Here is a 57,671-nt window from a genome sequence, read left to right on the forward strand (position 1 = left end):
CCCGCTTTTTCAAACTCGGGGTGCTGGTTGTAGACATCTTCAATCGATACCAACACCTCTCGCACTGCCTGAAGGTATTCCGACTCACCCGGGTGTTTTGCCTCGAGTTGTGTCATTATGTCATTCACTCTCATATTATAGAAGGTTATTTTGGATAATTGTTTGACAAAGGTATAGATTAATTTGGAATTATGATACCCAAGAAGCGCTTTTTAGCAAGATTTTTGAAGGATTTTATACAGAATTCCCCAAAAACACAACAGCCTATATTCCAAGTATTTATCAAAGTATTACCAAACCATTCATTCCACTTCGGTTCTGTTGTTTTATGGTCGGAAAAATTACGTTTCATCATTTTCTTTCGCTAAAATCTGAATGAAATGAAAACCGGCCTTACCGGATTCATCAGAAACGGCAAGGGAATTGAGGAGAACAATCCTGCCTATCGGAAGAAAGTTTCGCTATTCGCACATAAATAGTTATTTTTGTAGGAGGAATCTCATTTAAGACGCATTGATGCATGGCAAAGAATAAACTGGCCAAATTTGCCGACATGGCCACCTATGACAACGTATTTCAATACACTTTCGAAACCCTTCAGGGAAACGGATTTCCGCTGAAAGGAAAATGGAATGAACATTTTGGCAACAACAACCCTGTTGTGTTGGAGTTGGGATGCGGTAAAGGGGAGTATACAGTGGGACTGGCACACAAATATCCGGACAAAAACTTTGTCGGAATCGACATCAAGGGTGCCAGGATGTGGAAAGGTGCTACAGAAGCAATTGAGGAGAAGCTTACCAATGTGGCATTTTTACGCACCCACATTGAACTGATCAGTTACTTCTTCGCGGAAAATGAGGTGTCGGAGATCTGGATCACTTTTCCCGACCCGCAGATGAAAAAGGTGAACAAACGGCTCACCTCAACCCGCTTCATGAGGGAGTACAGCCGGATCATGAAGGAGAACGGCCTCATCCACCTGAAAAGTGACAGCCCCTTTCTCTACACATACACCCGGGAGATGATTCGGGAGAATGAATTGGAACTGTTGCATGACACCGATGATCTGTATCATTCCGGGATGGAGGATGAGATTCTTGAAATCCGCACCTTTTATGAACAACAGTGGCTCAGTAGGGGTTTATCCATCAAGTATCTCCGCTTCATCTGTCCCAAGAAAGAGGAATGGAGGGAGCCTGACATTGAGATTGAAAAAGACCCCTATCGCAGCTTCGGGAGAGATGCAAGAGTTTAAAATGTTTGGACGTGTTTTCGTTAGTTTGTTAATACTATAAAAAATAAAGCTAATCGCTAAAAGCTAAAATTATGGCAATATACCCACAGCTAATCATTGACGCACTGAAACATGTGCGTTACCCGGGAACGGGGCAGGATCTAGTGTCTGCCGGCATGGTGGAAGATGACATCCGCATTGAAGGAATGAAGGTGAGCTTTTCGCTCATCACCGAGAAACCGAACGACCCCTTTATCAAGTCGGTTGTGAAGATGGCCGAACAGGCGATCCTCACGTATGGCGACAAGGACATTGAGATCAAGGGCAACATCACGGTGAAGTCGAAGCAACCACCACGTCCGGCGTTGCCGGAACTGCTGCCCGGGGTGAAGAACATCATCGCCGTGGCTTCCGGAAAGGGGGGTGTGGGCAAAAGCACAGTCTGTACCAACCTGGCAGTGGCCCTGGCACAGAAAGGATACCGTGTGGGACTGCTCGACGCCGATATCTTCGGTCCCTCGGTACCTAAGATGCTGGGGGTGGAGGATGCCGCTCCCATGTTGGAGAAGATTGAAGGACGCGACATGATCATCCCCATCGAGAACCATGGTGTGAAGATGCTTTCCATCGGCTTCTTCGTGAAGAAAGAGGATGCGGTGGTCTGGCGCGGTGCCATGGCCGGCAATGCTTTGAAACAACTGATCGGTGACGCGGAATGGGGTGAAATAGACTATTTCCTCATTGATCTGCCGCCGGGGACAAGTGACATTCACCTCACGCTGGTACAGACTCTCCCCATCACCGGTGCAGTGATCGTGAGCACGCCGCAGGAGGTGGCACTGGCCGATGCCCGCAAGGGAATCAGCATGTTTACCGGCGACAAGGTAAACGTCCCTATCCTGGGACTGGTGGAGAACATGTCATGGTTCACACCGGCAGAGCTGCCCGAGAACCGCTACTACCTCTTCGGCAAGGAGGGCTGCAAAAGGCTTGCCGCCGAAAAGGGATATGCCCTGCTGGGACAGATCCCCATCATGCAGAGCATCCGCGAGGCGGGCGACGACGGGCAGCCCGTCGCCCTGCAGGAAGATAGCATCACCGGCATGGCTTTCGCTGAGCTGGCTGACAACGTGGTGGCAGCAGTGGACAGGCGCAACCGGGAACTACCCCGCACCGGTATCGTTGAAATCACACACAAATGACCATCGACAAACGAGACATAGGACATCCTCTTCACAGCTTTCGCTACTGCCCCCGTTGCGGAGCGGCATCTTTTGCTGTAAAGAATGAGAAAGCGAAGCAGTGTGACGCCTGTGGTTTTGTCTACTATTTCAACTCCTCAGCAGCGGTGGTTGCACTCATCGAAAACGAGAAGGGAGAGATACTGGTAGCCCGTCGCGCCCATGAACCTGCCAAGGGGACATTTGATTTGCCCGGTGGCTTCATCGACATGTATGAGACTGCCGAGGAGGCGGTATGCAGGGAGGTGCTCGAGGAGACAGGACTCACCGTCACATCGACCGGCTATCTTTTCTCCATTCCCAATATTTACCTATATTCAGGCTTCGAAGTGCATACCGTGGATCTCTTCTTTAGATGCAAGATAAATGACATCAGCGCGTTAGGTGCCCACGACGATGTGGAAGAGCTGTTGTTCCTGCCACCCGGAGAGATCGACCCCGCTGATTTCGGACTCACTTCGATTCGTAAAGGAATAGAAAAAATCTTACAGATAGTTATTTAATCCCTACCCGATAGAGAGATGAATTGCGGAAGGGAGCAATCAGGATCATCATGAAAAGAATATTTTTTTTACTGACACTTATGTCCCTGCTGCAGCTATCGCTTGCTCAGCGGACGGTATACCACGCTGAGCCGGAGAAGCTCTTCAACCAGGGAAAAGAGATGTTCCTCGAAGGTAACTATGCAGGAGTCGAAGATCTGCTGACCCGCTTTAGTGCCATGAGCGACAACGTGCGATTGAAGGAGGAGGCTGCCTACATGCAGGCTGTTGCTTCATTCAAACGGGGCAGCGAAGAAAGCAGCGAGCTGCTGGAAACCTTCCTCAACAGGTACCCTGAAAGCGTTCACCGTCATTCGCTGCTGTTCCTGATAGGCTCCGCCCATTACGACCGGAAAGAGTGGGAAGCAGCCCGCAACTGGTTTCAACAGGCAGATCTGGACTACCTCACCCTCACCGACCAGGAAGACTACAGCTTCCGCCTGGGATACACGGAACTGCAACTGGGCAACCTGAAGGAGGCCGCACGTCTCTTTGGCCTGCTTTCCCTCAACAGCAACAAGTATCGTGACGCGGCCAACTTCTACCTGGGTTACATCGACTATTCCAACAAGGATTACAGCACCGCATTGAATCGTTTCCGGCGACTGAAAGATCACCCCGAGTACCGGGAAGAGGTAGCCTTCTACACAGCCCAGGCAACCTTCTTCGACGGAAAACTCGAGGAGGCGGTTCGACTCTCTGAATCATTCCTGTCTCAATATCCCGGGAGCGACCACCTGACCGAAATGAACCGTGTGCTGGGCAACAGCTATTTTCGCCTCGGACAACCTTCCCGGGCGATTCCATCGTACGAGAGATACATTTCTTCAGTTGCCAAGCCACTGCGGGGAGATGCCTATTTCCTCGGGCTTTCCTATGCCGGGAATGGCAAGCAGGAAGAGGCACTCACAATGTTTCAGCAGGCGGTGGGGGAAGCGGATGCATTGACACAGAATGCACAACTGCAACTGGGGCAGACCTATCTGGCGTTGAACCGAAAGCAGGAAGCACAAATGGCATTCGAAGCAGCTGCACGCAACAACTTCGATCCGCAGGTACGTGAGACAGCCATGTTCAACTATGCCCTGCTGGCACATGAGACCAATTTCTCCGTCTTCAGTGAATCGATCACTCTTTTCGAGAACTTCCTTCGGGAATTTCCACAATCGGTTTATACCGATCAGGTGAATGACATCCTGGCAGAAACCTTTCTCACCACAAAAGACTACCAGGCAGCGCTCAACGCCATCAACCGAATACAAAACCCCGGTCGTCGCATCCTGGAGGCTAAGCAGATGGTCCTCTTCCAGCTGGGAGCCCAGGAGTTTATCAACGGTAACATGAATAAAGCCGTAGAGTTCTTCAACAACAGTATCAGCATCGGCAATTACGACCTCAAGGCACGTAACAGTGCCTGGTACTGGCGGGGCGAGTCCTATTACCGGATGGGCAACTACATTCAGGCAGCCACTGATTTCAGGCAATTTACACAACAGGCTTCACCCACTGATGAGAACTTCGCCATGGGGTGGTACAACCTTGGTTACGCATACTTCAAACAACAACAATACAGCCAGGCGGCAAATGCCTTTGAGCGCTATCTCTCCGCAGAGAACAACAGCCGCAAGGCTGAGGCAGCCGATGCCCTGAACCGAATGGGCGACAGCTATTATTTCAACCGGCAGTTTGCGGAGGCGGAGCGATATTACGCACGGGCTGCCGACAGCAACCCGTCAGCAGCCGACTATGCTGCCTATCAACGCGCATTCGTGATGGGTCTCCAGCGCAACTACCAGGGTAAGATCACGGCTCTCGACAACCTGATGCGCAGCTATCCCAACTCACAATACATCGATGATGCCCTCTACGAGAAGAGCAGATCACTCACCATGCTCAACAGGGAGCAGGAAGCCATCGCGGTGTTGCAAAAGCTTGTATCCGATTTCCCAAAAAGTCCGCTGGCCGGTCAGGGAGGGGTACAGCTGGGGCAGCTCTACTACAACAGCGGCAATTACAGGGAGAGCATTGCCGCATACAAGAGTGTGGTCTCCAACTTCCCCGGCACGGATGATGCGCGCACTGCCCTTGTCTCACTCGAGACTGTCTATCGTGACATGAACGATATCCAGTCGTACGTGGATTATGCCAACTCTGTTCCGGGAGGCGTACGGATCACACCCTCTCGTCAGGACTCACTCACATACCTCGCTGCCGAGAGCGTCTACATGCGCGGCAACAGTGCCGATGCCGAAACATCACTGACGAAGTATCTGCAGTCATATCCCAACGGCGCCTACAGCAGTGATGCACACTACTGGCTGGGAGTGATCGCCGATGAGAAGGGGAACAAGGACCAGGCACTCTCTCGTTTTCGAAGGGTGATCGATGCCGGCAACCTCAAGTTCCTCGACAATGCACTGCTCTATGCCTCACAAACAGAATACAACAACGGTAACTATCGCCAGGCGCTGGCCGACTATACGCGGCTGGCAAACGTCGCCCGAAATGCCGCCAACAAGCAAACGGCACTACTGGGTATGGTGCGTTGCCAGTCAGCGATGAATGGATACCACGAGGCTGCCCGTACTGCCACCGAACTGCTGGAGAGCAGTTCTCTCTCTCAGGAGATGGTGACCGAGGCACGTTGGTTGCGGGGGAAAGCCTATCAACAGATCAACGAAGTAGAGAAGGCGATGGATGACTTCCGTTTCCTTGCAAACGACACACGCAGCATCCAGGGTGCGGAAGCACAGTTTATCCTGGCCGACACCTACTACCGCTGGAAGTCATACGATCGTGCGGAAGCACAGGTGAAGGAGTTCATGCAGAAAGGCACCCCCCACCAGTACTGGATGGCCAGGGCTCTGATCGTGCTCTCTGACACCTACCGTGACAAGGGAGACAATTTTCAGGCACGTCAGTACCTGGAGAGCCTCAGAAGCAACTACAAGGGCGAAGAGGAAGATATCCGGCAGATGATCAATGAACGGCTCAACCAATGAGAATAGGATGAATCACAATAACAACAAAACGCTCAATTTATCAAAATGAGAAAAACATATATTACCCTGGCACTCCTTGCTTTTACGGCGGGACTCATGGCTCAGACACAAGACTCACTCCTGAGAAGGCAACTGGAACTGGAGCGCGATTTCAATCCCACCCTGCTCGATGCTGACAAGCTCAACTCGCTGCCTTCACTCCGTGAACCCGAGGTACAGAAGGCAAACACCAACTACTCCACCTGGGCGGGACGGATCACCCCGCCGCTGGAGATTGCCCTGCCTCGTCCCGGTAACATGATGACTGCCATTCCCTACCGGAAAGAAAAGGGTTATCTTACATTTCAGGCCGGGAACTATGCCAACATTGACGGTGCTTTCGGCTACAGACTCATTGAAAAAGAGAGACAGAGGCTGGCCTTCACCTTCACCCATCAATCGGCCAATGGTGAGGTTGATTATACGCAGGAGAGCGATCCCCAAAGCAGCGATCTCTTTTTCATGGACAACCGTGGTGAGCTCTCTTTCCTTCACCGGGGAGATGCCAGCAACATCACCTTGTCTCTCTCCTATCTCCATTCGCTCTTCAACTACTATGGCAACCACCACTTTGGCAATGTGGGCTACTTCAACGATGAGAAGCAGCGATTGGGTATGCTGAAAGCCACCCTCGGTCTGAAGTCGAAACCGTCTGACATGTTGAACTACCACGGGACACTCGACCTGAGAAACTTCACTACAGGCCTTGCCTTTCCTGGCTTGCTCGACCCATTAAAGGGAAATGAGATCCGGATCAGTGGCGGACTTGACAAACCTTTCCGCAACAGGACCACCAAGGCAGGTGTCGAGGGCAGCCTGGTGACCGCCCTCTATGGCGGTGACTGGGACAACTATCTCCTGCTGAACGCTGCTCCCTACCTTCGCTACGAAGGGCTTAACCGCTCAGCCCGTCTCGGTGTTGACATTCTTTTCCAGACAGGAGATGAGACCCGCGTGCGGGTCGCACCAAACGTGGCTCTGCAACTTGGTATCACAGAGCGCACATCGCTCTATGCAAATATTCATGGCGGATTCAACCACAACACATTCCTGGATATGATGGGAGAGTCGCGCTACTTTCTCGCAACAGAGAACGTGAAACCTTCATTTTCGATTGTCGATATCGATGGAGGGTTGCGCATCGGTGAGGCGGATGGATTCCGCTTCGATCTCTTCGGTGGTTTCCGGAAAACGGATGACGAACATTTCCTGGTCCTCCACGGCACCGTGGAGGAGGATGGTCTCTGGGCGGGACCCTTTTACGAGGGACTGAAGCCATTGTACGGTGATCTGTCGCATACTCATCTGGGGGGTATGGTGCAGGTGGGAATGTGGGCCCCACTGGATCTATCGCTCAGACTCACCAAAAATTTCTACACAGTGAAGAACCTCTCATCAGGAGAAACCTTGAATGACAATCCCAAGGCATACAACAAACCGGGCCTGGAAGTAGACCTGAAGGGATCACTCGAGGTGAGTGACAAACTCAGTTTCCACATGAACTACTATTTCGCGGGGGATCGGTGGAGTTATTTTGCGGGGGAGAACAGGGAGATGGAGAACATCAACGACCTCAATCTGGGGGCTTTATACAACATCAACGATACCTTTTCGTTCAGTGTAAAAGCCAACAACATGATGAACCAGCAATATGATCTCTGGTACGGTCACCCCGCACAGGGATTTAACATAATGGGTGGATTCACTTTCCGCTTCTGATTTGCTGGATGAAACGATTTTTAATAGTTCATTTTTCCGCATTACACCGCTTTTGTTTACTTTTGTCATTGAAAGAGAGAGCTTAAAGACCGAATAGGGGAACAGACAACACTATGGGAAAGAAAAAAACAACCGGGGGTAAATCCACCAAAGGGAGCAGTCAAACGCCAAAACAGAAGATTGTCAGGACGATGTGGTCCATATTTGGTCTTGGTGTTGCCGCCCTCTTATTGCTCTTCACGCTCATCTCTGTGGGAGCAGTAGGATATCTGCCGCAAATCAGCGAGCTGGAAAATCCAATCGACAAGTATGCCTCTCAGGTCATCTCGACCGACAACGAACTGCTCTTCACCTACTCACAGAGTGACGACAACCGCATCTTTGTAGACTACTCCGATCTCTCGCCCCATCTGATCGATGCACTGATTGCCACTGAGGATATCCGTTACTACTCACACTCGGGGATTGATTTTATCAGCGTGGGAAGGGCTGTCGTCAAAACAATGTTGCTCAACAGGGAGAGCAGTGGCGGCGGAAGTACCATCACGCAGCAGCTGGCCAAGTTGCTCTACTCACCCCGTGCAAGCAATAAGCTGCAAAGGGTGTTCCAAAAACCGGTGGAATGGGTGATTGCTGCCAAACTGGAACGATTCTACACCAAAGATGAGATCATCAACCTCTACCTCAACAAGTATGACTTCAACTACAATGCCGTGGGCATTGAGTCGGCAGCACGCACCTATTTCAACAAAACACCCAAGGAGCTGAACGCCGAAGAGTCGGCCATGCTCATCGGCATGCTCAAGAACTCATCTCTTTACAACCCGGTACGTCGTTCCGAGGTGACGCGCGACCGACGCAATGTGGTGCTCTCCCAGATGGAGAAATACGACTATCTCTCTCGTCAGGAGGCCGACTCACTGAAGCAATTGCCGGTAACCATCGACTTCAACCGCTCAGGGCATGTCGATATCGCCGCACCCTACTATCGTCAGCATCTGGCCAAGATCTTGATGGCCAAGAAACCGCAACGCAAGAACTATGCCTCCTGGCAGAACCAACAGTTCAGTGAAGACTCACTCGCCTGGGCCGAGGATCCCCTCTACGGATGGTGCAACAAGAACAAAAAAGCGGATGGCTCCTCTTACGACATCTACACCGACGGACTAAAGATCTACTCCACGCTCGATTCGCGGATGCAGCGTCATGCCGAGGCCGCGGTGAAAGAACAATTGGGAGGCTACCTGCAGGAACAGTTCTTCCACGAGAAGAAGGGCAAGCAATATGCACCTTACTCCAGTGACGTGAGTGACCAGGTGGAAGATCTGCTCACCACCGCCTTGAAGCAAAGCGACCGTTACCGCATCCTAAAGAAAGAAGGTCTGAGCGATGCAGCAATACTTAAAAATTTCAAGGAGGAGAAGGTGGAGATGAAGGTCTTCTCATGGGATCAACGGGAGGTGGATACATTGATGACTCCCTGGGATTCGATCCGCTACCACAAGAACTTCCTTCGTACCGGCTTCATGGCCATGGATCCGCTGACAGGACATGTGAAAGCCTACGTGGGTGGTCCCGATTTCAAGTTCTTCAAGTATGACATGGTCTCCACCGGTAAGCGACAAATCGGATCCACCATCAAGCCCTATCTCTACACACTGGCCATGGAGGAGGGAATGACCCCCTGCGACCAGGTGATGCATCAGCCCATCACTCTGATGACCGAGACTGGAGAGGAGTGGACTCCGCGCAATCCCGGTCACACCAGCGGCAGCATGGTCAGTATCAAATGGGGTTTACAACGCTCCAGCAACTGGGTTACAGCCTACCTCATGAAACAGTTCTCACCCTACGCCTTTGCCCGCATGCTCGGCTCATTCGGACTGAAGACACCTGCCCCCCCCGTGGTATCACTTGCCCTGGGACCCAATGAGGCGTCGGTATACGAGATGGTGGGGGCCTACTCCTCATTTATCAACCGCGGTATCCGCGTAGAACCAATGTTGGTAACCCGCATCGAAGACTCCTACGGCAACGAGGTAGCGACCTTCGTACCCCGCATGAAGGAGATTTTCAGTGAGTCCTCCTCCTACAAGATGCTCGACATGCTGAAGGGAGTGGTAGACGGCGGAACCGGCAGCCGCCTCCGCAGGATCTACAACCTGAAGGGAGAGATGGGTGGCAAAACCGGGACGACAAACAACAACTCCGATGGCTGGTTCATGTCGTTCACCCCCAACCTCGTGGCAGGATGCTGGGTAGGCGGTGAAGAGCGTTCCATCCATTTTGACCGTATGGCATATGGGCAGGGGGCCAGCATGGCACTCCCCATACATGGGATCTTCTATCAGAAGGTATATGCCGACAAGGAGCTGAATTACACCGATGACGGGAAGTTTGAAATACCGGCAGGATTCAATCCCTGTGCCGGTTCAGAGCGCTATTCACCCGATTTTTATCAAGACAATGACCCTGTGATTGACAACGAAGGGATCGATGACCTTTTCAATTGAAAAGGTCGTCAATCGCTCTTTTTTCCTTTTCGCAGGAAAAGGAGCTTTCTCAGTTCATCCATTCGCTGAAGGGAGGCCCTGTAAGTCATCTCAAGGATGCTGGTGCGCTCTCCCGGTTCATTTGACGAGCCTGCCCCGGTATCGATTTTATCTTCAGGTATCTTCTTCACAAAACGCTCATAATAGGTGAGAGCCGACTCAACCTCATCCATCCTGTCATAGGTCAGGGCAATATTATAAAGCAACATATAGGATTCAGGGCGTCTGTTTAAGGCGGACTGATAGTAGGATATTGCCCTGGAGGGTTCATTTGAACGGTCATGTGCTTCTGCCAGAGAGATGTCATAGTCGAAGAGCATCTCCTGCAACGACTCAATCTTCGCCACACCCTCTTTGAGCACTGCAATCCCTTTCTTTCTGTCATAGGTTCTCGAAAGTGCTGTCCCGTAATAGTAAAGAAGATTGACATCCGGCTGTGGCGCCTGTTCATAGGCAAGTGCCAGCCACCTGACCGCTTCGTAATATCGCTTCATGGCGAAGTAGCTCATCCCCAGGAAATAGGTGGTGGTGTAGGTGGAATCACCCAATATCACATTATTTTGCAATCGCTCAATTGCCTCAGGGTAGTTACCTGCTGAATAGTGGGCCATTCCGTTCAGTTGCCCGATGGTGGTCCGCTCAGGATCGATCTCTTCCAGATAGCCTTCTGTGCGGACGAGCACACTGTCGTAGAGTTGAATGGAATAGTAGATATCTGAGAGGTTGCGCAAGGCCAAATGATCGGCCGGATCTTTTTCCAGTGCTTTCTCGTAGTAGATCAGTCCGAGGCCGTCATCAAGGCGGATATGAGCGTCACCGGCCATTCGCAGCAACATGGGAATGGAGTCCTTCCTGAGGACCTCCTCAGAGGCACGGATAGTACCCTGCCAGTCACCTGCACGATAAAAGGCAACCGCTATTTTTGTTTGCAGATAGAGATTGCCGGGCGATAGCTCACCGGCTTTCAGCCAGTATCTGAGCGATGTATCATGATCACCGGCCTGTGAAGCACAATCGGCAGCTGCCGTGAGAATCCCGACCGTTTCATGTTTACCGGCAGTCAATGATTCGTAAATATCCAGCGCAGCGGGGTAATCATAAAGCATCTGATAACACTCCGCCTTCAGCAGCTGGTTCTCCACACTCTCCGGTGCACGCTCCAACAGCGCTAACGCCTCCCGGTAACGATAACTCCTCATCGCCTCGCTTACCAGATTGGGCTGGGCATATCCCCCTGAAAAACTGGAAGCGAGAATGATGAGTATGATTATGCTGGTTTTCATGCATCTGTACTTTTAAGCTAAGAAATTGGAAGTCCGAATGCTTCAGCACCTCCCATCTTTCAACAAAGTGCCACGATAAGGTTGAATCTTTAAGGGAGGATTCAATTTCTCCCGTTGATTACTGTGCGGGTTGCAGTCATCATATCAATAATAACCAGTACGCTAACACGCACATTTACATTCTGCCCATGCTCTTTACCGGGTTCCCATCTGGGCATCGATTGCAGCACACGTACAGCTTCAGCATCCAAAAACGGGTCTACACCCCTCACTACTTTCACATCACTGATACGACCATCTTTCAGCACCACAAGACTACAGACTATACCCCCCTTATCGGGTGTTTTAGGTACATCCTCCGGTAATCTGACATTATCAGACACAAATTTCCGGAATGCCTGAAATCCTCCGGGGAACTCGGGCATATTCTCCACTTTCTCGAAAATCTCATCCTTCTTTTCGGGAGGTGGTTCTTGCAAGGCTCCGAAAATAGCCGGTGAAGAGGTGAACCAGGGTTCAGTGGCTGAAACAGTGGAGAGGGTGAATATAGACAGCAGGTATGTGTACAGGATATGTTTCATGGATTCACGAGTTTTGAATAAAGATCAATATGTCGTAAAGTTATCAAAACAAAAGAGAAAAGCAACAGGGATGAATGTTAAACTATTCAACACCTGTTGCTTCAGCCGTTTATTTCACTGCATAACCTACTACTACAACTGCATTGCCAGGGATCTCTTCCTTATTGGGTTGCTCCTCATCAACCCCCTGTAAACGGAACATAACAGGTAGTTTTCTGACTAGAGTGGCATTTTTTGATTTGAGGCCCGACAATGGAACTTCTACCGTTTTATACCCCACAAATGAGATAACCAAATGATTTTCAGAATCAGGAACCTCAAGTTGAAAATTACCATTGACATCTGAAACAACACCTGTGTTCGTTCCCTTTAAAATGACTGCAGCTCCATGCAGAGGCTGAGCTTCAGAACCAATCACCTTTCCTGAGACCTGGTAATTCTGACTCTTCACCCATCGCGGCATCATTCCAATGACTCGCAATACCTCTCTGTCAATTGTTTCACCAACACCTTTCTCAATGGCAACATCAACCACATTACCTTTTTCATCTATCTTGTAACGCGCATTCACGAGACCTTGCAATCCTTTTTCCTGTGCTTCTACCGGATATTTGATCCTCTCCGAGATAAAGCGAAAAAAGGCATCCTCGCCACCTGGATAGACATAATTCGGCAACAATTGTGCTTCCACGGAGAGTACTGATTCCTTTACCGACAGATCATCAACGATCACTTTCGATTCATTGCCCGAAAGCCTGAATACCACAGGTAGTGTAAATCGCACATTCACGGCTTGACCGCGTTGCTTGCCCGGTTTCCAGTCGGGCATCAGTTTCAATACGCGCAGCGCCTCGGCATCCAGTAGCGGATCCACGCCGCGTACAACCTGCAGATCGCTGATGCTGCCATCTTTCATCACCACGAAGTTACAGATCACACGCCCCTGAATACCTTTCTGCTGTGCCTCTACCGGGTAACGGATAGTGTCGGAGATAAATTTCATCAAGGCACCCATTCCGCCCGGGAACTCGGGTTGATTTTCGACTATCACAAAAATCTCCTCTTCCTTCTTCTCTGGAGGCGGCTGCTGCAGACTCTGGTCCTCCAATTCAGACTGTATCAATTCCGGAGTGATCCTGTTTTCTGTTGACAACTGTTCCTGCCTCGGTTGAGCAACAGCAGGATCTAACATCGAAGTTGCAGCATCTGCAGGTTCCCGCTGAGCAGCATAAATGCTGTTGGCCGTAAGAAAAAGCAGCACCAGCGGGAGTGCAAGCAGGTACCTGCCCACCTTGTAAAGGGGCGATTTGGATTGATTCATCATCATAATACGTTGTTTTAATTGTGAAACATTGAAATTATTCACTATCGGAACTGCAGTTTCTTGATAGGTCAGTCGTAAAAGGTGGTACTGGTACTCACGGCTGTTCACCCCACACGTGAGCACGCCCTGATCGGCCAGATATTCCAGGTTCATGGCCATCTCCCTCTTCATCAACCATACAAACGGATTCCACCAGAAGAGGAGAGTGAGTGATTCAATCAAAAGGATATCAATTGAATGAAGCTGTCGTACATGCGTCTGCTCATGCAGCAGAATTTGTGTCAGCTCAGCGTCTGAATGTTTGTCGGTATGGATAAATATCAGGTTGAAAAATGAGAAAGGGGTGATATCATCTTTCAACCGGTATACCGCTGTTCCGGAGATCACAGCAGGTGTACTTTTCAGCCTGACGCGAAGGATGGATATCAGCTGAACGAGAAAGCGCACGATGAAAAGCAGGGTGATGGAAAAATAGATCACCACACCTATACGAATCATGTTGATCTCCCGTGTGGGAACAGACTCCTCTACCGTTATGACTTCCATCACCGGCTCCCCGATATAAACGGCGCTCACAGCCTCTACTGATTCCGGTGTGAAAAAAGCTGAGATACTGTGTGGCAGTGGAACGGTCATCAAAGGATAAAGGAGTGAGAAAAGGATGACCGAGAGGAAATAAAACCGGCGCAACTGCAAGAAAGTATCACTCTTCAGCAACAGTCTGTAGAGAATGAAAAAGAGCGACAATGCGATATTTGCTTCTATCAGATAGATTATAAAAGGATGCATGGCATTTCCGTTTTGGGTGAAACAGATTTTTTACTGCTGATTTTTCTCGATCAGGCGTATGATCTCACCAAGTTCTTCGGTGGTGATCTTTTGCTCTTTGGCAAAGAAAGATACCAGCTCCTTGTAGGAGTTGTCGAAGTAGCTCTCTACCATTCCCGACAAGAAGTGGCGCTTGTAGGATGACTCAGAGATTAGCGGCTTGAACACCTTCACATTTCCGAACCGCCGCTTCGTGAGATATCCTTTCTGCTCCAGCTTGCTGAAGATCGATGCCACCGTGGTGTAGGGCGGCTTGGGCTCTTCCAGCCGCTCAACCACATCCTTGATGGCACACTCTTTCAGGTGCCAGATGTGTTGCATCATGTTCTCTTCCTGGGGTGTCAATCGTTCCATAATCTTTACAATCAAACTATTTTATAATTGCAAATTTACGAACTTTTCGTAATAGCCAAACAATTTCTCCACATTTTTGCGTTAAATAAATGTAAACACAAAAAAAATGCCCCGGCATCAATCTGCCGGGGCACCCTGTAATGGTCATGAAGAGGGGTCACGCTTTTTGTGCGAACTCCTGCATGCACTGGATCAAAGCTTCCACTGCCTCTTTCGGGCAGGCATTGTAGATGGAGGCACGGAACCCGCCCACTGAGCGGTGTCCCTTGATACCCACCATTCCTCTCTCCTTGGCGAATTCAAGGAAGGCGGCCTCTTTCTCCCTGTGCTCTTCGCTCATCACGAAGCAGACATTCATCAGTGAACGGTCCTCTTTGGCGGCGGTACCCACGAAAAGAGGATTGCGGTCTATCTCGTCGTAAAGCATTCCGGCTTTTTCTTTGTTGAGCTTCTGCATCGCTTCCACACCTCCCTGCTCCTTCACCCATTTGAGGGTCTCGTGCATCACAAAGATGGAGAAGACGGGCGGTGTGTTGAACATAGAGCGATTCTTCTCCACATCGCCAATATGGGTGCGATAGTCTACCATGGTCTGCAACGGGCGATCCAGCTTACCCAGAATATCCTCACGCACGATCACAAAGGCCACTCCAGCGGGTCCAACGTTCTTCTGGGCACCCCCGTAGATGATTCCATATTTGGAGACATCCACCGGACGGCTCATGATGTCGGACGACATGTCTGCCACCAGGGTGACAGGACTGTCGATGTCCTCGTGCAACTCGGTACCATAAATGGTATTGTTGGTGGTGATATGAAAATAGTCGGCATCGGCCGGGATGCTGTATCCTTTCGGGATATAGGAGTAATTCTTGTCTTCTGAAGAAGCTACAACCTCCACAGCACCGTAGAACTTCGCCTCCTTAATTGCCTTTTTGGCCCACACACCGGTCTGCAGATAGGCTGCTTTGGTATTCAGCAGGTTGGCAGGCACGTTGAGGAACTGCATGCTGGCACCGCCACCCAGGAAAAGCACCCGGTAGTTGTCGGGGATATGCAACAGTTCTTTCCAGAGGTCGGCGGTCTCTTTCATGATGCGCTCCCAGCCGGGGGTACGGTGTGAGATCTCCAGGATACCGATACCGGTGTTGTCGAAATCACGGATCGCCTCAATGGCTGACTCTACGGCCGGCCTGGGCAGTACGCAGGGTCCGGCGTTAAAATTGTACTTCTTCATACGATTTACCTTTTTATGATTTGTTGTTCACTCTGAATCGTTCATCACCCTTGCGAAAATAGGAGACAATCTGACCGGCGGCGGCGAGCCCCGCATTAATGTTGGCCTCCGTTGTCTGCGCACCCATCTTCTTTGGTGTTGAGAAATATCGTTTCGGAAAACGAGCCTGAAACTCCTCATGCCGGTCGGGTTTCACGTCGGTGATATACTGGAAGCGGGGGCGCTCCTCCATGATGCGCAACAGATCGGCCTCAACCACCAACTCCTTGCGGGCTGAGTTGATCAGCACCCCGTCGGGTGGCATCAATGAAAGCAGCTCATAGCCCACACAGTTGCGTGTTTCTTCCAGTAATGGCATGTGAAGGGAGAGAAAATCACTATTCTCAAACAGCTCTCTGTTGTTGTAAACAGTGATCACTCCATATTCGCCCTCTTTGCGCAGATCATCGTGTGTGAGCGTCGGCGAATAGGCGTTGACGGTCATGTTGAAGCCGCGGGCAATCCGGGCAACCATCTTGGCCACGTTGCCAAAGGCATAGAGACCCAGGCGTTTGTTGAACAGCTCATGGCCTACACTCCCGTCGAACTGATTTCGCTGCATGAAAATCATCATGCCGAAGACCAGCTCTGCCACGGCATTGGCATTCTGACCCGGTGTGTTCATCACACACACTCCACGTTTGGTGGCTGTAACCAGATCCACATTGTCATAACCGGAACCGGCGCGCACCACCACCTTCAGGTTGGGAGCTGCCTCCAGCACTTCACGATCAATGACATCACTCCTGATTATCAGGGCGTCCACATCTTTCACAGCTTCAAGTAACTGAGGTTTGTCGGTGTAGCTCTCCAGCTTTTCGAACCGATATCCGGCAGATTCGATGATCTGCTGAATCTCCTCCACTGCCTTTGTTGCAAATGGCTTACCTGTCGCTAAAAGTATCTTCATAGTTTGATTTTGCTAGTATAAATTTCTCTCCCGAAAATGGATTCACAAAATTACAAACTTATCTCAAACAGAGCACGAAATTGGGATAAAAAAACGGCTCTCTCCTTCCCTTCGCAATCGCTAAAAGTTATTTGTGCGATAAATTGAATCATCGTATCTTTGCGCTGCAACATCCCTAGAACCGAATGAACAGCTCTTATCCCTCAACGCTCCTCGAAAATGCGGTAAACGAGTTGGCACGTTTACCGGGCATCGGAAGAAAGACAGCCCTCCGGCTGGCACTCCACCTCCTCCGTCAGGAGGAGGAAAAGGTGACCCATTTTGCGGAGTCTATCCTCAAAATGCGAAGAGAGATCACCTATTGCTCCGTCTGTCACAACATCTCAGATAGCCCCATATGCAGCATCTGTGCGGATGCCGCCCGCGACAGCTCTTTGATTTGCGTGGTGGAAAATGTGAAGGAGGTGATGGCCATTGAAAAGACAATGCAATTCAGAGGATTGTATCATGTGTTGGGAGGCATCATCTCGCCCATCGACGGCATCGGCCCCTCTGACCTGGAGATCTTGAGCCTTGAGGAAAGGGTGAAAAAGGGTGAGATTCGCGAAGTGATCCTGGCCCTGAGTGCAACCATGGAAGGTGACACCACCAATTTCTATATCTTTCGGCGACTACAGGCCTCTCCCGTGAAGGTCAGCATCATCGCCCGCGGGGTCTCCATTGGGGATGAGATTGAATATGCCGACGAGGTGACCCTGGGTCGTTCCATCCTGAACCGCACCCTATTCGACGAATCCTATAAACTGATGAGCAAATGAGCCGGACAGACCTCTTCACTGCGACCATACGACAGTTGTACCTTCATTACCGGATCATCCTCTCTTCCCTGGTTTTGCTGCTGCTGTTGATCCTGTTTCAACTGATCCCCTTCTGGCAGGAGAGCAGACCGGTGAGCATCATCCTCGAGCGCTATCTCATTGTTGCCACATTGATTGCCATACCGCTTGCCCTGAAGATGTTTGCTAGCAGACTCAAAAAAGGTCCCCTTCCACTGACAAGCGAAGATGCCCGTAATCGTTACAAAAAAGCCTCCCTCTGGCGACTCTACATCCTCACAGCAGTGACGCTCCTTCACATTGTACTGTTCGGCTTCTCCCGAAACATGAATTTCTTTTGGTTCACGATTGTCCTTTTCACTGTCTTTCTCTTTTGCCGGCCTTCCTATCCGGAATTGGAGAACCTTACGGAAAAGCCCGCAAGCAGAGAGACCGGAGACGTAGACAACGAAGATCACAATGGCGATGATACCCCTGCTGGAAAATAAGTGGATGCGTCTCAGGGCCACCGAACCGGAAGACCTGGAGCTGCTCTACCGCTGGGAGAACGACACCCTCCAGTGGCACCTTGGCAATGCCAACGCTCCCTTCTCACGTTACACCCTGAAGCAATATCTTGCCGAATCGAACCAAGACATCTACAGCGACCGACAGCTGCGCCTGATGATCACACTCCGGGAACAGGAGAAAACCATAGGGGCCGCCGATCTCTACGATTTCGACCCGTTTCACCTGAGGGCGGCCGTGGGCATCCTCGTGGAAGCCTCCGAAAGGGAGAAAGGATACGGACTGCAGGCATTGCAACTGCTGGAGGAGTATGCATTCCGATTCCTCCGCCTCAGGCAGCTCTACGCCTTTGTTCCCGTAACCAACAAGGTAAGTGTGCGCCTCTTCGAAAAGGGGGGATATGCACTGGCCGGCAGGTTGAAGGAGTGGATTCGCGATGAGGATCGTTTTACCGATGTGCTGCTGATGCAGCGCATCAACCCTGAAGTGTAACATCGTTCCGTTCCATTAATTGTTTCAGTTATTCTATTGTATGCAGGAAGATATCAAGAAAGCGTGTGAAGTGATGCAAAACGGGGGGATCATCCTCTACCCCACCGACACCGTCTGGGGCATCGGTTGTGATGCCACCAACGAGGAGGCGGTGAAAAAGATCTTTGCCCTCAAACAACGCGACGACAGCAAGTCGATGCTGGTGTTGCTCGACAACCCCGTGAAGTTGCAAAACTATGTGACCGATCTGCCGGAAATAGCGTGGGACCTGATTGAACTGACCGACAAACCCCTCACCATCATCTACGAGGGTGCACGCAACCTGGCACCGGCACTCATCGCTGCCGACGGCTCCATAGGGATTCGCATCACCGACGAGCTTTTCTCACGGGAGCTCTGCAAGCGCTTCCGCAAGCCTATCGTCTCCACCTCTGCCAACCTCAGCGGCACGCCTTCCCCAGCACGGTTCTCCCAGATCAGAAAGGAGATCAAAGGGGGGGTTGACTATGTGGTGGCTTACCGTCAGAAGGAACAGGTTGAGGCGAAAACATCTTCCATCATCCGCCTGGGACGAAACGGCACCATTCAGATTCTCCGGAAGTAAGGAAAATTGTTACCTTTGCACGAAGAACCTGAATAGTTGCAGCCGATGCAGATCAAAAAAATCTTCAATCAAATGTTGTTGTGGCGTGATTCCCATATCAAGGAGCGTCACTTCCTGCTGTTTGTCAGCTTCCTGGTGGGAATCACCACAGCGCTGGCTGCCTGGCTGCTCAAAAGTGCCATCCACTTCTTCCAGGTCTTCCTTACCGAGAACTTCAGCCAGGAGAACCTCAACTTCTCCTACCTGCTCTTCCCCATCGTGGGCATCCTCATTGCAGGCCTCTACGTAAAGTACGTGGTGAAGGATGACATCAGCCACGGGGTCACCAAGATCCTGTTTGCCATCTCGCAACGCAAGAGCCGCATCAAACCGCACAACATCTACACATCACTGGTGGCCAGCTCATTCACCATCGGCTTCGGCGGATCGGTGGGTGCCGAGGCCCCCATCGTGCTCACAGGCTCCGCCATCGGATCCAACCTGGGACGCCTCTTCCGCCTGGAACAACACAGCCTGATGATCCTGGTGGGGTGTGGTGCCGCCGGTGCCATCGCCGGCATCTTCAAGGCTCCCATCGCCGGCATCCTGTTTGTCATAGAGGTGTTGCTGCTCGACCTCACCATGTCTTCCATCCTCCCGCTGTTGGTCACCGCTGTCACGGCCACCACTGTTTCTTACCTTCTCAACGGTATGGACGCCATGTTTGCCTATTCACAGATGGAGCCCTTCCTGCTGAACCGGATTCCTTATGTGATCCTGCTGGGCATCCTCTGCGGATTCCTCTCCCTCTACGTGATCCGTGTCATGAGCTGGCTGGAGACCATCTTCCATGCCATGCCGCAATGGCGACGATTTCTGCTGGGAGGGGTAATGCTGAGCGTGTTGATCTTCTTCTTCCCGCCGCTCTACGGGGAGGGATACAACACCATTAACACGCTGCTGGCCACGGGTGACGGCTTTCACGCACTCACCAACGAGAGCTTCTTCTACAACATGGAAAACAGATGGGTCATCGTCGTTTTCCTCCTGCTGGTGATCCTCTTCAAGGTGTTCGCCACCAGTGCAACCAACGGTGGCGGCGGTACCGGCGGTGTCTTTGCCCCCACGCTCTTCCTGGGATGTATTGCCGGATTTGTCTACTCCTACACATTGAACCAACTGGGATACACCACCTACCTGCCACAGGAGAATTTCGCACTGATGGGAATGGCGGGCGTGATGGCCGGTGTGATGCATGCACCCCTCACCGGCACCTTCCTCATCGCAGAGCTCACTGGCGGATACGACCTGTTCCTGCCGCTGATGATCGTGTCTCTGGTATCTTACGGCACCATCCTGGTGTTCGAGAAACACAGCATCTACGCCATTCGCCTCGCCAAGAGGGGCGAGTTGATCACCCACCACAAGGACAAGGCGGTGCTCACCTTCCTGAAGGTGGAGGACCTCCTGGAGACTGATATCCCCACCGTCAAGCCTAGTTACACCCTGGGAGAGATGGTGAAGGTTGTCTCCACCTGTACCCGCAACATCTTTCCCGTGGTGAATGATGAGGGGAAACTGATGGGTATGGTACTGACCAATGACATCCGCAACATCATGTTCCGTCCTGAATTATACGACCGTTTCACGGTGGAGAAGTTCATGGTGGGAGCTCCCGCAAAAGTGGAAATCACCTCCTCCATGGAAGAGGTGATGGCCAAGTTTGAGAACACCAAGGCATGGAACCTGCCGGTGGTTGACAGCAAGGGAATCTACAAGGGGATCCTGTCACAGTCCTCCGTCTTCAACTCCTACCGTGAGGTGCTGGTGGAAAACTATTCTGAAGCAAATGACTGAAAGCATGCAACAAATGACAAAAAAATCGTTACGGATTGTCTTCATGGGTACTCCCGAATTTGCGGTGGAATCACTTAAGGCGATTGTAGAGGCGGGGTACAATGTGGTGGGTGTGATCACCATGCCCGACAAGGCTGTGGGCAGGGGTTACAAACTGCAACCATCGGCGGTGAAGCAATATGCCCTCGGCAAGGGGTTGACAATCCTGCAGCCTGCGAGCCTCAAGGATTCGCTCTTCCTGGAGGAGTTGAAGGCACTGCGAGCCGACCTTCAGGTTGTTGTCGCCTTCAGGATGCTACCCGAGGTGGTGTGGAACATGCCACCGCTGGGCACCTTCAACCTGCACGCCTCCCTCCTGCCCCAATACCGGGGTGCCGCCCCCATCAACTGGGCACTGATCAACGGTGAGCAGGAAACAGGTGTCACCACCTTCTTCCTCTCGCACGAGATTGACACCGGTCGCATCATCTTCCGTGAGAAGACCGCTATCGGCGAAGAGGATAACGCCGGCACCCTACACGACAGGCTGATGGTGATGGGTGCAAAGCTGGTGACCAGGACAATAGATGCCATCGTGGAGGGTAACGTCTCAACGCTGTTGCAAAGTGAATTGATTGAGGAGGGCGCCCTGCTGAAAAGCGCACCAAAGATCTTCAGCGAGACCTGCCGGGTGAACTGGAACCGTACCGCAACAGAGGTGTGCAACCTGATCAGGGGTCTCTCTCCCTATCCCGCCGCCTGGACGGAAATGACTTCAAAAGAGGGAGAAGAGCCTTATCGCATCAAATTATTCGCGGCCGAAAAGGTTGTTGAGCAGCACACCCTGCCGGCGGGCACCATTTGTACCGACAACAAGTCACAGCTGGAGGTTGCCGTGGCCGACGGCTTCGTACGGATCACTGAGCTGCAGCTGCAGGGAAAAAAGAGAATGCAGACCGCCGTTTTTATGAATGGCTTCTCCTTTCCAGAAGATGCCGCCTTTGCATAAGGATCACCACTTGTAGTTCAGACCGAAACTGAGGGTCTGGTTCACCTGCCAGTATTTGAAATCAGGATCGGCAGGCACGCCGTCATCGAAACGCACATTGACATAGATGCGGGTGGAGAAAGCATTGCTCAATGACATGTTCAGGCTGTTTTGAAATTCCGACACCACCTTCTCATAACTGGTAAAATAGGTGAGACGGGAATCCCAGGAGACATATTGGGTGAAATCATACTTCAGTATGGAGGTGATGGTGGAACCAATGTCCAGCAATGATTTCCGGTCTTCGGGTATCCCGTATCGCTTCACATCCACCGCATCGTTCCCCACGTACTTGTAGTTGATGGACACCGGTGCCAGGTTTAACTCCCATTTCAGCTTACGATGGCGTACACGCTCCGATTTCTTCTCCAGTTCGAACTTCAAACCCACACCGGCATTCACATATAAAGGCGCCAGAAAAGCTGAACGAAGATCGCTTGAATTGGGATTGAAATTATTGAACAGCTGCGACTTGGCTTCCAAGTTCGTGGAGTATGACCAACCCTTCACGAAGGAGTTCAGGCCGAAGTCGCCGTAGTAGCGAATCTGGTCGTTCCCGATGCGATAACTCCTCACCGAGTCATCAGGGGCATTGAACAGCGAGAGTCGCCACTCGAAGGTGTTGTTGAATCGCAGTTTATCTTTCTTGTAGTTGGCCCTGATCACCTGGTAGCTGTTGAAGTTCAGGTTGTTGGTTCCACCCTTGTGCCAGTTGTTAGAGAAGTAATTCTGCGCAAACTGAAAGGAGTGCTCTCCGTCATACACCCAGTACTTTCTCTGAATGGTGGCCACCTCAACGCCGGGGGCACTCAGCGAATAATTTGTTTCGGTCTTGAGCAACTCACGGAATGGATTGAATGTCTCGCGCACGATGGCATCGCCACTCTCCATCAGCGGGATCGAATCAAAACTGGCCACAGAATAACGAATCCTGTCGGGATGATTGCGGTAGTATTCACGGCGCACTCCCCGCACAAAATCAGCGTCGTGCAAAGCAGGTGCGAATGTTTTTTCCTGCGGGATCAGGAGACCCTTTTTGGGTTCCTTTTCGGGCGAGTAGAAAGAGAGGTTGCGCGGCAAGATGTTACCGGTGAAGATCATCGGCAAAAACAGGGGATTGTAGAAGAGCGTATCTCTGAATGTCATGCCGTTGAGTGACGAGTAATGCTGCATAAGCGGTGGCAGCATCAGTATGCCCTCTTCATTGCGAGGATAGAGGGAGTCGAGCGGATTGACATAAGAAACTCTTTCGCCGTTGAGGAGCAACGGTTGCTGTCCCAAAACGGCAGCAGAGGTTGTGTCAGGCACATAGTGACTATCCTGTTGTTGACCGATGGTTCGCTTTTCAATCTGGCGGCTGATGTCGGTGATATCATGAAACAATTCGGTGGTGTCAGCGGTGGCGACACTTCGCAGTGCATCAACCGGTACGGCCAATGCTACTTCGGCAGTGGCAAAAGAAAACACCAGCAGAGAAAGTGTAATTGACGACAGAAAATTGTGAACTCTCATAAGCAATTTTTGACAGAAAGACGCTCTTTTTTAATTATGTCACGGAAAGTAAGAGAACAACGGAAACCCTGATCCTGTTTGCAAAGATAGACAAAAAAACCAACTATACCATTCAGGACTTCACGGGGGATTCGGTGCCTCTAGCCTTATTGCCCCCTTATAGCACCCTTATATCCACTCCAATAATTATCGGAGTGGATATAAAGATGCAATTACCCCAGAATATCGAAATAGCTTCCAAAAAGGCACTGTTCTCTTTCAGGACTCTCTGCTCCTTGTTCTTTGTGAACGACTCAGACACACTTTTTGGAACAGCATCTCTCTCTTCTACCGAAATTATTTTCCTATCTTTGCAACGATTCATCATGCAAATGTGAGCATCGAAAAAATAATAAAAAACAGCGCAACATGAAAAAGTTATTTTACATTTTATTGATTCTGGCCGGAGCGCTCTCGCTGACCGGTTGCCAGGGCTACAACAACATGGTAGAGAAACAGGAAGCCGTCACCGCTCAGTGGGGCAACGTGCAGAATGCCTACCAGCGGCGGGCCGACCTGATCCCCAACCTGGTGAACACCGTGAAGGGGTATGCCACCCATGAGCAGGAGACCTTCACGCAGGTGACAGAGGCCAGGGCCAGGGCCACACAGTCCACCGTTAGCCCGGAGAACCTTACAGCGGAGAGCCTGCAGGAGTATCAGCAGGCACAGAACCAGCTGAGTCAGGCACTCGGACGGTTGTTGCTGATTCAGGAGAACTATCCGGAACTGAAGGCCAATCAGAACTTCCTGGCACTGCAGGATGAGTTGGCCGGTACCGAGAATCGCATCTCGGTGGAACGCAACAAGTTCAACCAGATTGCGCAGGATTACAACGCCTACATCCGCAAGTTCCCGCAGGTGATCTATGCCGGGTGGTTCAAGTTTGAGTCGAAAGCCTACTTTGAAGCGGCTCCCGAGGCACAAACGGCCCCTGAAGTTCAGTTCTGAGAAAGCGATAAAAACGGAAAACAACCATGCTGAGCAAAGAAGAGCTGGAACAGATCAGCACCTCTATTCGCAATGCCGAACGCCAGACCTCGGGTGAGATCCGTGTATTCGTGGCACGGCAATGCAACGGAGATCCCCTGGAGGCCGCCCGCTACAAGTTCACACGATTGAAAATGGAGGCCACCGAGCAGCGCAATGGCGTGTTGCTCTACATCTCCCCGGCAGATCACAAGGCAGCCATCTGGGGTGACAGCGGCATCCATGATGCCACTCGGAAAGACTTCTGGAATGAGGTGCTGGAAGAGATGTTATCCTTCTTTCGCGAGGGAAGGATTGTGGATGGCATCTGCCTTGGCGTAGGACGGATTGGTGAACTGATCAAGGCACAATACCCCATATTGGAGAATGATAAAAACGAACTGAGCGATGATGTTATACTGGAAGAGTAGGGTCCGGATCCTTGCCATTTTTCTTCTTTTCTTATGGCCACTGTCAGCACAGGAGATTCCGGAACCGATGATGCCCTACCGGCTGGTGAACGACTTCGCCGGAATCTTCACCGATGCCGGGAATAGCGCTCTGGAGCAAAAACTGCTGGCATACCACGATTCCACCTCCACGCAGATTTACGTGGTGACGGTAGATGACCTGGGGGGATATGCCGCATCCGACTTCACCTTCCGTCTGGGAGAGAAATGGCAGGTGGGGCAAAGAAGCAAAAACAACGGAGCCGTGATCCTGATCAAGCCCAAGCGGGGCAACAGCAGGGGTGATGCATTCATCGCCACCGGCTACGGCCTGGAGGCGCGCATTAACGATGCCTATGCCGGCCGCATCGTGCGCAACGTGATGATCCCCTACTTCGTGGAGGAGGATTACTTTGGAGGGGTCAATGCAGCGGTGGATGAGATGATTGCCCGCCTCTCGGGTGAATTCACCGCCGAAGCAGCGGAGGAGGAGGGAATCCCCCCCCTGGCAATCGTCATCCTGGTGATCGGGATCCTCATCCTTTTTGCATTCATCTCCGGCGGGGGAGACCAGCACATCGACAGTGAAGGACACCACAGGGGTGGCAATCCACCCATCTTCTTCCCCCCCATCATGGGCGGCAGCCGCCGCAGTGGCGGCTTTGGAGGCTTTGGAGGAGGGGGTGGTGGCTTCGGCGGTTTCGGTGGCGGCGGTGGCGGCAGCTTTGGCGGAGGAGGCGCCGGCGGGAGCTGGTAGGCAGCATTCCGGACAATCATCATGAAGCAGCAGTTGATCACTGTTCTGGGCCCCACGGCCAGTGGCAAGACCCCCTTTGCCGTGAACCTAGCAGCAGCGTTGAACGGGGAGATCGTGAGCGGCGACTCACGTCAGCTCTACCGTCGCATGGACATCGGCACCGGGAAGGATCTGGGTGAATACACCCTGGAAGGGATCACCATTCCCCATCACCTGATCGATATACGGGAACCGGGCGACAAATATACGTTGTACAATTATCAACAGGACTTCCACGCGGCATACGAGGATATCCGCAGCCGCGGCAAGAGAGCCATTCTATGTGGTGGTACAGGCCTCTACATTGAATCCGTGCTGAAGGGGTACCATCTGCCCGACGTACCGGCCAACCCCGATCTGAGGAATCATCTGGAGCGCAAGACGCTGGCCGAGCTTACTGAGATCCTGCGCGGTTACGGGCCATTGCACAACAGCACCGATACCGACACAAAGAAACGAGCCATACGTGCCATCGAGATTGCCGACTACCGGTCGCATGAAGATCAGGCCAACAGTGCCTACCCACCCCTTGAAAGCACCATCCTGGGTTTGAATATCGACCGTGAGCAACGGCGTGAAAAGATAAGCCGCCGCCTGGAGGCACGCCTCCGGGAGGGGATGATTGAAGAGGTGAAGCAACTGCTTGCCGAGGGGGTTGCTGCGCAGGATCTGATCTATTACGGGCTCGAGTACAAGTATGTCACGTTGCACGTGACAGGGGCACTCACCTATGAGGAGATGTACAGACAACTGGAAATCGCCATCCATCAGTTTGCCAAGCGGCAGATGACCTGGTTCAGGGGAATGGAGCGCCGCGGCTTCACCATCCGGTGGATTGATGCATCCTTGCCCATGAAGGAAAAGCTGGCGCAGGCATTTTCTTTCATCCGGATGTAAGGGAATCGGCTAAAAAACCTTATTTTTGTCACCCGGAAAGTGGTGCTCCTTCCGGAACCATCCACCCGGTGCACAATATTAATCCAAAAAGAAAGTAACTGAGATGATCAAAGGAATCTTTCCCACAAAGCAATTCGAATCGTTCGACACCCCGTTTTATTATTACGACATGGCGCTGTTGCGCGAAACACTCAACACCATCAGACAAGAGACAGCCGGTAAGCCGTTTCACATCCACTACGCCATCAAGGCCAATGCCAATGAGGAGATCCTGAAGCTCATCGCCTCCTATGGGTTTGGTGCCGACTGCGTGAGTGGCAACGAGATCCTGCGGGCATTGGAGTGCGGCTTCCCGGCCGACAAAATCGCCTTTGCCGGCGTAGGCAAGACCGACCGCGAGATCAGGATTGGCCTCGAAAACGATATCTTCTGTTTCAACGTGGAATCGATGGCCGAACTGGAGGTGCTCAACGAGCTGGCAGCCGACATGGGTAAGAAAGCACCAGTGGCCTTGCGCATCAATCCCAATGTGGATGCGCACACGCATAAATACATCACCACGGGGCTCAACGAGAACAAGTTCGGCATCAATGAACAGGACCTGCCGGCACTGCTGCGGATGATTGCTGAGGGAGGTCACATCAACCTGATCGGTATGCATTTCCACATCGGATCGCAAATCACCGATCTCTCCTCGTTCGAAGATCTCTGTGTGAAGGCGCTGGAGCTGCGTGAATGGTTCCACACGCAAGGCATCACCCTGCCGGTAATCAATGTGGGTGGCGGTTTGGGCATCAACTACCAACATCCGAATCACTGCCCCATAGCCGATTTCGAGTCTTACTTCAGGCTCTTCGAGAAATACCTTAAACTGGAGGAGGGGCAAACCCTCCACTTTGAGCTGGGCCGCTCGGTGGTGGCCCCCTGCGGCTCTCTGATCACCAGGGTTGTTTTCGTCAAAGAGGGAATGCAAAAGAAGTTCCTGATTGTGGATGCCGGTATGACGGAGTTAATCCGTCCGGCGCTCTATCAGGCCTTCCACCATATCGAAAACATTAGTTCCGTGAAGCCATACACCCCCTATGATGTGGTGGGTCCAGTCTGTGAGTCGAGCGATGTCTTTGTACGTGATTTTATGCTGAACGAATCAGCGCGTGGTGATCTGATTGCCATCCGTTCGGCGGGGGCCTATGGTGAGACCATGGCATCCACCTACAACCTCCGGGAGATCCCTGCTTCCCGCTTCTCAGACAACCTTTAAACATTCTCACATGGATCATATCTACCTGCTTGTATCAGGGCTTTCTCTTACAGAGTGGATCCTGGGGGGGATGCTACTCTTCTTCTTCCTGCTTCAGGTACTCTTCTATCTAGTGGTTTACAACAGCCCCTACCGGCATCACAAAAAACAACAAACCACCCCATTGCAGGATGATGAACTGCCACCCATCTCGGTCATCATCCCCTCAAAAAACAACGCTGAAGAGTTGGCAAAGAACCTGCCCCACATCATGGAACAGGATTATCCAAACTTCGAAGTGATTGTTGTCAACAGCGGCTCTACAGATGAGACGGACATGGTTCTGAAAGCTGCTGCTCTGAAATATCCACATCTCTACCACACCTATGTTCCGGATGAGGCAGAAAGCATCAACGAGAAAAAGTTGGCGCTCACCATCGGCATCAAGGCGGCGAAGCATGAGCACCTTCTCTTCACCGAAGCATACTGCGTGCCCTGCAGCCTCAACTGGATCAGGGAATATGGCAACGCATTTGCACAAAACATGGATATCGTATTGGGATTCTGCCGACTGTCCATTGACAAGAAGGCAGGAATGCGGGGCTTCATCCGGTACGACAACTTCATGCACCACCTTAAATTCCTCTCCATGGCATTGCTCAAGATACCCTACATGGGCATCGGACGCAACCTGGCCTATCGCAAGGATCTCTTTTTCAAGCACAAGGGATTCTCCTCGATCCTGCACATCGACGGCGGGGAAGATGATCTTTTCATCAATCGGATTGCTTCCGGAGTCCGAACAGGTGTTGTGCTCTCACCTGAAAGCATGACCGAAGCCCACGGCATTGACAACTTCTTCACCTGGCGCTCCCTGAAATCGAAATATCTCTATACCAAGCAGTACTACAGCGGGGTGGCCCCTCGCGTACTAAGCCTGGAAAGCTTCACCCGCTATACATTCTACCTGCTCTTCACCGCGGCGGTTGTCATGGGCCTCATCACCGGTTCCCCGCTGATCACCGCCACAGCGCTGCTGCTCTTCCTGCTTCGCTACGGGATGCAGCTCTGGGTGATAAACAGAGCCAGCAAGCTGGTTGACAACACCGGCTACCACATCGACCTGCTGCTGTACGACCTGTTCCACCCATTCAACAATTTCCGTTTCAGGCGTTATGCCAACAGGAGAACCAGGTACAGACGATAAGAAAACCGCAGGTGCAGGTAATGCCATCTTGTCAGTGTTGCCGGGAGAAAAAATGACTGCGGTGCGGTTAAATCGGGTTAATCGGACAATCTTTCCGTTAAAAGTGTTAAAAGCCATGCCGACAACACTTTTTCTGTACAGTTTTTGTCTTACATTTGTTGATATGAGAAACAACCATAAACTTATAACCCAACAATATGAATAGAAGTAATACAAAAAACGTGATTGCAATCCTGTTGGTTGCTATTCTGAGTTCAGTCATTACCCTGTTTGGGTATCATACGATCATAGAAAAGGGAGAGCGTAAACTAACAGGATCTACAGTTAATTCCCCCACAGAAGAGATGGGAGTCCTGGCCGAATCCTTCAACCAGGACAAGAACATTGTACTCACCAGTCTAACCACAAGTGAGGGATATCCTGATTTCACGGAAGCAGCTTCCCGCTCTGTTGACGGTGTGGTGCATGTAAAGACCAAGACCATCAGCCAGCAACAGTACATCAACCCATTCGATTTCTTCTTCGGCTTTGGAGACCGGATGCCTTCACAACCGCGTGAACAGGTGGGCTTCGGTTCCGGGGTAATCATCTCGAAAGATGGATTCATCATTACCAACAACCATGTGGTGGAGAATGCCAACGAGGTATCGGTCACGCTCAACGACAACCGCGAGTTCACAGCAAAAGTGGTGGGTGCCGACCGGCAGAGCGACATCGCATTGCTTAAAATTGAAGGGGAGGACTTCCCTTACCTCACTTTCGGCAATTCCGACGCCTTGCAGGTGGGTGAATGGGTGCTCGCCGTAGGCAACCCCTTCAACCTTACCTCTACTGTCACGGCAGGTATCGTGAGCGCAAAGAATAGAGGCAACGTGATGGGCGGTGGTCTCGGTATCCAGTCGTTCATCCAGATAGATGCCGCGGTCAACCCCGGCAACAGCGGTGGCGCTCTGGTCAACACCCGCGGTGAGCTGGTGGGGATCAACACCGCCATCTATTCACAGACCGGCAACTTTGCCGGCTATGCCTTCGCTGTGCCCATCTCCATCGCAGGGAAAATTGCAGCGGACCTGAAAGAATACGGCACAGTACAGCGTGCACTCCTGGGCATCCAGGTTCCCAACATCGAAAACATCCGTCGGGAGGATCCCGACAGGGCTCGTGAGCTCTCACAGATCAGAGGGGTCGTGGTGGAGGACTTCTCCGACAGAAGCGCCGCCAAGGCAGCCGGCATCCAGAAAGGGGACATCCTGACGGCCATCAACAATGTGCCCATCCGCAACTTCGCAGAACTGCAGAGCCAGCTGAACCGCTATCGCCCGGGAGACAAGATCAGTGTGACGGTAGATCGTAACGGCAACAACCGCAACTTCAACGTAGAGCTGAAAAATGACGAGGGAAGCACCGAAATCACCCGCAAGACAGACGCCGTAAGTGCGCTGGGAGCCACCTTCAAACCATTGAGTGATGAGCGGAAGCGTGCTCTGGGTATTTCCAGCGGTATTGAAGTGGAAGAAGTGGATAACAAAGGATTGTTCCGCAAGGAAGGCATCAACAAGGGATTCATCGTCATGCGCATGAACAACCAACCGGTGAACAGCCAGGAAGATGTGGCTACGATTGTTGCAGCCACCCGTACCCGCGAAGACAAGGTGGTGCTGGTAGCCGGATTCTACCCCAATGGCAGGACACAATACATTGCCATAGACCTCTCCGGAGAGTGATCTCCCGTTAAGAAAGGTTAATCATTCGCATTTCAGTAACAAAAAGGAATCAAATAACGTTTCTATAGCAAAGGAATTAGGTTTCGGGGCCGGATTCCTTTGCTATATGTTTGGTTACGGGGTGAGTTATTGACCATCATAGCGTTTTTTTTTGTACTTTTGCGCCCCAATTGTAGTTACAACAGAATTTACAGTAGAATCGAAATATTGAGATGAGACAACTAAAAATTACAAAATCGATCACCAATCGTGAAAGCGCTTCACTCGACAAATACCTTCAGGAGATTGGCCGAGAGGATCTGATCACCGTGGAGGAAGAGGTGGAGTTGGCACAGGCGATCAAGAAAGGCGACCGGCAGGCTCTGGAAAAACTCACCAGGGCAAACCTGCGCTTTGTGGTATCGGTGGCCAAACAGTACCAGAACCAGGGCCTCAGTTTGCCGGACTTGATTAACGAGGGAAACCTGGGATTGATTAAGGCTGCCGAAAAGTTTGACGAGACCCGGGGATTCAAGTTTATCAGTTACGCCGTTTGGTGGATTCGCCAGTCGATTCTGCAGGCCCTGGCAGAGCAGTCTCGCATCGTACGGTTGCCGCTCAATCAGGTGGGTTCACTCAATAAGATCAGCAAAGCCTTTCAGAAATTCGAACAGGAGAATGAACGACGTCCTTCAGCCGAGGAACTTGCAATAGAGTTGGATATCACTGTAGACAAGGTAACCGACTCATTAAAGGTGTCGGGAAGGCACATCTCCATGGATGCTCCCTTTGTGGAGGGTGAAGACAACAGTCTGTTGGATGTGCTTGTCAACGACGATGCCCCTATTGCAGACCGCACCCTGATCAACGAGTCTCTGCAGAAGGAGATTGACCGTGCCCTCTCCACGCTTACCGAGCGGGAAAGTGACATCATCAAAATGTTCTTCGGCATCGGGTGTCAGGAGATGACACTTGAGGAGATCGGTGACAAGTTCCAACTCACGCGTGAGCGTGTCCGACAGATCAAGGAGAAAGCAATCCGCAGGTTGCGGCAGGACTCACGGAGTAAACTGTTAAAAAGCTATCTGGGATAAAAAAGGCCACATAGCCCTAGAAAAGTACCATTCGTGTGGATAATTGCCCATCAGGATGCAATTTCGGAAAAATAAATTGAAAATTAAGATTATATAAATTTAAAGTTTTATATTTGTAGCTTAATTAAAACTGTATCGGCGGATGCCGAGCAGAGGATGGCGCAGTAAAATGATGCTATTTCAGCATTTGGCTGCGAACAATTTTATAACAGAGATGTTATAAATGCACTAAAGAATGGGGTACAGATTTAAGTATGACCATTCAAACAAAGAATATCGAGTTATTGTGAAACGAAAAATGTTTAATTAGATTGTAAATTTATGAAAAAATTTAGTTTACTTTTATTTTCGGCACTTGTTGCGTTCAGCATCAGTGCACAGGAGGTACAGAATGTTTCTGAGGGTACTGTATACCTGAAGAACAAAGGTAGTGACAACTGGTATATGGGTCTCGGCGGCGGAACAAACCTCTACATGACCACAGGTGAGGCCGATGCTGATGCAGGACTTGGCGATCGTCTTGGTTGGAATGGTCAATTGGAAATCGGACGCTGGAATTCACCCAACTGGGGAGCTCGCTTGGTAATCGACGGTGGTCACATCAAGCATGTTGCTGCCGGACTCGACCCCGAACAAAACTGGGTGGGTGGTCATGTGGACCTGATGTACAACATCATCAATGCATGGGGCAGCTACAACCCCGACCGCGTATACAGCCTGATACCTTATGCTGGTGTCGGTTACATGTACGGCCTGAATGAAGACTGGAAGAAACCCAATCCTGACGGAGACCTGTTCAAAAATCAGAACCAATCTTTGACCTACAATGCTGGTTTGATCAACAATTTCCAGTTGTCAAACAGTGTAGCTCTTTTCCTTGAACTGGGAGTAAGAATTGTACAGGAATCATTTGACGGCAGTGGAGTGGTAGGAAATCGTGAATACGACGGTATGCTCACCGGTGTTGCAGGTCTGAAGTTTGGCCTGGGCGGCAAACAGGATTTCACTCCTGCCGAGCTGATGGACTACAACCTGATCAACGACCTGAACAGCCAGATCAACAGACTGCGTGCTGAAAACGAAGAGCTGAGACTCAGACCCGAATCTTGCCCCGAGTGCCCGGAAGTAGAACCCACTGTTGTAAACGAAGCAGTTTATGTTCCCAACGTAGTATTCTTCCGCATCAACTCTGCCAAGATCGACAAGGGTCAGCAGATCAGCGTTCACAACACTGCTGAATACATGAAGGCCAATCCCGATGCCAAGGTAAACATCGTAGCTTACGCCGATGCACAGACCGGAACACCGGAATACAACTTCGCACTCTCAGAAAAACGTGCAAGAGCCGTTGCTGACGCATTGACCAATGACTATGCTATTGACAGCGATCGCATCTCTATCGACTGGAAGGGTGACACCGAACAGCCTTATGCAGAAAACGACTGGAACCGTGTTGCTATCTTCTTTGTAGATTAAGCAAGCGAAACAGATATCAAAAAAACAACCCGATCGAATGATCGGGTTGTTTTTTTTGTATCTACAAGGCATTGACGGAATCTGCTGCGGCATGCCGGCCTCAACCCTACTCCTTGATGTAGATGCGTTTCACACGTGGGGATAGAGAGGTGAGAATCTCATAAGGAATGGTTCCGATCGATTCGGCCTGCTCAATGACCGAAAGCTGCTCCCCAAAGAGAATAACCACATCACCCTCCCGTGCAGGGATGTCAGTCACATCTACCATGCAGAGATCCATACAGACATTTCCAATGATGGGTGCCGGAAACCCGTTGATTAACACCTTCCCCCTGCGATTGCCAAACTGCCGGTTTAAGCCATCGGCATAACCAAAGCGTATGGTGGCAATGCGAGCATTCCGCGACAGCATCTCTTTTCTACCGTAACCAATTGTTTCGTTAGCAGCTACCTCCTTGATCTGAAGAATAGTTGTCTTCAGCGTAGAGACATTCCTCGGCCCCTGCAGACCACTGGCACTGATGCCATAAAGACCGATACCCAGTCGTGCCATGTCCCATTCCGCGGCCGGAAAACGCTCCATACCCGCTGAGTTGAGGATATGTTTCCATACTTTGTATTGCAATGCCTCCTCAATGGCATTGGCCGCCATATGAAAGCTATCCATCTGCTGACGGGTAAAATCATCGAACAACCAGCTTTCGCTGGCAGAAAGATGTGAAAACACAGAGAGCACTTTCAGTCCCTTCTGTTCACTTAGTCGTTCAGTCAGGACAGGAATCTGTTCGGGAAGGAAACCAAGCCGATGCATGCCGCTATCAATTTTCAGGTGTATGGGGTAGTCTGTGATTCCTCTTCTTTCTGCCTCTTTGATGTATGCCTCCAGGATCCTGAAGTTGTATACCTCCGGTTCAAGATCGTGTGTTAAAAGTTCCTCAAAGCCGTTCACCTCTGGATTGAGCACCATCACCGGCAACGTGATACCTTCATTTCTGAGGAGAATGCCCTCTTCGGCAACGGCCACGGCAAGGTAATCGCAGCGATGATACTGCAGAGTTTTGGCAATCTCGACGGCACCGGCACCATATCCGTTGGCTTTCACCATACAAACCAGCTTGGTATGAGGCTGAAGTTTCGACTTGTAGAAGTTAAAGTTGTGCACCACCGCATCAAGGTCCACCTCCAGTTGTGTCTCATGGATGCGCTCTTCAAGGAGTGTGCTGATTCGTTCGAAATGATATTTACGTGCCCCTTTTAAAAGGATCAGCTCTTCCCGGAATGTTTTCCAGAGACCTGAGCGAATGAACTCATCGGTGGAGGGAAAGAAAATCTTCTCCTGCTGCGCAAAAACCTCTCCGTTGGCTGATATTTCAGGCCCGATTCCGATTAATTTTTGAATCCCCCCCTGTTCCGTCAATTCCGCCACCCTCCGGTAAAGGGAACGGGGTGACAAGCCACTTTGCAGAATGTCGGAGAGAATCACTGTTTTTTTCAGAGATCCTTCCTGATGGCGTTGTTGCTGAAAATCGAGTGCGATCCGGATGGAGTTGATGTCGGAGTTATAGGTATCATTGATGATCAGGCATCCCTGTTTGCCTTTGCGTAACTCCAGGCGCATGGCTACCGGTTCAAGCTGTCTCATTCTATCGGCCAGCTCCGTTGGTGACACATGCAGGTAGAGAGCCACCGCCAGACAGCTGATGGCATTCTCGATCGAAGCCTCATCGGTAAAAGGGATCTGAAATGAGTATTCAAAGTTAAGGAAAGAGTAACGAATCAGTGTATGCGTTTCACTTTTTACTACATCGGAGATGTAAAGCGGTGCATCGCTGTTTCTCCTCGACCAGGAGAATGACTTCTGTGAAAGCACCATCAGATCAACACAACGCGATACAAGGTCGTTGTCTTCATCGTAGATAAAGACATCACAGTTGACGAAGAGCTCCAGTTTCTCCATACATTTTTGCTGGAGAGAGGTGAAATTCTCCTGGTGGGCCTCCCCTATCTTGGTCAGGACGCCGATGGTCGGTTTAATGATCGGTTCCAGCTGTTCCATCTCGTCGGGTTGCGAGATGCCGGCTTCAAAAATGCCCAGCGTGCTTTTTTCATCCAGTTGCCATACCGACAGGGGTACGCCAATCTGTGAGTTGTAACTGCGTGGAGATCGGGTGATGTTGTAATCTTTCTCCAGCAGTTGGTATAGCCACTCCTTAACGATGGTCTTCCCATTGCTTCCTGTGATGCCAATCACCGGTATCTCAAAGTGCGATCGGTGCCATCCAGCGATCTTCTGCAGCGCGGCAAGACTATTCTTCACCGGAAGAAAATTGGCATCGCTGAAGGCAGCCCACTCAGGGAGCATCTTTGTCACCACAAAACTGCGCACCCCTTCCTGATAGAGATCGGTCACAAATCGATGGGCATCGTTGCTGCGTGTTTCGAGTGCAAAGAAGAGAGTGGTAGCCGGATCAGTAAGTCTGCGACTGTCGGTCAGCATCTGACGGATCATGCAGGGATGCAGTATCTTTACCGGCAGTTGCAGGACTGATGCGATCTGTTGAATGGTGTAGTTCATATGTTTTTTTGTCACAAGTTCAGCTTTAATCTCTCCTCTTCACAGGAGATTGAGGGATGACGACGGGCAAACGCCTCCAGCTTCTCTCTCGTCTGTTGGCGAAAGCGACTGAAAGCCTCGCTGTCGGGATGTAGTGGACGATGTTCCAATGCCTGACGAATGACCGACCACTCTCTGTTCACCGCAACTGTTTCTGGAGAAAAACAGCATCGGGAGAATTCCTCCCATATATAATTCACCGCCAAGGAGGAGGGATGCAGCATATCATCACCATAGAAACGGTAATCACGTAGCTCGTCAAGCATAAGTTCATAGGCAGGGAAATAGTATAGCTGCCTTGGAAACAACGTTTGAAGTTGTTCAATTGCCAACATGAGAGTAGCCTTGCTCAGTTGGTTCTCATGTGCTCCATCCTTCATATGCCGGACGGGGCTTACCGTGAAAAGTATTTTCATTTGGGGATTAAGCTGAAACAGACGTTGAATCAGCACTACCCACTCCCGGGTGATTTCTCCGATCGACAGGCGAGTACGTTCAAACAGGTTTGCCGGTAATTTGTGACAGTTGGCTACAATTTTATCGTCATCTTTCCGGTGATAGGCCCAGGCAGTGCCAAAGGTGACCATCAGCAGATCAGTCAGCGGCAACAGAGCCACTGCTTTTTCAAATCGCTTGTTGATCAATTGCAGGCCCTCTTCCAACCGTGGTGATGAAAACGCACCGTGGTGCATCGGGCTGTGATACATCCCGTTGTAGTAAAAAAGATCATGCTCACTGAAGGGATTTCCTGAGATTATTCTCGCAAGAGCCTCTGACACAGAGAAGGGATTGTAGAGAATGCCAAAAGGATTGACATCCACACGAAACTTATGCGCAAGAAGCTTGCTGCCTATCTCTTCAGAAAAACAGGAACCAAGCATCATCATTTCAGTGCTGTGATTGATCATCACCTCACCTTCCGTAATATCAATGCGTGTACGAAATTCCATCTGTGTTGCCTCTCTATTGTCATACAAAAATAACAATAAAGCAACCATTATGCGAAAAGGAACCGATTATAATTTGTGAAAATGGGAATGGAAGGGATATAAAAAAGGAAAGGTTGTCTCACGACAACCAATCTTCATTGTTAACCTTAAATCTAATACCATGAAAAACACATTGCAAAGATAGGCGATTTTGTGTTATAAAACATAACTATTGAGCAGAAAAATCATCATTTTTGCACAGTTTAACTAAAAATGGCCCAATTCGCCTGATTCAAATAGGTTTTTCACATTTTATTCCACCCGAAGTACCAATCCTTTCAGATATTCCCCTTCCGGATGATAGATGTTGATGGGGTGGTCTGCCGGTTGCGACAATTGATGAAGGATCCTCACCTTTCTTCCCGATATGGCTGCTGCGCTGAAGACAGCAAGCCGGAATTGTTCCCTTGTAATGGCCTGAGAGCATGAGAAGCTGAAGAGAATGCCTCCGGGCGCAATTTTTGCCATGGCCGCCAGATTGAGCTTCTTGTACCCCTGGAGTGCATTGTTCACCGCACCGCGATGTTTGGCAAAGGCCGGAGGATCGAGCACCATCAGGTCATATTTACCTTCGGGAGTCTCTTTCAGATAACGGAATGCATCCTGGGAAAAAGAGTGGTGTCGGGGTTCATCACCGAAGTTCATCGTGATGTTTCGATCGGTGATGGAGACCGCTTTTGAGGAGCTGTCCACCGAATCGACCAGTGAGGCACCTCCACGCAGGCCGTAGACTGAGAAACCACCGGTGTAGCAGAACATGTTGAGCATTCGGCGGCCGGCTGCATGCTCTTCCAGCAGTTTCCTATTCTCACGCTGATCGATAAAGAACCCGGTCTTCTGCCCGCGGAGCCAGTCAATCTGGAACTGCAATCCGTTTTCAAGGGCAACGGCATCAGTCTGCTTCCCACCCCACAGATAGCCGTCCTGAGCACCCAGTTCAGCCTTAAAAGGCAGTGTCCCTTCCGATTTATAATAGATATGATTCAGGCCCTCTGTGACCATCACCTCTTTCAAAGCAGCCATGATCTGTTCCAGGTCACGGTGCATCCCCACCGAGTGGGCCTGTATCACGGCGGTGTCACCATAGATATCGATGATCAGTCCTGGCAGATTGTCCCCTTCACCATGCACCAAACGGTAGGTATTGTTGTCGCTACGCAACAGTTTCAGTTCTTTTCGCAACTGTAAGGCGCTGGTGAGCGCTGTCAGGTAGAAATCGTTGTCGATGGGCTGATCTTGGAAGGAGAGGATGCGCACAGCGATGCTGCCTATCTGGTAATGCCCCACACCCAGGAAGCTCCCGTCGGCAGCCAACACACGCACCACATCTCCCTCAGCGAGTGTAGAGGGTGCCTGGGTGAGAGCACCTGAGAAAACCCACGGATGAAAGCGCCTGAGCGATTCATCCTTTTTCGGTTTCAATTGAATTGATTGATACATCTTAATCTTGTTGTTTGGTTGTAGGGCTGTCGGAATCGACCAGATGGTTGTAGATGTGAAGGCAGGCCCAGGCATCGATGGCGGCATAGGCTTGCTGCGCGGGGGTCAGTTGAGGTGCCTCCCAGTTGGAGAGGCGCTGACTCTTTGATATCTTCTTTCCGAAGAGCAGGGCATATATCTTCTGCAGGCTGTTGTCATCGATGCCGAACTTGTCAACGAAAAGCTGCAGATCAATGAAGTTCTCAGGCTTACGTACCGATCGCTGCCTGATGGCAGCAAAGTCGTCACGCAGGGAGAGACCTATTTTTTTGATGTCGGGATTGCTCATAAGCTGTACCAATTCTTTGGGATAGCCGATACGGTTGAGACGGAAGAGATAGCAAACCTCATCGGTAGCCAGCTGCATCAGTGCCACCTTGTGGTTCTGTCCCCGCTTGAACGAAGGCTTTGTTTCTGTATCGAAACCTATGGCCTTATGGTTGCTGAGATAAGCTACAGCCGCTGCCACCTCCTCCTGATGATCTACAACAATTATGCTGCCGTTAAAGGTCTCTTTCGGCAATTCGGCCAGTTGCTCTTTGGTAATGGTTAATCCCACAATTCTTCAATGTTATTAATATCCGTTTCTTCATCGGTTCCATTCTCTTCAAACCTGCACTTTAGTGCATGCAGCGGGCGAAGCACATTCACCAGTTTCTGTCCCCAGTAGAGCAAAAAGTTCTCCCGGCAGACTGCCAATGCATCCTCCATCTGATCGGACAGTTCAAATTGATATACCGAAACAAAGTTACGGATATCCTGGTACAAATCGGCCAGATTCTCAGAGACAAATGCTGAAATGGGACGATCACTGTACTTCATCTCATCGACAAACACATCCAGATAAGTATCTTCTTCGCCCATCACCTCAGCAATGCGATTGACCACCCGTGCGTAATCCTCTTCCCGCACAAATGTGGGGGGCACCTCTTCGCTCAGCATCGATGCTTGTGGCAACAACAAGGTTTTCACATAGAGCAAGGGCAACAGTCTTAGCATCCTCTCCACCCACTCTTTTCGCGAAATCTCAGCCTCACTCTCCAGGAAGTGACAAAGCTCTGCTGCCACGGTTACAAAATCAATCACATTTTTGTGGTATGCTATTTGACTCTTCTCCTCTTTCTCCATGCTTCTCTTGTTTAATCTGTTCATCCGTTTGCAACTACAAAAATAGACAAAATTTCCGAGAACGAATGACAGGAAGCAAAGCCATTAAAGCAACAGGCATGAAGCGTCTATCACAGGGGGAGAATGAATGCATGCTGAAAGCACCTCTGTTTGGAGAAAAAGCGTGCAAAGATTTTGTGAATCCGATTGAAAATAATATCTTTGCATCCGACAAGAGAGAGGGAAGCAGGAAAAACCGCTTCCTTTTTTGTTCTTAAACGTTATGATGATCGACAAAAACATGCTTATCACCCTCACGGAGGAGTATCTGAAAGATACGACCAACTACCTGGTGGATCTCACCCTGGGTAGTGATAACAGCATCATCGTGGAGATTGACAACGATGAGGGTGTGGACATTGATCAGTGCGCTGCGTTGAGCCGTCACATAGAGGGTCAGCTTGACCGCGACAGCGAGGATTTTGAGTTGACAGTCACCTCGGCAGGACTCACATCTCCCTTCAAGACTGTGCGTCAGTACCGCAAGTATGAGGGCAAAGAGGTAGAGGTGCTCACCCGTACCGGTGTCAAGCACAGTGGTATCCTGCGTTCGTCTGATGATGAGGGTTTCACCCTGACGGTCACACGCAAGGTAAAACCTGAAGGGGCAAAACGCAAACAGGAAGTGGAAGAGGATCTCCGCTTCTCATACGATGATGTGAAACATACTAAATATCTTATACGATTCAAATAATATATGGGCAAGAAGAAAGAAACCATCAGTCTCATAGATACTTTTTCCGAATTCAACGAACTGAAGAATATCGACAAAGCTACACTGATCAGTGTGCTGGAAGAGTCGTTCCGCAATGTTATTTCAAAGGCGAACGGAACCGACGAGAATTACGATATCATCATCAATCCCGACAAGGGAGACCTGGAGATCTGGCGTAACCGCACCATTGTTGAAGATGACGAGCTGGAGGATCCCAACCTGGAGATCACGCTCAGCGAAGCACTGAAGATTGACGAAGATTTTGAGGTGGGAGAAGAGGTGACAGATGAGGTTTCACTAGAGCACTTCGGACGCCGCACCATCCTTAACCTGCGGCAAACGCTGGCATCCAAGATACTGGAACTGGAGAAGGACAACCTATACAACAAATACAAGGAGAAGGTTGGTGAGATCGTCTCGGGTGAAGTCTACCAGATCTGGAAGAAAGAACTGTTGCTGCTCGATGATGAGCACAACGAACTGATCCTGCCCAAGACCGAACAGATTCCGAGTGACTTCTTCCGGAAGGGAGAGCATGCACGCGCTGTGGTAGCCCGTGTGGAAAACAAGAACAACAATCCCAGGATCATCCTCTCACGCACCTCTCCGGTATTTCTGGAGCGGCTCTTCGAGCAGGAGATACCTGAGATCGCCGATGGGCTGATTACCATCAAGGGGATTGCACGCATCCCGGGTGAACGTGCCAAGGTGGCCGTTGAGGCCTACGATGATCGCATCGACCCGGTAGGTGCCTGTGTGGGGATGAAAGGATTCCGTATCCACGGCATCGTGCGTGAGTTGCGCAACGAGAACATCGACGTAATCAACTTCACCAACAACACCACGCTCTTCATCCAGCGTGCACTGAGTCCAGCCCGCATCAACTCCATTACCCTCAAAGAAGAGGAGAGGCGCGCAGAGGTATTCCTCAACCCTGAGGAGGTATCACTGGCCATCGGCAAAGGTGGCGCCAACATCAAGCTGGCCTCGATGCTTACAGGTTACAACATTGAAGTGTTCCGCGACATCGACGAGGTGGACGAAGAGGACATCTACCTGGATGAATTCCGCGACGAGATCGACGGATGGGTGATCGACCAGTTGAAGAAAATAGGCTGCTCTACCGCCAAGAACGTACTGGCCACGAGCCGTGAGCGGTTGATACGCGAAGCAGACCTGGAAGAGGACACCGTAGATGAAGTGTTGGCAATCCTTCGCTATGAATTTGAAGAAGAGGAGGCAGCAGAAGAAGAAGGCGACAGCGACGCTGAATTTGGCAACGAGTTCTCCGGTGAGGAGGAGGATGCCGATTTAGTCTCCAACCAGGAGGATACCGATCTAAACTCCGAGCAGGAGGATGCAGATAGCGGGCAAGCCGAAGAGACTGAAGAAGAGGAAGAGGTGAAGTAACAGACATTGCATCACCCCAAAAAAGCCTGACAACCTATACTGTTCACAGATAAAATAACCAGAGAAAGGGATAGAAGATATATATGCCTATTAGATTAATAAAAGTATCGAAGAATTTGAATGTAGGAATCAACACGTTGGTTGAATTTCTGCATAAGAAAGGTATTGAAGTAGAAGCAAATCCTAATGCAAAAATTGAGGATGAACAGTACGATATACTGATCGCCGAATTCGGTAAAGATAAGAATATCCGCCGGGAGGCGACCGAGACACGCGAGAAGATGCACCGCCGTGACGAGAAGAGGGAGACCGTAGCCATTGAAGGTTACGAGCTACCTGAAGTGGAGGCTCCCAAGAAGAAGGCTGAGAAAGAGGTGATTGAAACCGAAATTCCCAAAGAGATGAAACCTCACTTCAACGTGGTGGGCAGCATCGACCTCGACAACGTGGGAAAGAAGAAAAGTGAACCAAAACGTGAAGCACAGCAGACTGCTGTTGAAGAATCAGCGGAAAAGCAAAGCGAGCAGAAAATAGATCTTCCCGTAGAAGAGAAAACTCAATCGGAGCCCCCGACAGCTGAATCAAAAGAGCATGATGCCGACCTGAAAAAGGAGCAAGAACCTATCACGCCTCCCGAAGTTGTTGAAACACCGGCAGAAGCCACTCCTGCTGAGGAGACTGCCCCACAGGCAGAAGCCACTCCCCGCCAAGCAACCGAAACTGAGGAGGAGCATGTGTTGCCGGTTGAGGGAAGCGATACAAAACATCCAAGCGAGCTTGCTGAGAAATTGAAGGAAGCTGAGCCGGAATCACCTCCAGCCACAGCAGCAGAGATAGCAGAAACGGCAGAAACGGAAACAGCAGAAACGGAAACTGAAGAGACGACTGAAACAGAAACTGAAGAAACGGCAGAGACAAAAAACAGTGACAATCTGTTCCGTCTCAATAAGAACAAGCTGGAATCGAACATCGTGGTGAAGGGGTCTATCGACCTTGACGCCATCAATGACCGTACCCGCCCGCAACGCAAATCGCGTGCCCAACGCAAAAAAGAGCGTCTGGAGCGTGAGCAGAAGACTGTAGACGGGAAGAAGCTGAAAGAGGAAAAGGTAAAACTGCTGAAGAAAGAGGCAATCGATGAGAAGAAAAAACCGGTTGTCAGTGAGAGTGAAGAGGATCTGAAGAAGAAAAAACGAAAGAGAATCCGCACCGCAAAGGTAAACATTGATAAACCGGGCAGCTTTGGGCAGACCTCCCGTGGTGACCGGAAGCCTTCGCTTCGTAAACCTGTCAAGGCTGAGGTGAGCGATGAGGATGTACAGAAGCAGATCAAAGAGACGCTGGCACGACTCACCGAGAAAAAAGGCAAGAAGGGCGGCGCCAAATATCGTCGCGAGAAGAGAGAAGCAAGTGCACACAGGCAACAGGAGGAGTTGATGCAACAGGAAAAGCAGAGCCGCGTGCTTCAGCTGACCGAATTTGTAACAGCCAACGACCTGGCCAACATGATGAACGTACCGGTCACCAATGTGATCTCCACCTGTATGAGCCTTGGAGTGATGGTGGCCATCAACCAGCGACTTGATGCAGAAACGATCAACATCGTGGCTGAGGAGTATGGTTACAAGACTCAGTTCGTGAGTGCCGACGTGATTGAAGCCATTTCCGAAGAGGTTGATGCAGACGAGGATCTGGTATCACGTCCTCCTATCGTGACGGTGATGGGCCATGTGGACCACGGTAAGACTTCATTGCTGGACAGCATCCGCAACACCAATGTGATTGCCGGTGAAGCGGGTGGAATCACACAGCACATCGGAGCATACAACGTACAGCTGGAGGATGGACGCAAGATCACCTTCCTCGACACCCCGGGTCACGAGGCCTTCACCGCCATGCGTGCACGTGGTGCCAAGGCTACTGATGTTGCCATCATCATTGTGGCTGCCGACGACAACGTGATGCCTCAGACTGTTGAAGCAATCAACCATGCAGGGGCAGCGGGAGTACCAATTGTTTTTGCCATCAACAAGATTGACAAGCCGGGTGCCAACCCTGAAAAGATAAAGGAACGCCTGGCCGAAATGAACTACCTGGTAGAGGACTGGGGCGGCAAGTACCAGTCGCAGGACATCTCAGCAAAGAATGGCATCGGTATACAGGAGCTACTAGAGAAGGTGTTGCTTGAAGCAGATATGCTTGATCTGAAAGCCAATCCCGACCGACGTGCCTCCGGTTCGATCATTGAGTCGGAGCTTGACAAGGGTCGTGGCTATGTCTCCACCGTACTGGTGGAAAACGGCACCCTGCACCAGGGTGACATCGTGCTGGCCGGCGCCTATTACGGACGTGTGAAGGCAATGTTCAATGAACGCAACCAGCGAATTGAGAAAGCCGCACCGGCTGAGCCGGCACTGATCCTCGGACTGAACGGTGCTCCTCAGGCGGGTGACACCTTCAACGTGATGGAAACCGAGCAGGAAGCACGATCCATCGCCAACCGCCGCGAGCAATTGCAACGAGAGCAGTCGCTCCGTACGCAGAAGATGCTCACCCTCGACGACATAGGCCGCCGCATTGCCATCGGCAACTTCCAGCAACTGAATATCATCGTCAAGGGTGACGTGGACGGATCGGTAGAAGCACTCTCCGACTCACTGATACGACTCTCTACGGAAGAGATACAGGTGAACGTGATCCACAAGGCAGTTGGTCAGATCTCAGAGTCTGATGTCACGCTGGCAGCTGCTTCCGATGCAATCATCATCGGCTTCCAGGTGCGTCCTTCACTGGGTGCTCGCAAAGAAGCAGAAAAAGAGGGAGTGGACATCCGTCTCTACTCCATCATCTACGCCGCCATCGAAGAGGTAACGGCAGCCATGGAAGGGATGCTTGCTCCCGAGGTGAAAGAAGAGATCACCGGAAACGTCGAGGTGCTTGACGTCTTTAAGATCTCGAAGGTGGGTACTGTTGCCGGCAGCATGGTTCGCGACGGCAAGATCAAGCGATCGAGCCGCATACGCCTGATTCGCGACGGTATCGTGATCTTCACCGGAGAGCTCGATTCACTGAAGCGATTCAAGGAGGATGCACGTGAAGTGAGCTCGGGCTACGAGTGCGGGATCACAATCCGCAACTTCAACGACATCAAGGTGGGAGACACCATTGAGGCATTTGAAGAGACAGAAGAGAAAAGAACATTGTAAGAAAGTCCCTTTACAATATGCAGGGCTCTACCACACCAGTGAGAAGCCCGGGGGCAGAAGTGTATAACCAGTTGACATTGTTATTTTAATTCCTACCCTGAAAGCGACTGCATCTGTCCGATATCGGGCAGATGCGGCCGCAACACACAGGGATGGAAAAAAAGGATGATTATGACAAAAAGAATTTTTTTTACGCTTGCGGCATATCTGATGTTGGCTACTACTGCTGCTTATGCACAACAAATGGTGAGCGTGGCCTACGTGAACAGCGAGGAGCTGTTGGAAGCTTTTCCCGAAAAAAAGCTTGCTGTTGAGCAATTGGTCGCCTTAAACGAAAACTACAAGAAAGAACTGGAGTTGATGCAGAGCGAATACAACAAGAAATATTCCGACTATATCACCTACCAGGCATCGCTTGCAGAGAACATCAAGCTGCGCAGGATGCAGGAGTTGACAGAACTCGAAAACAGAATACAACAGTTCATGGAGCTTGCACAACAGGATATAGAGCACCAGGAACAGGGACTGTTGGATCCGCTCCGGGAGAAGATCCGCGAAGCGATACATGCAGTGGGTCTCGAACACCGTTTCACGGTGATTTACGACCTGGCCGATGAGGGTATAGCCTTTGTTTCGCCCGAGGCTGTGGATGCCAATCCGCTTGTTAGAAACAAGCTGGGGATAAACTAATATTTTCATCTGTGAATCGTGATGTTACCAACGGTGGCCGGTCCCATCGGCATATTTGATTCTGGTTACGGCGGACTGACGGTTCTGTCGGCCATTAAATCTTTGTTGCCGCAATATGACTACCTCTACCTGGGGGACAACGCCCGGGCACCCTACGGTAGTCGTTCCTTCGACACTGTTTACCATTTCACACGGGAAGCGGTTGAATGGCTGTTCAGCAGTGGCTGCCACCTGGTGATCCTGGCCTGCAACACCGCATCGGCAAAAGCATTGCGCACCATTCAGCAACGAGACCTGCCAACCATTGATCCTGAACGAAGGGTGCTGGGGGTTATTCGCCCAACATCAGAGCAGGTGGCTGAGATGACCAGCAGTGATCATATCGGTGTACTCGGCACTGAAGGAACCATCCAGTCACGTTCTTATGAAATTGAAATCAACAAGCTGCATCCGCACCTCACCATATCTGGCGAAGCCTGTCCGATGTGGGTGCCGCTGGTAGAAAACAGGGAGCACGACAAGCCGGGAGCCGACTATTTCGTGCGACAGCATCTGGAACAACTGATGGCGAAAGACCCGCTGATCGACACCATCATCCTGGGCTGCACCCATTATCCGCTGTTGCTTGACAAGATAATGCAACACCTGCCCGCTGGCACAAAGGTGCTCACACAGGGCAGCTACGTGGCTGAAAGCCTCAAAGATTACCTTGCACGTCACCAGGAGATGGATGCTAAATGTACAAAAGGCGGCATGGTACGCTACTATACCACCGACGCCTCCGATAAGTTTAACCAACTGGCATCAATCTTTATGCGTGAGCGGGTTGATGCCCGACAAATCAAACTGGAAAAACTATGACAAACTGGTTCGATCTTACAGTTGGCATTCTGCTGCTCATTGCAGTGATCAACGGTTATCGCAAGGGTTTGATTATGCAGCTGGTGGGACTGGCCATCCTGCTGTTATCTGTCATTTTTGGCGGCAGGGTGGCAGAAATGATCCTTCCTCATCTTACGGGATGGATCAATCTTTCACCCGAAGCAGCACGTGTGCTCTCCTTCCTCCTTGCTTTTGCCGCAATAGCAATAGCACTCACTCTTGTGGGCAAACTCATTCAAAAATTTTTCGATTTGGTACTGCTCAGTTTCCTGAATCGTCTTGGAGGCGCAGTAATTGCGGCAGGCACCATGATGCTTTTCCTGAGCGTCCTGCTCAACCTTGTCTTACTGCTTGACCGCAGTGAGACTGTGATCAATCCTCAAATAAAACAGGATTCCTTTTTCTATTCGAGGGTTGAGGCCGTGGTACCGGCCATCGTTCCGCATCTGAACAGCCGTTTCTGGGATGAGTATGTCCCAAAAAGTTATCGTGAAGAGATAGAAAAGAAATCAGACAGCCTCTATCAATCGATTCCGGAGGGACAACCTGTTGATTCAAGCTATCAGAAACGTTATTTCGAGGTAAATTAGGAGAGATGAAATTTGAAATTCACAAGGAGGGCAAAGCTCCTCTAATTCGTATCTTAGTTGTGTTGATTCTGTTCAATACAGCATCATTCATGTTGTTCCCCGACACAATCTTCACAGTCTTGCTCCTGGGAGTTTCAATTGCTTTCTTCGCTACCGCGCTCAACTTCTACAAACAGCCTGAACGAACCTACAAGGGGGACCTGCACGGATTGGTCAACGCCCCTACCGATGGCCGTATCGTGGTGATTGAAAAGGTCTTTGAGAAAGAGTTCTTTCAGGAGGAACGCATTCAGATTTCCATCTTCATGTCGCTTTTCAATGCTCATTCCAACTGGGTTCCCGTATCAGGAAAGATCACGCACTACTCGCACGTGGCAGGCAATTTCTACCGTGCCTACCTGCCCAAGTCGAGTCATGAAAACGAACATACCAACATCCTGATTGAAACGCCCGAGCATGGCACCATCCTCACCAAACAGATCGCAGGGGCCGTGGCACGCCGTATCGTCACTTATGTGAAAGAAGGTGATGAACTGCACATCGGTTCACCGCTTGGCTTTATCAAACTCGGCTCACGCATGGACATCTTCCTGCCGCTGGACAGCGAGATACTAGTTTCAATGGGTGAGGAGGTTAGAGCCAACATCACCTTCCTGGCTCGACTTAACAAACAAAATAAATAATGTGACATGAGGAAGCAGATACCCAATCTCATCACACTGCTCAACCTCCTGGCCGGTTGTATTGCCATCACCATGGCTTTCCGTGGAAATTTCACAGCGGTTGTCATATGGGTAGCGTTGGCGGCACTCTTCGACTTCCTGGACGGGATGGCGGCGCGGTTGCTCAATGCTTACTCCCCCATAGGAAAAGAGCTGGATTCGTTGGCTGATGTGGTCAGCTTTGGTGTAGCTCCGGCGATGGCTGTTTACGTGTTGCTGCGCGATTATCTCTCACTGCCGGAAGCATTGAGTGGTATGTCGCCATTTGTTCCGTTCTTTGCGTTTCTGATTCCCCTTTTTTCAGCCTATCGCCTGGCGAAGTTCAACCTCGACGAGCGACAGAGCAGCTCCTTCCTTGGTCTTCCCACACCGGCTAATGCTCTTTTCTGGATCAGCTATTGCTACGGCATGGTGCAGTTGTCTCCACTGGATGACAAGTTCCTATACCTGACTTATGCGTTGATCCTGCTCCTCTCTCTTCTGATGGTGAGTGAGATTACCATGTTCTCACTTAAGATCAAATCGTTGCAACTGGAAGGAAACAGACAACAGTTTACCCTGTTATTGTTATCAGCGGCATTGATCGCAGTATGGGGAGTCACCGGCATTGCCTGGTCGATTCTTACATATATCGCTCTATCGATGTTAACGTCACTTATCAAAAAACGAACAAACAAATAAGGAATCATTCACGCAATTCGTTTCTCTTTTCATGGACTCTGGGATTACAAACCGTTAAATATTATAAAGCGGGAGATGTGAACAATCGAAATTCGTATCTTTACATCTTAGAGCATTTAATCAGCAACATTCTATGGGATTTCTAATCAAATTTCTCCTTTTTTTTGTAGCCGCTTATCTTCTGATGAAAAGATTGGTGGCATTTCTTACGGGCAAACGCAACGGACAATCGGCCGCAAACCGTCAAACTTCCCAAAGCCAGCCTAAACAGCCCGAAACTCAAGAAGATAGAATCATTGAGTATCAAAAGAAAACTTTCGAGAAGAGCGAAGCTGAGGATGTTGAGTTCACCGAAATTAAACAACCACTGGGAGAATCATAACCATACCTGTTGCTTTATTCTCCAAAAAAGTGGCTATTTTTGCCTTCGATCGGAATTTACCAAAATCATATAAGAAAATTTTTACATTCAGAGAATATGACAGATATTTTTGATAGGCTGAAGAGTGTCAGCGGTCCGCTGGAGCAGTACCGACAAAAAGCAGACGGTTATTTTGCATTCCCCGAGTTGGAAGGAGAGATTGGTCCCCGCATGCGTTTCATGGGACGCGAGATGATCACCTGGAGCCTGAACAACTACCTGGGACTGGCCAACCACCCCGAAGTGAGAAAGGCAGACGCAGAAGCTGCCGCCCAGTGGGGCATGGCTTACCCGATGGGTGCACGCATGATGTCGGGGCAGACCAAATACCACCGTGAGCTGGAAGAGAAGCTGGCCCGCTTCGAGAAGAAGGAGGCAGCCTACCTGCTCAACTACGGCTACCAGGGAATGGTCTCCATCATCGACTCGCTGGTGTCTCGCAACGATGTGATCGTCTACGACTCCGAGTCGCACGCCTGCATCATGGATGGCATCTTCCTCCACAAGGCCAAGGGCGGTAAGAGCTTTGTCTTCCCGCACAACGATATGGAACGCTGTGAGAAGATGCTCGGCTTCGCCACGAAAAATGCAGAAGAACATGGCGGAGGCATCCTGGTGATCACTGAAGGGGTTTTCGGCATGTCGGGCGATCTGGGTAACTTACCGGGGATCATAAAGCTGCGCGAGAAATATAGCTTCCGCCTGCTTATCGACGATGCCCACGGCTTCGGCACCATGGGTGAGACCGGTGCGGGTGCCAGTGAGCACTTCGGGCTGATGGACGAGGTGGACATCTACTTCGGCACCTTCGCAAAGTCAATGGCCGGCATCGGCGCCTTTGTCGCCTCCGAGAAGGCAATCATCGACTCACTGAAATACAACATGCGCTCCCAGATCTTTGCCAAGTCGCTTCCCATGCCCATGGTAATCGGTGCCCTGAAGCGTCTCGAGATCCTGCAATCACAGCCAGAGCTGAAAGAGAACCTTTGGAAGGTCGCCAGATCTCTGCAGGAGGGACTGGTAGCCGAAGGTTTCAACATCGGCAACACCGAGTCGCCTGTGACGCCGGTCTACTTCAGCGGTTCCGTACCGGAAGGGACCAACATCGTGATCGACCTGCGCGAGAACCACGGCATCTTCTGCTCTATCGTAGTCTACCCGGTAGTACCGAAAGGGGTGCTGATGCTGCGTCTGATCCCCACCGCCTCGCACACGTTGGCAGAGGTGGAACGTACCATCGAGGTGTTCAAAGTGATCAAGCAAAACCTTGCAGATGGCAAGTATCAGTCGGACGAGATGCGCACCATGTCGGTGAACGCATAAATTTCCAACCGGAGGGACCTGCTTCCTCACAGAAAAAATCAGTAGATGCTAAGAGTCAAGATACAGCACAAGTATCACCTGCAGTGCACGCAGTGTGGTCACGTGACCCCCAACTTCTGGACCTGGTTCGACCAGGGACAGCAGTGTCCCTCCTGCGGGAGCAAACACTCCGAGGTGTGGTACAACCGGCGTTACCAGCGACTGGCGCGCATCATCAAACGGAAGCCCGACAGTTTCTGGCACTACTTCCCCTTCCTGCCCCTCTTACGCCGGCGTCACATCATCTCCCGCAATGAAGGAGCGGTGCCAGTGGAACGATGGAGTTTCCTGGAGGCGTTTGCCCGTGAGAAATATGGTCTGGATATCAAGGTTCACGTCTACCGTAACGACCTGAACGGTGGTACGGGCACCTTCAAAGACCCCGCGGCATCGATGGCTGCCAGCCTCTTCAATGAACTGGGCATCAAGCAGTATTGCATCGCTTCCACCGGCAATTCAGCAACAGCTTATGCCAAGTACCTCTCCATGGCGAAAGTGAACTGCTCGGTCTTCATGCCGGAGGATGCCATCAAGACTTCTGAGGCAACCATCAGCTCCTACGGACAACAGGTCTTCCGGGTGAAGGGAGACTATGCGAAAGCGAAGGAGATCGCTGCAGGCTACGCGAAGATTCACGGCATCCCCATGTCGACCGGCAACATCGACCCCATACGGGTGGAGGCGAAGAAGACGATGGTGTTTGAGTGGCTGCGCCAGATGGATCAGTTCCCCGATGTATACATCCAGGCGGTGAGCGGTGGTACCGGTCCCATCGCCATCGACAAGGGTATCCGTGAGATCAGCCATCTCTATCCTGAATTGAAGAACCCCCGTTTCCTGCTGGTGCAGAGCGACGGTTGCGACCCGATGGTGCAGGCATGGGAGCAGGCGGAGGCCAACGGCTTTCCAGAAGGTTTCGAGAAGGAGTACCCCATAATCGACAACCCGGCCACGGAGGTCCCCACGCTGGCCACTGGCAATCCTGCCAGCTATCCCATCATCGCGAAGCTGGTAAAAAAATCGGGAGGCACTTTCCTCCGCATGCGTGAGGAAAAGCTGGTTGCGGTGGGTAAGCTCACCGCCTACGAGCAGAAGGTGATCCCCGGTCCCGCCTCAGCGGTCTGCCTGGCCGGCTTTTTCATTGCCCTCAGAAAGAACCTGATCAAGGATGGGGAGACGGTACTTCTCAACATCGGCGAGGGGCCCAACCGAGCTCCGCTTTTCCTGGAACAGATGATATATACCTCACACAACGTGAGCAACGTGGAGGAGTGCGCCCCCCACTCCATAGAGGATTATCGCAAAGAGCTCTGGAACGAAGTGCTGGAATAGGAGAGCTTAAAAAAAAGATGTCAACCAAACCCGTCATATGGATCACGGGAGCTTCCTCCGGAATCGGGGAGGCGACTGCCTTCCGGTTCGCACAGGAGCAGGCAAGCCTCATCCTCACCGCCACGCGGACAGAGCGGCTGGCAGAGGTACAACAGGAGTGCATCCGACGGGGAGCACGCTGCGAGATACTGCCCTGTGACCTCTCAGAGCTGAGCACCCTCGATGCGGTGACCGACAAGGCGCTGGCATTCTTCGGCAGGATCAATATCGCCTTCCTCAACGCCGGCATCAGCCAGCGGACGAAGGTGCTGGATACCTCCCCGCTTGTGGACCAGAAAATAATGAACCTCAACTTCTTTGCACCAACAATGATTGCCCGACGCCTACTGCCACCGATGATTGCACAGGGAGGCGGCACGATAGCCGTCACCACCAGCATCGCCGGTCGTTTCGGCTTCCCGCTTCGGTCGGCATACGCCTCCTCCAAGTTCGCGCTCTACGGCTTCTTTGAAACCTTGCAGGCTGAGTATCATGACGACCGCATCCGGGTTGTGATGGTTTGCCCCGGCAGGGTGCAAACGCAGATCTCCGTCAACGCGCTGGAGGGCGATGGCAAGAAGCACGGCAGGATGGATGAGGGGCAGCAGAACGGAATCACCGCGGAGAAGGCTGCCCGCAAGATCGTGAAGGCAATCAAAAAGCAGAAGCCGGAGGTGCTGGTAGGAGGTCCCGAGCTGCTGATGGTCTACATCAAACGATTCCTGCCGGCGCTATCGCGCAGGCTGGTACGTCGTATCAACGCTACCTGAGACAACAAGAATTATTTTTTCAATCAACCACTCATCAAATGACCCACAATTACAATATCGCCGGCATCCAGCAGGTAGGCATCGGAGTAGAAAATCTCTACGAAGCCTGGAAATATTACATAGAGTTGTTTCAGATGGATGTCCGCATCCTGGAGGACAACAAGGTGGCTGAGTTGATGCTGCCCTACACCGGCGGGAAGCCGCAGCGGCGGCATGCCGCCATCGCGGTCAATATGCAGGGTGGCGGAGGCTTCGAGGTGTGGCAGTACGCCGAACGAAAACCGCAGCCTCTCGGCTTCGAGTTGCAGATGGGCGACCTGGGAGTGCTGGTCTGCAAGCTCAGGAGCAGGGATGTGACAAGTGCTTTCGAAGCCTTCTCCCGCAACCCTAAGGCAAAGCTTGTAGGGGGACTGAACAACAATATTGACGGCAGCCAGACCTTCTACCTGCAGGATCCCTATGGCAACCTCTTCCAGGTGGTGCAGGATGACTATCTCTTCAAGGATGAAGGGCGACTGACCGGCGGAGTGGCAGGTGTCACCATCGGTGTCACTGACATCGATAGGGCGATGACCGTCTACCACGACATACTGGGTTACGACACCATCCTGGCAGATGAAACAGGCACCTTCCCCGATTATGCTGCATTGCCAGGAGGAACAGGAGGCTTCCGCCGGCGTCTGCTGGGCCACTCCCAACTCAGAAAAGGAAGTTTCAGCGAGTTGTTTGGACCCTCCCGCATCGAGCTGGTGCAGGCACTGGACCGTACCCCGCGCAAGATTTATGAGGGACGCTACTGGGGTGACCCAGGTTTCATACAGGTCTGCTTTGACATCCGCAACATGGAAGCGCTCGGCAAGAAGTGTGCCTCTTTGGGACATCCCTTCACCGTGGACACCAGCCAACAGTTCAGGGAGGGCAGTTCTTTTGACATGGGTGATGCTGCAGGTCAGTTCGCCTACATCGAAGATCCGGACGGCACTCTGATTGAGTTCGTAGAGACGCACAAGGTGCCGCTGGTAAGAAAGCTGGGGCTCAGCATCAACCTGCAGAAGAGGGATCCCGAAAAACCACTTCCGCGCTGGATGCTGAAAGCGCTGAGCCTGATGCGGGTAAAAACGGAGCGCCTCTGATACAATATTTCCGCCCTTTTTCAGTTATAGCAACAATGGAAAAAGGGCGGTTTCTTTTGCTGATGATGATCTGTTGCTCCATCCCACTGTTACACGCACAGTGGGATGCACCGGTGAGCCGTTACTGGACCGTAAAAGGACACTACAACCCTGCTTTCGCGGGCGGTAGTGAGATGATTGATATCGCAGTGCTTTACCGCTACCAGTGGGCCGGTATCCGGCATGCCCCTCAGCGGGTGATCCTCAACGGCCATATGCCGCTCGACTTCTTGGGGGAACGCCACGGTGGAGGGGTGACCGCATACAGCACCACGGCAGGAAATCTGCGAAACAGTCTGCTGGCGGCTCAGTACAGCTATATCCTGCCCATTGGCAACGGGAATCTCCGCTTCGGACTGCATGCAGGTATCCTTGATCTGGCTTTTGATGAGGGCAGTTCCCGTATCAGTGGTAACGATAATGAAAGCGCACAGCCTTCCTACATCGTGGAGGGCGTGAAGCGGCAGCTGCCCGACCTGGGAGCAGGCATCGCCTGGCAGGGAGACAACGCTTATGCAGGCCTCTCGCTCCTTCATCTCAACCAACCCTCCTTTCAGACTCAAAATGACACCCTCGACCTTCAATCCGACTCCCTAAAATCCATTATCCCCCGTACAATACATTTCATGGCAGGATACAATATCCGGCTTTCTCATTCGTTTGCTATAGTACCGATGGTTTGGGTACAAACCGGCAGTGGCTACAGTCACCTGCAGACAACACTCCGTGCAGTGATTGTTGATCGCTTCTCCGGGGGTCTCTACTGGCGCTCCGGAGACGGTTATGGCTTCTTTGCAGGCACCACCCTTAAAGGCATCGAACTTGAATACGGGTATGACCACCATACCAGGGGGATGGGGAAGGTCAGCCGTGGCAGCCATGAGCTGACATTGCGTTATCGCTTCGCAACGGAGCAGTTGTCGCCAAGACGACAGCCACAGAAAAGCATCCGGTTGCTTTAAACGTTGATGGGTTCATGACTCATAAAAAAACTGACAGCTAACAGCTAATAGTAAAAAACAACATAGATGAAGCGAAATTTCTTTTTCTTCTCACTCACACTGCTGGTCATCATCTCCTGCGGACGGCCGGGGATCGGCAGCATGGGAGGCGAACTTACCGGTGTACCGACGGGGAAGGTGTGGGATGAGCCCACTCCCTACAACATGGTACTGGTCACCCGCGGATCCATCACCATGGGACCCGGAGAGCTCGACTCGCTCTGGGGTATCAACATTCCGACGCGGGGTATCTCGGTCGACAATTTCTGGATGGATGAGACCGAAATCACTAACTCTCAGTATAAGCAGTTCATCTACTGGGTGCGCGACTCAATCATCCGCGAGCGTATCGCTGATCCCCGCTACGCGGGTGACGATTTCTATAAGATCACCGAAGATGAATACGGCGACCCGGTGACGCCGCACCTCAACTGGTCCATTCCCATCCCCTGGAACCGCAACACCGAAGAGGAGGAGGCAGCCATCAACAGCCTTTACGTCACCCACCCCATCACGGGACAGAAGATGCTCGATGGGGCACAGCTCAACTTCCGCTACGAGTGGTTCGACGCCGCAGAGGCCGCCCGCAGGCAAGAGCAACTGAACAGGATTAAGGATGCAGCTACCGCAAACACCACCGGTACAGAAAGGGCGATGATCAGCAAGGACACCGCCTATGTCACCTTCGACGGGCAAATCGTGAATGAGACCATCACACGTCCCCTGAGCAGCCTCTACGACTTCGTCCATACCCGCATCCTCAACATATACCCCGACACCACCAGTTGGGTGAAAGACTTTCCCAACGCCAACAACGAGGTCTACATGCGCAACTACTTCGCCCACCCCGCCTACGCCCATCACCCGGTGGTGGGTGTCAGCTGGGAGCAGGCCACCGCCTTCTGTGAGTGGCGGACGATGTTCCTGCGCCGCAGCATCAACAAAGAAGGGGTCATCATCGAAAAGTACCGCCTCCCTACCGAGGCTGAGTGGGAGCTTGCGGCACGCAACGCCAGCAGCGACAGCCGCTATCCCTGGGAGACGGGCGACGGAAAGAACGACCCCGACTGCTACCAGGCTAACTTCAACCCGGGGGAGGGAGCCTATGCCGCCGACAACCATCTGATCCCTGCACGTGTGCGCAGTTTCCAACCCAATCTCTTCGGACTTTACGACATGGCGGGCAACGTGGCGGAGTGGACCTCCACCGCCTACAGTGGTTCAGGGCTCGAGTTGATGAACGACCTCAATCCGGAATACCGCTACAACGCATTGGCGGATGACCCCGATATCCTGAAGCGCAAGGTGGTGAAGGGAGGATCCTGGAAAGACAATGCCACTTTCATCCGTTCCGACATGCGCGACACCGAACTGCAGCACAAAGGACGTTCCTGGATCGGGTTCCGCTGCGTGCGTACCCAGGTGAGCACGGGCAAGTAAACTAAAACAGCAATCAAACTGCTAACATATGAATGCATACCACAAAACGAAAAACCGACTGGAACAATACCTGCAGACCGATAAAGGAAAGCGGGCCATCCACTTCGCCTACAGCTTCGGCGCTGCCCTGGTGATCCTGGGAGCGATGTTCAAGCTACTCCACTTCCCTTACGGCAATGAGATGCTTTTTATCGGGATGGTGACCGAGGTACTGGTGTTCCTCATCTCCGCCTTCGACACGCCGGTGCGCGACTACCCCTGGGAGCAGGTGTTCCCGGTGCTGGCGTCACAGAATCCTGAAGATCGTCCCGACTTCAACGGAGAGGCAACATCACCGCTCACATCGGTCAGAAACAATGTAAGTGATGCAGATACACGATCATACTCCCAACAACCGGCAAAAGAAAGTGGTCAGGGATTCCCGCACGACCTTACCGGTCAGACCGAGAACTACAACCGTCAGATGGAGCAGCTGAACAGCACGCTCTCCGGGCTCAATGCCCTTTATGAGGTGCAGCTGAAGAGCATCAGCGGCCAGATAGATACCATTGAACAGATCAACCGAGGATTGCAGCGGCTGAAAAGCAGTTACAGCGACAGCTTGCCCGACGGCACGCTGATCGGTCGCGAGACGGAGCGGATGGCATCACAGCTCCGTGAGTTGAATGACGCCTACGCCCGCATGCTGCAGGCCATGACTGTACACAGGGGCGGCAACAGCAGCTCCCCTCAAACATAATCTACTTGTAGAGATGGCAGTAAACAGTCCCAACTCCCCCCGTCAGAAGATGATCAACCTGATGTACCTGGTCTTCATCGCGATGTTGGCCCTCAACGTCTCTGTGGAGGTGCTGGACGGCTTCGGCGTGGTGGATAAGCGGCTCGGCGAATCATCACACTCCATGGAGGAGCGAAATAACCTCCTGATGGAAGAGCTCTCCGCCTACCATGCCTCCAACCCCGAGAAGGCGGGTGATTGGTACGACAAGGGAGTACAGGTGCGCAACCTGAGCGACTCGCTCACACGATACATCGGCGACCTGAAACAACAGATGGTGCGTCAGGCCGACGGGAAAAGAGGTGACATCAACCGAATCCGACACAAGGATGACCTGGAAGCAGCCTCGGTGGTGATGCTCTCCCCGCTCAGGGGTGAAGGAAAGAAACTGCGGGGCGCAATCGACAACTACCGTGACCAGTTGATGAACTGGGTGGAGGAGCCGTCGCGCAGTAACCTTATTGCCCGCTACCTCTCTACGGAGGCAGAGTCCGGAGGCAGGAGCTGGGAGGCATCGCTCTTCGAGCAGATGCCGCTGGCGGCCGCCATCACGTTGCTCACCAAGATCGAGAACGACATCCGCCTATCTGAGGGAGAGGCACTGGCATCGCTGCTCCAGAGCGTTGATGCGGGCGACTA

Annotated in this window: 52 protein-coding genes (2 of these 52 only partly in view); 39 read left to right on the forward strand and 13 right to left on the reverse strand. The window is 51.4% G+C overall.

From position 1 onward, the window contains the following. On the reverse strand, nt 1-134 hold the beginning of the coding sequence (gene gdhA / locus JS578_03815) for an NADP-specific glutamate dehydrogenase (GenBank protein QRX64387.1). It extends 1,204 nt beyond the left edge of the window; 134 of the gene's 1,338 nt are visible here — the first part of the coding sequence; the start codon lies at nt 132-134; its stop codon lies off the left edge, out of view. Between the two features lie 386 nt (nt 135-520). Here gdhA and trmB point away from each other — a divergent pair, with 386 nt between their 5' ends. From trmB to JS578_03845, 6 genes are all read left to right on the forward strand, one after another. Further along, nucleotides 521-1,258, forward strand: a complete 738-nt coding sequence (gene trmB, locus JS578_03820) for a tRNA (guanosine(46)-N7)-methyltransferase TrmB (protein QRX64388.1) — start codon at nt 521-523, stop codon at nt 1,256-1,258. Between the two features lie 71 nt (nt 1,259-1,329). Continuing rightward, a complete protein-coding gene (locus JS578_03825; GenBank protein QRX64389.1) occupies nt 1,330-2,439 on the forward strand; it encodes an Mrp/NBP35 family ATP-binding protein in 1,110 nt (369 codons plus the stop codon). Between the two features lie 17 nt (nt 2,440-2,456). After that, on the forward strand, nt 2,457-2,981 hold the full coding sequence (locus JS578_03830) for an NUDIX domain-containing protein (GenBank protein ID QRX64905.1): 525 nt from the start codon (nt 2,457-2,459) through the stop codon (nt 2,979-2,981). A gap of 50 nt (nt 2,982-3,031) precedes the next feature. Beyond that, on the forward strand, nt 3,032-6,022 hold the full coding sequence (locus JS578_03835) for a tetratricopeptide repeat protein (protein QRX64390.1): 2,991 nt from the start codon (nt 3,032-3,034) through the stop codon (nt 6,020-6,022). Nucleotides 6,023-6,067: 45 nt separating this feature from the next. Next, nucleotides 6,068-7,780, forward strand: coding sequence for a hypothetical protein (locus tag JS578_03840; protein ID QRX64391.1), 1,713 nt, complete (start codon nt 6,068-6,070; stop codon nt 7,778-7,780). 113 nt (nt 7,781-7,893) lie between these two features. Then, nucleotides 7,894-10,293, forward strand: coding sequence for a transglycosylase domain-containing protein (locus JS578_03845; GenBank protein QRX64392.1), 2,400 nt, complete (start codon nt 7,894-7,896; stop codon nt 10,291-10,293). An 8-nt stretch (nt 10,294-10,301) separates the two neighbouring features. On the opposite strand, the gene JS578_03850 is transcribed toward JS578_03845, so the two are convergent. From JS578_03850 to JS578_03875, 6 genes are all read right to left on the reverse strand, one after another. After that, nucleotides 10,302-11,615 (reverse strand): tetratricopeptide repeat protein, encoded by a 1,314-nt coding sequence (locus tag JS578_03850; GenBank protein ID QRX64393.1) that lies wholly within the window; start codon nt 11,613-11,615, stop codon nt 10,302-10,304. 101 nt (nt 11,616-11,716) lie between these two features. After that, a complete protein-coding gene (locus tag JS578_03855; GenBank protein ID QRX64394.1) occupies nt 11,717-12,196 on the reverse strand; it encodes an energy transducer TonB in 480 nt (159 codons plus the stop codon). Nucleotides 12,197-12,305: 109 nt separating this feature from the next. Then, nucleotides 12,306-14,309: a TonB family protein gene (locus JS578_03860; GenBank protein ID QRX64395.1), complete on the reverse strand. Its 2,004-nt coding sequence runs from the start codon at nt 14,307-14,309 to the stop codon at nt 12,306-12,308. A gap of 30 nt (nt 14,310-14,339) precedes the next feature. After that, nucleotides 14,340-14,702, reverse strand: a complete 363-nt coding sequence (locus tag JS578_03865) for a BlaI/MecI/CopY family transcriptional regulator (GenBank protein ID QRX64396.1) — start codon at nt 14,700-14,702, stop codon at nt 14,340-14,342. Between the two features lie 157 nt (nt 14,703-14,859). Next, nucleotides 14,860-15,939, reverse strand: coding sequence for a 3-phosphoserine/phosphohydroxythreonine transaminase (serC, locus tag JS578_03870; GenBank protein ID QRX64397.1), 1,080 nt, complete (start codon nt 15,937-15,939; stop codon nt 14,860-14,862). 13 nt (nt 15,940-15,952) lie between these two features. Next, nucleotides 15,953-16,888, reverse strand: a complete 936-nt coding sequence (locus JS578_03875; GenBank protein QRX64398.1) for a 3-phosphoglycerate dehydrogenase — start codon at nt 16,886-16,888, stop codon at nt 15,953-15,955. Between the two features lie 185 nt (nt 16,889-17,073). On the opposite strand from JS578_03875, the gene recR reads away from it, so the two are divergent. From recR to JS578_03905, 6 genes are read left to right on the forward strand one after another with little or no spacing between them, the layout of a single operon-like run. Continuing rightward, nucleotides 17,074-17,706, forward strand: a complete 633-nt coding sequence (recR, locus tag JS578_03880) for a recombination protein RecR (GenBank protein QRX64399.1) — start codon at nt 17,074-17,076, stop codon at nt 17,704-17,706. Further along, nucleotides 17,703-18,212 carry a hypothetical protein gene (locus JS578_03885; GenBank protein QRX64400.1) on the forward strand — a complete coding sequence of 170 codons (510 nt, stop codon included), beginning with the start codon at nt 17,703-17,705 and terminating at the stop codon, nt 18,210-18,212. The genes recR and JS578_03885 overlap by 4 nt, the downstream gene beginning before the upstream one ends. Then, on the forward strand, nt 18,190-18,723 hold the full coding sequence (locus tag JS578_03890) for a GNAT family N-acetyltransferase (GenBank protein ID QRX64906.1): 534 nt from the start codon (nt 18,190-18,192) through the stop codon (nt 18,721-18,723). The genes JS578_03885 and JS578_03890 overlap by 23 nt, the downstream gene beginning before the upstream one ends. Before the next feature lie 40 nt (nt 18,724-18,763). After that, nucleotides 18,764-19,327, forward strand: coding sequence for a threonylcarbamoyl-AMP synthase (locus tag JS578_03895; GenBank protein QRX64401.1), 564 nt, complete (start codon nt 18,764-18,766; stop codon nt 19,325-19,327). A gap of 45 nt (nt 19,328-19,372) precedes the next feature. Further along, nucleotides 19,373-21,163 carry a chloride channel protein gene (locus tag JS578_03900; GenBank protein ID QRX64402.1) on the forward strand — a complete coding sequence of 597 codons (1,791 nt, stop codon included), beginning with the start codon at nt 19,373-19,375 and terminating at the stop codon, nt 21,161-21,163. Nucleotides 21,164-21,176: 13 nt separating this feature from the next. Continuing rightward, the gene (locus JS578_03905; protein ID QRX64403.1) at nt 21,177-22,151 is read left to right on the forward strand and encodes a methionyl-tRNA formyltransferase; all 975 of its coding nucleotides are present in this window, start codon (nt 21,177-21,179) and stop codon (nt 22,149-22,151) included. A gap of 3 nt (nt 22,152-22,154) precedes the next feature. Here the strand turns inward: JS578_03905 and JS578_03910 are convergent, their stop codons facing one another. Beyond that, on the reverse strand, nt 22,155-23,702 hold the full coding sequence (locus tag JS578_03910; protein QRX64404.1) for a DUF3078 domain-containing protein: 1,548 nt from the start codon (nt 23,700-23,702) through the stop codon (nt 22,155-22,157). Between the two features lie 408 nt (nt 23,703-24,110). Between JS578_03910 and JS578_03915 the strand changes: the two genes are divergently transcribed. The 9 genes from JS578_03915 (at nt 24,111) to JS578_03955 (ending at nt 33,572) form a co-directional block, all read left to right on the forward strand. After that, nucleotides 24,111-24,692, forward strand: coding sequence for a LemA family protein (locus JS578_03915; GenBank protein ID QRX64405.1), 582 nt, complete (start codon nt 24,111-24,113; stop codon nt 24,690-24,692). A gap of 26 nt (nt 24,693-24,718) precedes the next feature. Continuing rightward, nucleotides 24,719-25,141, forward strand: a complete 423-nt coding sequence (locus tag JS578_03920) for a TPM domain-containing protein (protein ID QRX64406.1) — start codon at nt 24,719-24,721, stop codon at nt 25,139-25,141. Beyond that, complete coding sequence (locus JS578_03925) at nt 25,122-25,916, forward strand: TPM domain-containing protein (protein ID QRX64907.1); 795 nt, start codon at nt 25,122-25,124, stop codon at nt 25,914-25,916. The genes JS578_03920 and JS578_03925 overlap by 20 nt, the downstream gene beginning before the upstream one ends. 18 nt (nt 25,917-25,934) lie before the next feature. Next, nucleotides 25,935-26,852 carry a tRNA (adenosine(37)-N6)-dimethylallyltransferase MiaA gene (miaA, locus tag JS578_03930; GenBank protein QRX64908.1) on the forward strand — a complete coding sequence of 306 codons (918 nt, stop codon included), beginning with the start codon at nt 25,935-25,937 and terminating at the stop codon, nt 26,850-26,852. 103 nt (nt 26,853-26,955) lie between these two features. Further along, entirely contained in the window at nt 26,956-28,113 is a 1,158-nt protein-coding gene (gene lysA, locus JS578_03935; protein QRX64407.1) for a diaminopimelate decarboxylase, read from the forward strand. A 10-nt stretch (nt 28,114-28,123) separates the two neighbouring features. Continuing rightward, a complete protein-coding gene (locus JS578_03940) occupies nt 28,124-29,299 on the forward strand; it encodes a glycosyltransferase (protein QRX64408.1) in 1,176 nt (391 codons plus the stop codon). A 197-nt stretch (nt 29,300-29,496) separates the two neighbouring features. Continuing rightward, nucleotides 29,497-31,023 (forward strand): Do family serine endopeptidase, encoded by a 1,527-nt coding sequence (locus JS578_03945; protein QRX64409.1) that lies wholly within the window; start codon nt 29,497-29,499, stop codon nt 31,021-31,023. Between the two features lie 212 nt (nt 31,024-31,235). Then, entirely contained in the window at nt 31,236-32,096 is an 861-nt protein-coding gene (locus JS578_03950; protein QRX64410.1) for an RNA polymerase sigma factor RpoD/SigA, read from the forward strand. 321 nt (nt 32,097-32,417) lie between these two features. Then, nucleotides 32,418-33,572 carry an OmpA family protein gene (locus tag JS578_03955; GenBank protein QRX64411.1) on the forward strand — a complete coding sequence of 385 codons (1,155 nt, stop codon included), beginning with the start codon at nt 32,418-32,420 and terminating at the stop codon, nt 33,570-33,572. Nucleotides 33,573-33,678: 106 nt separating this feature from the next. On the opposite strand, the gene JS578_03960 is transcribed toward JS578_03955, so the two are convergent. The 5 genes from JS578_03960 to JS578_03980 form a co-directional block, all read right to left on the reverse strand. Next, a complete protein-coding gene (locus tag JS578_03960; GenBank protein ID QRX64412.1) occupies nt 33,679-36,147 on the reverse strand; it encodes a bifunctional UDP-N-acetylmuramoyl-tripeptide:D-alanyl-D-alanine ligase/alanine racemase in 2,469 nt (822 codons plus the stop codon). An 11-nt stretch (nt 36,148-36,158) separates the two neighbouring features. Next, nucleotides 36,159-37,136, reverse strand: coding sequence for a GSCFA domain-containing protein (locus JS578_03965; GenBank protein ID QRX64413.1), 978 nt, complete (start codon nt 37,134-37,136; stop codon nt 36,159-36,161). 291 nt (nt 37,137-37,427) lie between these two features. Beyond that, nucleotides 37,428-38,615, reverse strand: coding sequence for a class I SAM-dependent rRNA methyltransferase (locus JS578_03970; protein QRX64414.1), 1,188 nt, complete (start codon nt 38,613-38,615; stop codon nt 37,428-37,430). 1 nt (nt 38,616) lies between these two features. Then, a complete protein-coding gene (locus JS578_03975; GenBank protein QRX64415.1) occupies nt 38,617-39,213 on the reverse strand; it encodes a 3'-5' exonuclease domain-containing protein 2 in 597 nt (198 codons plus the stop codon). After that, entirely contained in the window at nt 39,204-39,782 is a 579-nt protein-coding gene (locus JS578_03980; protein ID QRX64909.1) for a DUF5063 domain-containing protein, read from the reverse strand. The genes JS578_03975 and JS578_03980 overlap by 10 nt, the downstream gene beginning before the upstream one ends. A gap of 65 nt (nt 39,783-39,847) precedes the next feature. On the opposite strand from JS578_03980, the gene JS578_03985 reads away from it, so the two are divergent. The 18 genes from JS578_03985 to gldM all read left to right on the forward strand — a co-directional run. Beyond that, nucleotides 39,848-40,039, forward strand: a complete 192-nt coding sequence (locus JS578_03985; protein QRX64416.1) for a hypothetical protein — start codon at nt 39,848-39,850, stop codon at nt 40,037-40,039. Nucleotides 40,040-40,047: 8 nt separating this feature from the next. Further along, entirely contained in the window at nt 40,048-40,515 is a 468-nt protein-coding gene (gene rimP, locus JS578_03990) for a ribosome assembly cofactor RimP (protein ID QRX64910.1), read from the forward strand. A 3-nt stretch (nt 40,516-40,518) separates the two neighbouring features. Further along, on the forward strand, nt 40,519-41,946 hold the full coding sequence (nusA, locus tag JS578_03995; protein QRX64417.1) for a transcription termination/antitermination protein NusA: 1,428 nt from the start codon (nt 40,519-40,521) through the stop codon (nt 41,944-41,946). Between the two features lie 83 nt (nt 41,947-42,029). After that, the gene (gene infB, locus JS578_04000; protein ID QRX64418.1) at nt 42,030-45,152 is read left to right on the forward strand and encodes a translation initiation factor IF-2; all 3,123 of its coding nucleotides are present in this window, start codon (nt 42,030-42,032) and stop codon (nt 45,150-45,152) included. 210 nt (nt 45,153-45,362) lie between these two features. Then, nucleotides 45,363-45,842 carry an OmpH family outer membrane protein gene (locus tag JS578_04005; protein QRX64911.1) on the forward strand — a complete coding sequence of 160 codons (480 nt, stop codon included), beginning with the start codon at nt 45,363-45,365 and terminating at the stop codon, nt 45,840-45,842. A 21-nt stretch (nt 45,843-45,863) separates the two neighbouring features. After that, nucleotides 45,864-46,703: a glutamate racemase gene (gene murI / locus JS578_04010; GenBank protein QRX64419.1), complete on the forward strand. Its 840-nt coding sequence runs from the start codon at nt 45,864-45,866 to the stop codon at nt 46,701-46,703. Continuing rightward, on the forward strand, nt 46,700-47,314 hold the full coding sequence (locus JS578_04015) for a CvpA family protein (GenBank protein ID QRX64420.1): 615 nt from the start codon (nt 46,700-46,702) through the stop codon (nt 47,312-47,314). The genes murI and JS578_04015 overlap by 4 nt, the downstream gene beginning before the upstream one ends. 5 nt (nt 47,315-47,319) lie before the next feature. Then, complete coding sequence (locus JS578_04020) at nt 47,320-47,997, forward strand: phosphatidylserine decarboxylase family protein (GenBank protein ID QRX64421.1); 678 nt, start codon at nt 47,320-47,322, stop codon at nt 47,995-47,997. Between the two features lie 6 nt (nt 47,998-48,003). Beyond that, complete coding sequence (gene pssA, locus JS578_04025; GenBank protein QRX64422.1) at nt 48,004-48,717, forward strand: CDP-diacylglycerol--serine O-phosphatidyltransferase; 714 nt, start codon at nt 48,004-48,006, stop codon at nt 48,715-48,717. 133 nt (nt 48,718-48,850) lie between these two features. Then, nucleotides 48,851-49,099, forward strand: coding sequence for a hypothetical protein (locus JS578_04030; GenBank protein ID QRX64423.1), 249 nt, complete (start codon nt 48,851-48,853; stop codon nt 49,097-49,099). Nucleotides 49,100-49,195: 96 nt separating this feature from the next. Next, nucleotides 49,196-50,461, forward strand: a complete 1,266-nt coding sequence (locus JS578_04035) for a pyridoxal phosphate-dependent aminotransferase family protein (protein QRX64424.1) — start codon at nt 49,196-49,198, stop codon at nt 50,459-50,461. A 45-nt stretch (nt 50,462-50,506) separates the two neighbouring features. Continuing rightward, entirely contained in the window at nt 50,507-51,832 is a 1,326-nt protein-coding gene (locus JS578_04040; protein QRX64425.1) for a pyridoxal-phosphate dependent enzyme, read from the forward strand. 17 nt (nt 51,833-51,849) lie between these two features. Then, nucleotides 51,850-52,641 (forward strand): SDR family NAD(P)-dependent oxidoreductase, encoded by a 792-nt coding sequence (locus JS578_04045; protein ID QRX64426.1) that lies wholly within the window; start codon nt 51,850-51,852, stop codon nt 52,639-52,641. A 38-nt stretch (nt 52,642-52,679) separates the two neighbouring features. Then, nucleotides 52,680-53,774: a VOC family protein gene (locus JS578_04050; GenBank protein ID QRX64427.1), complete on the forward strand. Its 1,095-nt coding sequence runs from the start codon at nt 52,680-52,682 to the stop codon at nt 53,772-53,774. 35 nt (nt 53,775-53,809) lie between these two features. Then, complete coding sequence (locus JS578_04055; protein QRX64428.1) at nt 53,810-54,775, forward strand: PorP/SprF family type IX secretion system membrane protein; 966 nt, start codon at nt 53,810-53,812, stop codon at nt 54,773-54,775. A gap of 66 nt (nt 54,776-54,841) precedes the next feature. Further along, entirely contained in the window at nt 54,842-56,254 is a 1,413-nt protein-coding gene (locus JS578_04060) for an SUMF1/EgtB/PvdO family nonheme iron enzyme (GenBank protein QRX64429.1), read from the forward strand. A gap of 28 nt (nt 56,255-56,282) precedes the next feature. Next, on the forward strand, nt 56,283-56,993 hold the full coding sequence (gldL, locus tag JS578_04065; protein QRX64430.1) for a gliding motility protein GldL: 711 nt from the start codon (nt 56,283-56,285) through the stop codon (nt 56,991-56,993). 13 nt (nt 56,994-57,006) lie between these two features. Next, nucleotides 57,007-57,671, forward strand: the beginning of a protein-coding gene (gldM, locus tag JS578_04070) for a gliding motility protein GldM (GenBank protein QRX64431.1). The gene runs 886 nt beyond the window's last position; the window shows 665 of its 1,551 coding nt (coding positions 1-665); it begins with the start codon at nt 57,007-57,009; its stop codon lies off the right edge, out of view.

Source organism: Dysgonomonadaceae bacterium zrk40, assembly GCA_016916535.1.
Lineage (GTDB): Bacteria > Bacteroidota > Bacteroidia > Bacteroidales > Dysgonomonadaceae > Proteiniphilum.

Excerpts from the sequence above, each read along its gene's own strand:
- JS578_03875 (QRX64398.1), bottom strand. The coding sequence starts at position 16,888 with ATGAAGATACTTTTAGCGACAGGTAAGCCATTTGCAACAAAGGCAGTG.
- JS578_03920 (QRX64406.1), top strand. The coding sequence starts at position 24,719 with ATGCTGAGCAAAGAAGAGCTGGAACAGATCAGCACCTCTATTCGCAAT.
- JS578_04030 (QRX64423.1), top strand. The coding sequence starts at position 48,851 with ATGGGATTTCTAATCAAATTTCTCCTTTTTTTTGTAGCCGCTTATCTT.
- recR (QRX64399.1), top strand. The coding sequence starts at position 17,074 with ATGAACAGCTCTTATCCCTCAACGCTCCTCGAAAATGCGGTAAACGAG.
- JS578_03950 (QRX64410.1), top strand. The coding sequence starts at position 31,236 with ATGAGACAACTAAAAATTACAAAATCGATCACCAATCGTGAAAGCGCT.
- JS578_03840 (QRX64391.1), top strand. The coding sequence starts at position 6,068 with ATGAGAAAAACATATATTACCCTGGCACTCCTTGCTTTTACGGCGGGA.
- JS578_03945 (QRX64409.1), top strand. The coding sequence starts at position 29,497 with ATGAATAGAAGTAATACAAAAAACGTGATTGCAATCCTGTTGGTTGCT.
- gldL (QRX64430.1), top strand. The coding sequence starts at position 56,283 with ATGAATGCATACCACAAAACGAAAAACCGACTGGAACAATACCTGCAG.
- rimP (QRX64910.1), top strand. The coding sequence starts at position 40,048 with ATGATCGACAAAAACATGCTTATCACCCTCACGGAGGAGTATCTGAAA.
- JS578_03985 (QRX64416.1), top strand. The coding sequence starts at position 39,848 with ATGACAGGAAGCAAAGCCATTAAAGCAACAGGCATGAAGCGTCTATCA.
- JS578_03845 (QRX64392.1), top strand. The coding sequence starts at position 7,894 with ATGGGAAAGAAAAAAACAACCGGGGGTAAATCCACCAAAGGGAGCAGT.
- JS578_04035 (QRX64424.1), top strand. The coding sequence starts at position 49,196 with ATGACAGATATTTTTGATAGGCTGAAGAGTGTCAGCGGTCCGCTGGAG.
- serC (QRX64397.1), bottom strand. The coding sequence starts at position 15,939 with ATGAAGAAGTACAATTTTAACGCCGGACCCTGCGTACTGCCCAGGCCG.
- JS578_04055 (QRX64428.1), top strand. The coding sequence starts at position 53,810 with ATGGAAAAAGGGCGGTTTCTTTTGCTGATGATGATCTGTTGCTCCATC.
- JS578_03960 (QRX64412.1), bottom strand. The coding sequence starts at position 36,147 with ATGAACTACACCATTCAACAGATCGCATCAGTCCTGCAACTGCCGGTA.
- JS578_04050 (QRX64427.1), top strand. The coding sequence starts at position 52,680 with ATGACCCACAATTACAATATCGCCGGCATCCAGCAGGTAGGCATCGGA.
- JS578_03855 (QRX64394.1), bottom strand. The coding sequence starts at position 12,196 with ATGAAACATATCCTGTACACATACCTGCTGTCTATATTCACCCTCTCC.
- JS578_03910 (QRX64404.1), bottom strand. The coding sequence starts at position 23,702 with ATGAGAGTTCACAATTTTCTGTCGTCAATTACACTTTCTCTGCTGGTG.
- JS578_04040 (QRX64425.1), top strand. The coding sequence starts at position 50,507 with ATGCTAAGAGTCAAGATACAGCACAAGTATCACCTGCAGTGCACGCAG.
- JS578_03915 (QRX64405.1), top strand. The coding sequence starts at position 24,111 with ATGAAAAAGTTATTTTACATTTTATTGATTCTGGCCGGAGCGCTCTCG.
- JS578_04060 (QRX64429.1), top strand. The coding sequence starts at position 54,842 with ATGAAGCGAAATTTCTTTTTCTTCTCACTCACACTGCTGGTCATCATC.
- JS578_03955 (QRX64411.1), top strand. The coding sequence starts at position 32,418 with ATGAAAAAATTTAGTTTACTTTTATTTTCGGCACTTGTTGCGTTCAGC.
- JS578_04045 (QRX64426.1), top strand. The coding sequence starts at position 51,850 with ATGTCAACCAAACCCGTCATATGGATCACGGGAGCTTCCTCCGGAATC.
- JS578_03890 (QRX64906.1), top strand. The coding sequence starts at position 18,190 with ATGATACCCCTGCTGGAAAATAAGTGGATGCGTCTCAGGGCCACCGAA.
- JS578_04015 (QRX64420.1), top strand. The coding sequence starts at position 46,700 with ATGACAAACTGGTTCGATCTTACAGTTGGCATTCTGCTGCTCATTGCA.
- trmB (QRX64388.1), top strand. The coding sequence starts at position 521 with ATGGCAAAGAATAAACTGGCCAAATTTGCCGACATGGCCACCTATGAC.
- pssA (QRX64422.1), top strand. The coding sequence starts at position 48,004 with ATGAGGAAGCAGATACCCAATCTCATCACACTGCTCAACCTCCTGGCC.
- JS578_03850 (QRX64393.1), bottom strand. The coding sequence starts at position 11,615 with ATGAAAACCAGCATAATCATACTCATCATTCTCGCTTCCAGTTTTTCA.
- murI (QRX64419.1), top strand. The coding sequence starts at position 45,864 with ATGTTACCAACGGTGGCCGGTCCCATCGGCATATTTGATTCTGGTTAC.
- JS578_04020 (QRX64421.1), top strand. The coding sequence starts at position 47,320 with ATGAAATTTGAAATTCACAAGGAGGGCAAAGCTCCTCTAATTCGTATC.
- JS578_03900 (QRX64402.1), top strand. The coding sequence starts at position 19,373 with ATGCAGATCAAAAAAATCTTCAATCAAATGTTGTTGTGGCGTGATTCC.
- lysA (QRX64407.1), top strand. The coding sequence starts at position 26,956 with ATGATCAAAGGAATCTTTCCCACAAAGCAATTCGAATCGTTCGACACC.
- JS578_03940 (QRX64408.1), top strand. The coding sequence starts at position 28,124 with ATGGATCATATCTACCTGCTTGTATCAGGGCTTTCTCTTACAGAGTGG.
- JS578_03885 (QRX64400.1), top strand. The coding sequence starts at position 17,703 with ATGAGCCGGACAGACCTCTTCACTGCGACCATACGACAGTTGTACCTT.
- infB (QRX64418.1), top strand. The coding sequence starts at position 42,030 with ATGCCTATTAGATTAATAAAAGTATCGAAGAATTTGAATGTAGGAATC.
- JS578_03980 (QRX64909.1), bottom strand. The coding sequence starts at position 39,782 with ATGGAGAAAGAGGAGAAGAGTCAAATAGCATACCACAAAAATGTGATT.
- JS578_03965 (QRX64413.1), bottom strand. The coding sequence starts at position 37,136 with ATGGAATTTCGTACACGCATTGATATTACGGAAGGTGAGGTGATGATC.
- JS578_03925 (QRX64907.1), top strand. The coding sequence starts at position 25,122 with ATGTTATACTGGAAGAGTAGGGTCCGGATCCTTGCCATTTTTCTTCTT.
- JS578_03970 (QRX64414.1), bottom strand. The coding sequence starts at position 38,615 with ATGTATCAATCAATTCAATTGAAACCGAAAAAGGATGAATCGCTCAGG.
- nusA (QRX64417.1), top strand. The coding sequence starts at position 40,519 with ATGGGCAAGAAGAAAGAAACCATCAGTCTCATAGATACTTTTTCCGAA.
- JS578_03865 (QRX64396.1), bottom strand. The coding sequence starts at position 14,702 with ATGGAACGATTGACACCCCAGGAAGAGAACATGATGCAACACATCTGG.
- JS578_03825 (QRX64389.1), top strand. The coding sequence starts at position 1,330 with ATGGCAATATACCCACAGCTAATCATTGACGCACTGAAACATGTGCGT.
- JS578_04005 (QRX64911.1), top strand. The coding sequence starts at position 45,363 with ATGTTGGCTACTACTGCTGCTTATGCACAACAAATGGTGAGCGTGGCC.
- JS578_03860 (QRX64395.1), bottom strand. The coding sequence starts at position 14,309 with ATGCATCCTTTTATAATCTATCTGATAGAAGCAAATATCGCATTGTCG.
- JS578_03905 (QRX64403.1), top strand. The coding sequence starts at position 21,177 with ATGACAAAAAAATCGTTACGGATTGTCTTCATGGGTACTCCCGAATTT.
- JS578_03895 (QRX64401.1), top strand. The coding sequence starts at position 18,764 with ATGCAGGAAGATATCAAGAAAGCGTGTGAAGTGATGCAAAACGGGGGG.
- JS578_03835 (QRX64390.1), top strand. The coding sequence starts at position 3,032 with ATGAAAAGAATATTTTTTTTACTGACACTTATGTCCCTGCTGCAGCTA.